The sequence below is a fragment of the Novosphingobium sp. PASSN1 genome, assembly GCF_002278815.1.
Genome location: NZ_NKIS01000002.1, coordinates 1 through 57,148, shown reverse-complemented (window position 1 = coordinate 57,148; position 57,148 = coordinate 1). Strand labels below are relative to the sequence as shown.

The 57,148-nt window shown below is 63.9% G+C and carries 54 protein-coding genes, 1 tRNA gene and 1 pseudogene (1 of these 56 cut by a window edge); 36 read left to right on the top strand and 20 right to left on the bottom strand.

Features of this window, described 5'->3' with window-relative positions; all coding sequences use genetic code 11:
• Window positions 1-995, bottom strand: the start of a protein-coding gene (locus tag CFE35_RS03190) for a M1 family metallopeptidase (protein ID WP_292927896.1). It extends 1,669 nt beyond the left edge of the window; the window shows 995 of its 2,664 coding nt (coding positions 1-995); its start codon is at window positions 993-995; the stop codon falls past the left edge of the window.
• 127 nt (window positions 996-1,122) lie between these two features.
• Window positions 1,123-2,697 carry a helicase HerA-like domain-containing protein gene (locus CFE35_RS03185; protein WP_292927894.1) on the bottom strand — a complete coding sequence of 525 codons (1,575 nt, stop codon included), beginning with the start codon at window positions 2,695-2,697 and terminating at the stop codon, window positions 1,123-1,125.
• Window positions 2,698-2,819: 122 nt separating this feature from the next.
• On the opposite strand from CFE35_RS03185, the gene pabB reads away from it, so the two are divergent.
• Genes pabB through arfB form a run of 4 tightly spaced genes read left to right on the top strand, consistent with a single transcriptional unit; the run spans window position 2,820 to window position 6,866 of the window.
• Window positions 2,820-4,625: an aminodeoxychorismate synthase component I gene (gene pabB, locus CFE35_RS03180; RefSeq protein ID WP_292927892.1), complete on the top strand. Its 1,806-nt coding sequence runs from the start codon at window positions 2,820-2,822 to the stop codon at window positions 4,623-4,625.
• On the top strand, window positions 4,622-5,797 hold the full coding sequence (locus CFE35_RS03175; protein ID WP_292927890.1) for a pyridoxal phosphate-dependent aminotransferase: 1,176 nt from the start codon (window positions 4,622-4,624) through the stop codon (window positions 5,795-5,797). The genes pabB and CFE35_RS03175 overlap by 4 nt, the downstream gene beginning before the upstream one ends.
• Window positions 5,794-6,471, top strand: coding sequence for an RluA family pseudouridine synthase (locus CFE35_RS03170; protein ID WP_292927888.1), 678 nt, complete (start codon window positions 5,794-5,796; stop codon window positions 6,469-6,471). The genes CFE35_RS03175 and CFE35_RS03170 overlap by 4 nt, the downstream gene beginning before the upstream one ends.
• Entirely contained in the window at window positions 6,453-6,866 is a 414-nt protein-coding gene (arfB, locus tag CFE35_RS03165; RefSeq protein WP_292927886.1) for an alternative ribosome rescue aminoacyl-tRNA hydrolase ArfB, read from the top strand. Before CFE35_RS03170 ends, arfB begins: the two co-directional genes overlap by 19 nt.
• Here arfB and CFE35_RS03160 read toward each other — a convergent pair.
• Both CFE35_RS03160 and CFE35_RS03155 read right to left on the bottom strand, forming a co-directional pair.
• The gene (locus tag CFE35_RS03160) at window positions 6,863-7,102 is read right to left on the bottom strand and encodes a hypothetical protein (RefSeq protein ID WP_292927884.1); all 240 of its coding nucleotides are present in this window, start codon (window positions 7,100-7,102) and stop codon (window positions 6,863-6,865) included. The two genes, arfB and CFE35_RS03160, sit on opposite strands and share 4 nt — an antisense overlap.
• A 17-nt stretch (window positions 7,103-7,119) precedes the next feature.
• Window positions 7,120-7,428: a hypothetical protein gene (locus tag CFE35_RS03155; RefSeq protein WP_292927882.1), complete on the bottom strand. Its 309-nt coding sequence runs from the start codon at window positions 7,426-7,428 to the stop codon at window positions 7,120-7,122.
• Between the two features lie 192 nt (window positions 7,429-7,620).
• On the opposite strand from CFE35_RS03155, the gene CFE35_RS03150 reads away from it, so the two are divergent.
• The 7 genes from CFE35_RS03150 (at window position 7,621) to recQ (ending at window position 17,736) form a co-directional block, all read left to right on the top strand.
• A complete protein-coding gene (locus CFE35_RS03150) occupies window positions 7,621-8,625 on the top strand; it encodes a metalloregulator ArsR/SmtB family transcription factor (protein ID WP_292927880.1) in 1,005 nt (334 codons plus the stop codon).
• Entirely contained in the window at window positions 8,622-9,563 is a 942-nt protein-coding gene (metF, locus tag CFE35_RS03145) for a methylenetetrahydrofolate reductase [NAD(P)H] (RefSeq protein ID WP_292927878.1), read from the top strand. Before CFE35_RS03150 ends, metF begins: the two co-directional genes overlap by 4 nt.
• Window positions 9,560-10,618, top strand: a complete 1,059-nt coding sequence (locus tag CFE35_RS03140; RefSeq protein WP_292927876.1) for a homocysteine S-methyltransferase family protein — start codon at window positions 9,560-9,562, stop codon at window positions 10,616-10,618. The genes metF and CFE35_RS03140 overlap by 4 nt, the downstream gene beginning before the upstream one ends.
• Window positions 10,619-10,728: 110 nt before the next feature.
• A complete protein-coding gene (gene metH, locus CFE35_RS03135) occupies window positions 10,729-13,401 on the top strand; it encodes a methionine synthase (protein WP_292927874.1) in 2,673 nt (890 codons plus the stop codon).
• Between the two features lie 115 nt (window positions 13,402-13,516).
• The gene (locus CFE35_RS03130) at window positions 13,517-14,701 is read left to right on the top strand and encodes a cation:proton antiporter (protein WP_292928837.1); all 1,185 of its coding nucleotides are present in this window, start codon (window positions 13,517-13,519) and stop codon (window positions 14,699-14,701) included.
• The gene (locus CFE35_RS03125) at window positions 14,698-15,903 is read left to right on the top strand and encodes a serine hydrolase domain-containing protein (protein ID WP_292927872.1); all 1,206 of its coding nucleotides are present in this window, start codon (window positions 14,698-14,700) and stop codon (window positions 15,901-15,903) included. Before CFE35_RS03130 ends, CFE35_RS03125 begins: the two co-directional genes overlap by 4 nt.
• A 39-nt stretch (window positions 15,904-15,942) precedes the next feature.
• Window positions 15,943-17,736, top strand: a complete 1,794-nt coding sequence (recQ, locus tag CFE35_RS03120; RefSeq protein WP_292927871.1) for a DNA helicase RecQ — start codon at window positions 15,943-15,945, stop codon at window positions 17,734-17,736.
• A 9-nt stretch (window positions 17,737-17,745) separates the two neighbouring features.
• On the opposite strand, the gene CFE35_RS03115 is transcribed toward recQ, so the two are convergent.
• The gene (locus CFE35_RS03115; protein WP_292927869.1) at window positions 17,746-18,477 is read right to left on the bottom strand and encodes an SDR family NAD(P)-dependent oxidoreductase; all 732 of its coding nucleotides are present in this window, start codon (window positions 18,475-18,477) and stop codon (window positions 17,746-17,748) included.
• Here CFE35_RS03115 and CFE35_RS03110 point away from each other — a divergent pair.
• From CFE35_RS03110 to CFE35_RS03095, 4 genes are read left to right on the top strand one after another with little or no spacing between them, the layout of a single operon-like run.
• A complete protein-coding gene (locus CFE35_RS03110) occupies window positions 18,470-18,643 on the top strand; it encodes a hypothetical protein (protein ID WP_292927867.1) in 174 nt (57 codons plus the stop codon). The two genes, CFE35_RS03115 and CFE35_RS03110, sit on opposite strands and share 8 nt — an antisense overlap.
• Window positions 18,624-19,835, top strand: a complete 1,212-nt coding sequence (locus tag CFE35_RS03105; RefSeq protein WP_292927865.1) for a toxic anion resistance protein — start codon at window positions 18,624-18,626, stop codon at window positions 19,833-19,835. The genes CFE35_RS03110 and CFE35_RS03105 overlap by 20 nt, the downstream gene beginning before the upstream one ends.
• A 7-nt stretch (window positions 19,836-19,842) precedes the next feature.
• Entirely contained in the window at window positions 19,843-20,613 is a 771-nt protein-coding gene (locus CFE35_RS03100; protein WP_292927863.1) for a hypothetical protein, read from the top strand.
• Window positions 20,613-20,918 (top strand): hypothetical protein, encoded by a 306-nt coding sequence (locus tag CFE35_RS03095; RefSeq protein WP_292927861.1) that lies wholly within the window; start codon window positions 20,613-20,615, stop codon window positions 20,916-20,918. Before CFE35_RS03100 ends, CFE35_RS03095 begins: the two co-directional genes overlap by 1 nt.
• Here the strand turns inward: CFE35_RS03095 and CFE35_RS03090 are convergent.
• Window positions 20,915-21,286 carry a hypothetical protein gene (locus tag CFE35_RS03090; RefSeq protein ID WP_292927859.1) on the bottom strand — a complete coding sequence of 124 codons (372 nt, stop codon included), beginning with the start codon at window positions 21,284-21,286 and terminating at the stop codon, window positions 20,915-20,917. The genes CFE35_RS03095 and CFE35_RS03090 overlap by 4 nt on opposite strands.
• Window positions 21,283-23,040 carry a fatty acyl-AMP ligase gene (locus CFE35_RS03085; protein ID WP_292927857.1) on the bottom strand — a complete coding sequence of 586 codons (1,758 nt, stop codon included), beginning with the start codon at window positions 23,038-23,040 and terminating at the stop codon, window positions 21,283-21,285. The genes CFE35_RS03090 and CFE35_RS03085 overlap by 4 nt, the downstream gene beginning before the upstream one ends.
• 132 nt (window positions 23,041-23,172) lie before the next feature.
• On the opposite strand from CFE35_RS03085, the gene CFE35_RS03080 reads away from it, so the two are divergent.
• The 4 genes and pseudogenes from CFE35_RS03080 to CFE35_RS03065 all read left to right on the top strand — a co-directional run.
• Window positions 23,173-23,769: a RecX family transcriptional regulator gene (locus CFE35_RS03080; RefSeq protein WP_292927855.1), complete on the top strand. Its 597-nt coding sequence runs from the start codon at window positions 23,173-23,175 to the stop codon at window positions 23,767-23,769.
• Complete coding sequence (locus CFE35_RS03075; RefSeq protein ID WP_292928835.1) at window positions 23,747-24,262, top strand: DUF192 domain-containing protein; 516 nt, start codon at window positions 23,747-23,749, stop codon at window positions 24,260-24,262. The genes CFE35_RS03080 and CFE35_RS03075 overlap by 23 nt, the downstream gene beginning before the upstream one ends.
• Window positions 24,263-24,314: 52 nt before the next feature.
• Window positions 24,315-24,728: an NADH:ubiquinone oxidoreductase subunit NDUFA12 gene (locus CFE35_RS03070; protein ID WP_292927853.1), complete on the top strand. Its 414-nt coding sequence runs from the start codon at window positions 24,315-24,317 to the stop codon at window positions 24,726-24,728.
• A pseudogene (locus CFE35_RS03065) lies at window positions 24,728-25,138 on the top strand (DUF2155 domain-containing protein); the annotation flags it as partial. The gene CFE35_RS03070 and the pseudogene CFE35_RS03065, both read left to right, overlap by 1 nt.
• Before the next feature lie 35 nt (window positions 25,139-25,173).
• On the opposite strand, the gene aat reads toward CFE35_RS03065, so the two are convergent.
• Complete coding sequence (gene aat, locus CFE35_RS03060) at window positions 25,174-25,944, bottom strand: leucyl/phenylalanyl-tRNA--protein transferase (protein WP_292927851.1); 771 nt, start codon at window positions 25,942-25,944, stop codon at window positions 25,174-25,176.
• Between the two features lie 64 nt (window positions 25,945-26,008).
• Here aat and CFE35_RS03055 point away from each other — a divergent pair.
• The 7 genes from CFE35_RS03055 (at window position 26,009) to rplA (ending at window position 34,401) form a co-directional block, all read left to right on the top strand.
• Window positions 26,009-26,084 (top strand) — tRNA-Trp (locus tag CFE35_RS03055).
• Window positions 26,085-26,188: 104 nt separating this feature from the next.
• Window positions 26,189-27,235, top strand: coding sequence for an NAD(P)-dependent alcohol dehydrogenase (locus CFE35_RS03050; protein ID WP_292927849.1), 1,047 nt, complete (start codon window positions 26,189-26,191; stop codon window positions 27,233-27,235).
• Window positions 27,236-27,468: 233 nt separating this feature from the next.
• Window positions 27,469-27,669 (top strand): preprotein translocase subunit SecE, encoded by a 201-nt coding sequence (gene secE, locus CFE35_RS03045; protein ID WP_292928833.1) that lies wholly within the window; start codon window positions 27,469-27,471, stop codon window positions 27,667-27,669.
• A gap of 35 nt (window positions 27,670-27,704) precedes the next feature.
• Window positions 27,705-28,241, top strand: a complete 537-nt coding sequence (gene nusG, locus CFE35_RS03040; RefSeq protein WP_067906232.1) for a transcription termination/antitermination protein NusG — start codon at window positions 27,705-27,707, stop codon at window positions 28,239-28,241.
• Window positions 28,242-28,363: 122 nt separating this feature from the next.
• Window positions 28,364-33,079, top strand: coding sequence for a calcium-binding protein (locus tag CFE35_RS03035; RefSeq protein ID WP_292927844.1), 4,716 nt, complete (start codon window positions 28,364-28,366; stop codon window positions 33,077-33,079).
• 190 nt (window positions 33,080-33,269) lie between these two features.
• Window positions 33,270-33,698: a 50S ribosomal protein L11 gene (gene rplK, locus CFE35_RS03030; RefSeq protein ID WP_292927842.1), complete on the top strand. Its 429-nt coding sequence runs from the start codon at window positions 33,270-33,272 to the stop codon at window positions 33,696-33,698.
• Window positions 33,699-33,702: 4 nt separating this feature from the next.
• Window positions 33,703-34,401, top strand: coding sequence for a 50S ribosomal protein L1 (gene rplA / locus CFE35_RS03025; protein ID WP_292927840.1), 699 nt, complete (start codon window positions 33,703-33,705; stop codon window positions 34,399-34,401).
• 65 nt (window positions 34,402-34,466) lie between these two features.
• Here the strand turns inward: rplA and CFE35_RS03020 are convergent, their stop codons facing one another.
• From CFE35_RS03020 to CFE35_RS03010, 3 genes are all read right to left on the bottom strand, one after another.
• Complete coding sequence (locus CFE35_RS03020) at window positions 34,467-35,420, bottom strand: NAD(P)-dependent oxidoreductase (RefSeq protein ID WP_292927838.1); 954 nt, start codon at window positions 35,418-35,420, stop codon at window positions 34,467-34,469.
• Complete coding sequence (locus CFE35_RS03015) at window positions 35,420-35,860, bottom strand: hypothetical protein (RefSeq protein ID WP_292927836.1); 441 nt, start codon at window positions 35,858-35,860, stop codon at window positions 35,420-35,422. The genes CFE35_RS03020 and CFE35_RS03015 overlap by 1 nt, the downstream gene beginning before the upstream one ends.
• 110 nt (window positions 35,861-35,970) lie before the next feature.
• Window positions 35,971-36,732, bottom strand: coding sequence for a molybdopterin-binding protein (locus tag CFE35_RS03010; RefSeq protein WP_292927835.1), 762 nt, complete (start codon window positions 36,730-36,732; stop codon window positions 35,971-35,973).
• Between the two features lie 175 nt (window positions 36,733-36,907).
• On the opposite strand from CFE35_RS03010, the gene CFE35_RS03005 reads away from it, so the two are divergent.
• Complete coding sequence (locus tag CFE35_RS03005) at window positions 36,908-37,696, top strand: alpha/beta hydrolase (protein ID WP_292927833.1); 789 nt, start codon at window positions 36,908-36,910, stop codon at window positions 37,694-37,696.
• 69 nt (window positions 37,697-37,765) lie between these two features.
• Here the strand turns inward: CFE35_RS03005 and CFE35_RS03000 are convergent, their stop codons facing one another.
• The gene (locus CFE35_RS03000; protein ID WP_292927831.1) at window positions 37,766-39,292 is read right to left on the bottom strand and encodes an NAD(P)/FAD-dependent oxidoreductase; all 1,527 of its coding nucleotides are present in this window, start codon (window positions 39,290-39,292) and stop codon (window positions 37,766-37,768) included.
• A gap of 122 nt (window positions 39,293-39,414) precedes the next feature.
• Between CFE35_RS03000 and CFE35_RS02995 the strand changes: the two genes are divergently transcribed.
• The gene (locus tag CFE35_RS02995) at window positions 39,415-40,398 is read left to right on the top strand and encodes a magnesium and cobalt transport protein CorA (protein WP_292927829.1); all 984 of its coding nucleotides are present in this window, start codon (window positions 39,415-39,417) and stop codon (window positions 40,396-40,398) included.
• On the opposite strand, the gene ung is transcribed toward CFE35_RS02995, so the two are convergent.
• The gene (gene ung, locus CFE35_RS02990; RefSeq protein ID WP_292927827.1) at window positions 40,395-41,084 is read right to left on the bottom strand and encodes a uracil-DNA glycosylase; all 690 of its coding nucleotides are present in this window, start codon (window positions 41,082-41,084) and stop codon (window positions 40,395-40,397) included. The genes CFE35_RS02995 and ung overlap by 4 nt on opposite strands.
• A 101-nt stretch (window positions 41,085-41,185) precedes the next feature.
• On the opposite strand from ung, the gene CFE35_RS02985 reads away from it, so the two are divergent.
• From CFE35_RS02985 to CFE35_RS02950, 8 genes are all read left to right on the top strand, one after another.
• Window positions 41,186-42,502 carry a UDP-glucose/GDP-mannose dehydrogenase family protein gene (locus tag CFE35_RS02985; RefSeq protein ID WP_292927825.1) on the top strand — a complete coding sequence of 439 codons (1,317 nt, stop codon included), beginning with the start codon at window positions 41,186-41,188 and terminating at the stop codon, window positions 42,500-42,502.
• A 62-nt stretch (window positions 42,503-42,564) separates the two neighbouring features.
• A complete protein-coding gene (locus CFE35_RS02980; RefSeq protein WP_292927823.1) occupies window positions 42,565-43,182 on the top strand; it encodes a ribonuclease D in 618 nt (205 codons plus the stop codon).
• Window positions 43,183-43,218: 36 nt separating this feature from the next.
• A complete protein-coding gene (locus CFE35_RS02975; protein WP_292927821.1) occupies window positions 43,219-43,863 on the top strand; it encodes an LPS export ABC transporter periplasmic protein LptC in 645 nt (214 codons plus the stop codon).
• Between the two features lie 49 nt (window positions 43,864-43,912).
• Entirely contained in the window at window positions 43,913-44,446 is a 534-nt protein-coding gene (locus CFE35_RS02970) for an LptA/OstA family protein (RefSeq protein ID WP_292927819.1), read from the top strand.
• Between the two features lie 497 nt (window positions 44,447-44,943).
• Complete coding sequence (locus CFE35_RS02965; RefSeq protein WP_292927817.1) at window positions 44,944-45,762, top strand: hypothetical protein; 819 nt, start codon at window positions 44,944-44,946, stop codon at window positions 45,760-45,762.
• Entirely contained in the window at window positions 45,756-46,001 is a 246-nt protein-coding gene (locus CFE35_RS02960) for a hypothetical protein (protein WP_292927815.1), read from the top strand. Before CFE35_RS02965 ends, CFE35_RS02960 begins: the two co-directional genes overlap by 7 nt.
• Before the next feature lie 497 nt (window positions 46,002-46,498).
• Window positions 46,499-46,864, top strand: a complete 366-nt coding sequence (locus tag CFE35_RS02955) for a hypothetical protein (RefSeq protein WP_292927813.1) — start codon at window positions 46,499-46,501, stop codon at window positions 46,862-46,864.
• A gap of 3 nt (window positions 46,865-46,867) precedes the next feature.
• Window positions 46,868-48,667, top strand: a complete 1,800-nt coding sequence (locus CFE35_RS02950; protein ID WP_292927811.1) for a hypothetical protein — start codon at window positions 46,868-46,870, stop codon at window positions 48,665-48,667.
• A 154-nt stretch (window positions 48,668-48,821) separates the two neighbouring features.
• Here CFE35_RS02950 and CFE35_RS02945 read toward each other — a convergent pair whose 3' ends face one another.
• The 7 genes from CFE35_RS02945 to CFE35_RS02915 form a co-directional block, all read right to left on the bottom strand.
• Entirely contained in the window at window positions 48,822-49,949 is a 1,128-nt protein-coding gene (locus CFE35_RS02945) for a glycosyltransferase family 4 protein (RefSeq protein ID WP_292927809.1), read from the bottom strand.
• A 160-nt stretch (window positions 49,950-50,109) separates the two neighbouring features.
• Entirely contained in the window at window positions 50,110-50,949 is an 840-nt protein-coding gene (locus tag CFE35_RS02940; RefSeq protein ID WP_292927807.1) for a class I SAM-dependent methyltransferase, read from the bottom strand.
• Between the two features lie 133 nt (window positions 50,950-51,082).
• Window positions 51,083-52,243, bottom strand: coding sequence for a hypothetical protein (locus CFE35_RS02935; RefSeq protein ID WP_292927805.1), 1,161 nt, complete (start codon window positions 52,241-52,243; stop codon window positions 51,083-51,085).
• A gap of 10 nt (window positions 52,244-52,253) precedes the next feature.
• On the bottom strand, window positions 52,254-53,468 hold the full coding sequence (locus CFE35_RS02930; protein WP_292927803.1) for a polysaccharide pyruvyl transferase family protein: 1,215 nt from the start codon (window positions 53,466-53,468) through the stop codon (window positions 52,254-52,256).
• Window positions 53,465-54,751 (bottom strand): hypothetical protein, encoded by a 1,287-nt coding sequence (locus CFE35_RS02925; protein ID WP_292927801.1) that lies wholly within the window; start codon window positions 54,749-54,751, stop codon window positions 53,465-53,467. Before CFE35_RS02925 ends, CFE35_RS02930 begins: the two co-directional genes overlap by 4 nt.
• A 121-nt stretch (window positions 54,752-54,872) precedes the next feature.
• A complete protein-coding gene (locus CFE35_RS02920; RefSeq protein WP_292927799.1) occupies window positions 54,873-56,375 on the bottom strand; it encodes a hypothetical protein in 1,503 nt (500 codons plus the stop codon).
• A gap of 252 nt (window positions 56,376-56,627) precedes the next feature.
• On the bottom strand, window positions 56,628-57,148 hold a 521-nt coding region (locus CFE35_RS02915), incomplete at its 5' end, for a hypothetical protein (protein WP_292927797.1).

The window sequence follows — 57,148 nt, the reverse complement described above, 5'->3', positions numbered from 1 at the left end:
ACCATGCCGAACGTGCGCTTCTGCGCGGTGGAGGCCTTGTCATCCATGACGAGGATGCTGTCGGCATAGAGGTCCGCGCCTGCATTCTCCATCGCGCCGGGCATGATCGGAGAGGTGATCTGGTCGAGCTTGGGATAGGGGAAGCTCTGGCCGAAATAGGCTTCAAGGTGCTCGACAATGCCCTTCGTGCCTTCCAGCGCGAAACTGAGCTTGCCCGCGTTTTCCTTCGTGGAAACGATGCGGATCGGCAGCGGCGCGGCGCGCTGCGGGGTGGGGGGCACGGCGCCTTCCATGGTCACGAACGGCCCCACCATCATCGCCACGAGATAGCTCGGCAGCGGCAGCGTTTGCGCGAAAGTATGGACGGTCATGCCGCCTGCCGTCTCGGTCTTCACCTCGGGCGCATTGCTCACCGCCTTGAGGCCTTCGGGCGTGCGCAGCGTCACGGTCCATGGGGTCTTGAAGCCGGGCTCGTCGAACGAGGGGAAGCTGGCGCGCGCATCGATCGATTCGTGCTGGGTCCACGAATACCAGTCCTCGCCGACCTTGACGCGGAACATGCCCGCAGGCCCTTCGCCGAACGGGGCGTCATAATCGAAAGCGAACGTGGTCTTGCCCGCAGGCAGCGGCGCATCGAAGGTGACGAGGGCAACGCCGGTGGGATCGACCTGGCGGAACGTGCCTGAAACCGGCTGGCCGCCAACCAGCGCAGTCACTTTGGCGACCTTGAGATCGCGCCCGTGCATCCACACGAAACGCCCGGCCTTCTTCACCTCGGCCTCGATCTCGACATGGCCGGAGAAGCGCTCTTTCGCAGGATCGACGGTCAGATCGAGCCGGTAGCCTTGCGGCACCACCGCGCCGTCAAGCTTGCCCGCAGGCAGCGTGCCGGCCTCGGCAGGGATCGGGGCTTCGGCAGCGGGCTGCTGGGCGAGGGCGGGAGAAGCGAGGAACGTGCCGGCGAGCAGCGTCGCGGCAAAAACGATGGAACGCATGGGAACCTTTCAGCGCAAACCGGCGCAGGGCCGGTGTGGAATGGCCCGTGGGTGCCCCGATCCGGTTTTATCCGCAATGGCATTCGACGAACCGCTCCTGCCGCTCGTCGAAATGCATGGGCGGGCCTTAGCGCAGCAATCCGCCGAGCAGCCCGCGCGCGAAGCGGCCAAAGGCGGCGCCGCCGATCGATGTGGCAATCGTGCCGACAATCGCGCTGGCGCCGGATTCGATGGGCGAAGCGCGCGATTTGCGGCCGGTCATTTGCGCGGCGATCACCGATCCCGCCGAAGCGGCAATCGCGCCCACCGCGGCCTTGCCTGCCTTGCCCCACATCGAAGGCGTCTGCCGCGCGCTGGCGCGCTGCGCCTCCTCGCCCTCGGCTTCCACCTGCTGCGCTGCGGCGGCGGCATCGGCGGATTTCTGGGCCAGCACTTCGGCGGCGGATTCGCGGTTCACGGCTGCTTCGTATTTGCCATCGAACGGGCTGATCGACTGGATGATCGCGCGCTCCTTGGCGTCGAGCGGCCCCAGCCGCGAGCGCGGCGGCGCGACCAGAGTGCGCTGCACGATCCCCGGCGCGCCATCGGCATCGAGCGTGGAAACCAGCGCTTCGCCCACTTTGAGCTCGGTGATCACCGTTTCCACATCGAGATCGGGATTGATGCGGAACGTCTCCGCTGCGGCCCGGATCGCCTTCTGATCGCGCGGGGTGAAGGCGCGCAGCGCGTGCTGCACCCGGTTGCCCAATTGCCCTGCGATCTTTTCAGGAATGTCGATCGGGTTCTGCGAAACGAAATAGACGCCCACGCCCTTGGACCGGATCAGGCGCACCACCTGCTCCACTTTCTCGAACAGGGCCTGCGGGGCATCCTCAAACAGGAGGTGCGCCTCATCGAAGAAGAACACCAGCTTGGGCTTTTCGGGATCACCCACTTCGGGCAGCGCCTCGAACAGTTCAGACAGCAGCCACAGCAGGAACGTGGCGTAGAGCTTGGGGCTCTGCATCAGCTTCTCAGCCGAAAGCACGTTGATCACGCCGCGCCCCTGCTCGTCGTAGCGGATGAAGTCGTTGATCTCGAACGCGGGTTCGCCAAAGAAGCGGTCTGCGCCCTGGCTTTCGAAGGCCAGCAATTGCCGCTGGATCGTGCCGACGCTGGCCTTGGAAACGTTGCCGTACTTGCCTGCCAGCTCGCTCGCGTTTTCGGCGCAGGCCATCAGGGTGGCCTGCAGGTCGGGCAGATCGAGCAGCAGCAGGCCGTTGTCGTCGGCATAGCGGAACGCAATGTTGAGCACGCCTTCCTGCGTTTCATTCAGCCCCATCAGCCGCGCCAGCAGCAGTGGGCCCATTTCTGAAATCGTCGTGCGGATGGGGTGCCCGGCCTCACCATAAAGATCCCAGAACACCACCGGATTGTCGGCATAGACGAAGGGATCGATGCCCAGTTCCTTCGCGCGCCCCTCGATCTTGTCGGCATGTTTGAAGGTGGGGCTGCCGGGCATGGCGATGCCCGCGAGGTCGCCCTTCACGTCCGCCAGAAACACTGGCACGCCGCGCGCGGAAAACTGTTCGGCCATGCCCTGAAGGGTCACCGTCTTGCCGGTGCCGGTCGCCCCGGCAACAAGTCCGTGCCGGTTCGCGCGGTCCAGCCGCAGGACCTGGCGTTCGTTGTTCGAACCGAGGCCAATGTAGATATCGTCCATGAGCAGTATTTCCGGATGTTCTGGTTGAAGCGTGAACTAGGTATTGTTGTCCTCCGGAATGAAACCGGAAGGAAGCGCTTTTTGCATCCGGGGCGGACCCCCGCTAAAGGCCGCTTCAAGCGATGACCACGGCCCCCTTCATCCTGCTCGACGATTCCCGTGTCGAAGGCGCAGCTCTGGCGCGGCTCTATACCGCGCCGGAGGAGATCGTCGTGGCGCGCCAGCCCGGCGAAGTCGAAGCCGCGCTTGCGCGCATCGGCAGCGCACCGGGGCATTGGGCGGGCATGATTGCCTATGAAGCCGGCCTCGCGCTCGAACCCCGGCTGGCCCCGCGCCTCCCGGCACGCACCGGCGCGGGAGGTCCCCTCGTGTGGTTCGCGCGCTTTGCCGAAATGCGCGAGATGACGGCGGACGCAGCGCAGGCGTGGCTGGACGAGGCCATTGCTGCCCCCAGCCGCCTCGGCCCGCTCGATCCGCAAGTCTCGCCGGGCGGCTATGGCGCCGGGTTCGACCGGCTCAAGGCCGCCATCGCGGCGGGCGATATCTATCAGGCGAACTACACCTTCGAACTCGGCGGTTCGTGGACGGGCGATCCGCTCGCGATCTACCGCGCGCTGCGGGCCGATGCGCGTTCCGGCTATGGCGCGGTGATCTGGGACGGCGCGCACTGGCACCTTTCAGTCTCGCCCGAGCTGTTCTTCACGCTGGAGGGTGGCCGCGCGCAAGTCCGCCCGATGAAGGGCACCGCCCCGCGCGGGCGCACACCGAAAGAAGACGCCGCCCACAAGGCGGCGCTCGCCGCCAGCGTCAAGGATCTCGCCGAGAACCTCATGATCGTCGATCTGATGCGCAACGATCTGGCGCGCGTGGCAGAGCCGGGCAGTGTGCGCGTGGAAGCGCCCTTCGCGGTGGAGACATATCCCACCGTCCACCAGATGGTGACGACGGTTCACGCCCGGCTCAAGCCCGGCGCGAACGCACGCGATCTGGTGCGCGCGATCTTCCCCTGCGGCTCGATCACCGGCGCGCCAAAGATCCGCGCGATGGAGCTGATCGACGAGGTGGAGCGCGATGCGCGCGGGGCTTATTGCGGCGCAATCGGCCGGATCGATGTCGAAACCGGCCAAGCCTCTGGCGATGCTGCCTTCAATGTGGCAATCCGCACGGTGCGCCTGCTGCCCGATTATCCGGGGGCGGGCAGGGGACGCGCCACCATGGGGGTCGGCTCGGCGGTTGTCGCGGATTCCGCGGCGCTGGCCGAATGGCGCGAATGCCTGGTGAAGGGGGATGTCTTGCGTCTGGGTGCCAGCAGCGCCGATCTGATCGAGACGATGGCGTTCGACCCTGCGCAGGGGATTGCACTCCTCGAACTGCACCTCGAACGCATGAAGGCGAGCGCGGCGGAGCTGGGCTTCGAATTTGATCGGCACGCCCTGCGCAATGCGATTCACGTGCTGTGCTTCGATCTCGATGCGCCCTCGCGCGTGCGGCTGCTCGTCTCGAAAAGCGGTGCCCACGCGCTCGATGCCGCGCCGCTTCCGCTCGCGCTGCCCGATCCCGCGATCTGCGCCGTCCTCTCGCTGCCGGTGGCCGAAGGCGATTGGCGGCTGCGCCACAAGACCAGCGACCGCCATTTCTACGAAGCTGCCCTTGCCGCCGCGAAGGCCGCCGGGGCGCACGAGGCGCTGCTGCTGCGCGATGATGGCCGCCTGACCGAGGGCAGCTTCACCAACGTGTTCGTGGCCCGGGGCGACGTGCTGGTCACGCCGCCCGCCACGCTGGGCCTGCTCCCCGGCGTGCTGCGCCGCAGCCTGATCGACACCGGCCGTGCGGTCGAAGGCGACGTAACCATGGACGATCTCGAACCCGGCTTCTTCATCGGCAACGCCTTGCGCGGCCTGATCCCGGCCAAGCTGCTCGGCGCATGAGCGAGCCGCATTTCAGCGCCGCGCTTCAGCGCATTTCCGCCTCGCGCACCACGGTGATGACCGACCGCGCGATCGCCTTGCGCGCCGAAGGGCGTGACATCATCTCGCTTTCAGTGGGCGAACCCGACTTCCCAACGCCGCCGCACGTGATCGAAGCCGCCAAGGCCGCGCTCGATGCGGGCGATACGCGTTATACCGCCGTTCCTGGCACCGCCGCGCTGCGCGAGGCTGCCGCACTGCACTTTGCCCGCGATCTCGGCATCGAAGTCCCGCCTGCGCAAGTGATCGTCAGTGCGGGCGGCAAGCAGGCGATCTTTCTTGCGATCACCGCCACCGCTGGGCCGGGCGATGAAGTGCTGATCCCCGCGCCGTGGTGGGTAAGCTACCCCGAAATCGTCCGCTTTGCCGGAGCCGAGCCGGTCGCGATCCCCACTATCCCCGCCACCGGCTACCGCATCAGCGCCGACCAGCTTGCCGCCGCGATCACGCCTCGCACGCGCTGGCTCCTGCTCAACAGCCCCGGCAATCCCACCGGCGCGGTCTATTCGGCAGAAGACCTCGCCGCGCTGGGCGACGTATTGCGCCGCCATCCGGATGTGCTGGTGCTGAGCGACGATATCTACGCGCCGCTGCGCTACACCGCAGGCGCGCATGCCACGCTTGCTGTCGTCTGCCCCGATCTGGCGGACCGCATTCTCACCGTTTCGGGCGTTTCCAAAAGCCACGCGATGACCGGCTTCCGCATCGGCGTCTCCGCCGGGCCGCAATGGCTGATCGGCGCGATGGCGAAGCTGCAATCGCACGCCTCGGGCAATCCCTGCTCGATCAGCCAGGCCGCTGCTGTCGCTGCTTTTACCGGCCCGCAAGGCTTCCTGCTCGATTGGCGCGAGCGCTTCCGCGTGCGCCGCGATCTGGCGGTCGCCGCGCTGAATGCCGTGCCCGGCCTGAACACGCCCGTCCCCGATGGCGCGTTCTACTGCCTTATCGATGCCGCACCGCTGATGGCACGCTTCGGCGATGACGAGGCGCTGGCGCTGCACCTGCTCGATCAAGGCGTTGCGGTGGTTGCGGCTTCCGCGTTTGGCGGGCAGGAGGGTTTCCGGATCAGTTTTGCGGCGGATGATGCGCGCCTCGCAGAAGCGCTTTCCCGCATCGCAAAGGCTTTTCAATGAGTGTACTTCCGATCCTGTTCGAAGACGGCGAGGCGCTCGTGATCGACAAGCCCGCAGGCCTGCCGATTGATCGCCCGCGCGCCGGGGGCACCAGCCTCGAAAACTATCTCGACGGCCTGCGGCTTGGTTTCCAGCGCTTGCCGCTGGCGGTCCACCGGCTCGATCAGGATACCTCGGGCTGCCTGCTGCTGGCGCGCAATGCCAAAGCACACAAGCGCTTTGCCGCCGCGTTCGAGGCGCGGCAGGTGGAGAAAGTCTATCTCGGCATCGTCGCCGGGCCGGTCGCGGATGATGAGGGCACCATCGCGCTCAACCTTTCCAAGATCAGCAGTGCGGAAAAGGGCTGGCGGATGATTCCGGCTCGCGCGGGCAAGCCCGCCGTCACGCACTGGCGCGTGGTGGACCGCAAGGAGGGGATGACCCTCGTCGAGTTCCGCCCCGAAACCGGCCGCACCCATCAGATTCGCATTCATGCGCTTGCGGGCCTTGGCGCGGCGCTGCTGGGTGATCCGATCTATGGCAGCGGAGAAGGCGCGCGGCGCACCATGCTCCACGCCGCCTCCCTCACCGTGCCGCGTGAAGGCAAGCCGCCGATTGCCGCGACAGCGCCGCTGCCTGCCGATTTCGCCGCGCTGGGCTTCGCCATGGACGCGCCATGTCCGCAGACGCCCTGATCGCCCGCGCGCGCAGCCTCATCGAGGAAAGCTTCATCGCCTCGGCTGGCCCGGGCGGGCAGAATGTCAACAAAGTGGCCACGGCGGTGCAGATCCGCCTCGATGTCTTTGCGTTGCGCCTCACGCCCGAGGTGTTCCACCGGCTGAAGGAACTGGCGGGCAGCAAGATGACCGCGAAGGGCGAGATCGTGATGACGGCGCGCAGCTACCGCACGCAGGAACAAAACCGCGAGGATGCGCGCGCCCGCCTCGCCCAGTTGCTGCGTGAGGCGGCGACACTGCCCGCGCGCCGCGCCAAATCCCGGCTCAACCGCGTGGGCAAGACCGCGCGTCTGGAAACCAAGAAAAATCGCGGCGCGGTGAAGGCCGGGCGCGGAAAAGTGCGGCTGGATTAGGGTTTCGTGCTGGCGCTTGCCGCTGGCTCGGACGCCGGAATGGTCGCCAGATCAGCCGGCACGGTCGCATCCACCAGCGGCGGGGCAGGGCGCTTTTCCAGCATTTCTGCCGCTTCATCGAGCGCGCGGGCTTCGCCGACGGTCACACCGCCGGGTCCGGGATCGGTGTCCTGCTGGCACCCGCCCAGGCAGAAGGCTGCGGGGAGCAGCGCGGCGGCGGCAAATGCCGCCCGCATGCTCCCCGCGCCAGTCATCACTGCGGCTTCTGCGCGTCGGCAGCGGCAGCAGCAGCGGCCTTGGCTTCCTCAGCCGCCGAAACGGCGCTGTCAGCTGCGCTCTTGGCCGCATCCTCGGCGCTCAGCGCTGCTTGCGAGGCATCGGCGGCCGGGGCCGGAGCGGCTGCCGAAGGCTCGGCCGAAGGCAGTTCGTCAGCAGGCATTTCGACGTTATCTGCCGTCGCGCCAGCCGAAGCGTCGTCAGTCTTGCCGCAGGCGCTCAGCGCAAGAGCTGCGGTGCACGCCAGCACAGTGGCGATGCGCTTGATCTGGGTGGTCTTGGTCATGATAGTCCCTTGGTCTGTTCAGGAATACGGCATCGGGCGGCCATGCGCCGCTGCGCGTTCGCGTTCTAGTGCGCGCACCGGGCCAAGGCAAATCTGAAACCACCGGCCCCCGTTGACCCGGCTGCCCACCATAATTGCTATGCCATATAAGGAAATCCTTATATGGCTTGCATCATATAAAGATTGCTTTATATGACTATGCCTATGGTGATACTCGAAGCCTTTCGCGCGCTGGCGGACCCGACCCGGCTCAGGATTATGCGGCTGCTTGCAAGCATGGAGCTTGCGGTGGGCGAACTCGCGCAAGTTCTCGGCCAAAGCCAGCCGCGCGTTTCGCGCCATATCAAGATCCTGTGCGATGCCGGCCTTGCCGAACGTCGCCGCGAAGGTGGCTGGGTGTTTCTGCGCGCAGCGGTGAGCGAGGCGGGCTCGCCCGACGCTCCTGGTACGGCGCTTGCCCGTATGCTTGTCAGTGCCGAAGCGGCCGACGCTGATTTCGGTGCCCAGTGCGCCGAAGACCGCCAGCACCTTGTCGTGATCCGCTCTGCCCGCGAAGCCAGCGCAGAGGACTACTTTGCGCGCCACGCCGCTGAGTGGGACGAACTGCGCAGTCTGCACATCGCCGACGGCCCGGTCGAAGCCGCGCTGGGCGAAATGCTTGTCGGCCAGATCGGCCGCCTGCTTGATGTCGGCACCGGCACGGGCCGTATCGCAGAACTGTTCGCGGCGCGCGCCAGCCACCTGACCGGGCTGGACAAGAGCCCGGAAATGCTGCGCCTCGCCCGCACCCGTTTGCAGCACTTGCCTGCCGGCCACGTCACGCTGGTGCAGGGCGATTTCGCGCAGCTGCCGTTTCCCGATTCCGGGTTCGATACCGTGCTGTTCCACCAGGTGTTGCACTATGCGCTCGCCCCGCAAGCCGTGCTGGCCGAAGCCGCGCGCGTCACCGCGCCGGGCGGGCGGGTCGTGATCGTCGATTTCGCCCCGCACGACCGCGAGGAACTGCGCACCGCCCATGCCCACGCGCGCCTTGGCTTTTCCGATGCGCAGATTGCCGGGCTGCTCACCGCTGCCGGGTTCGATCCGGCTGGCGACCGAGCGCTGCCGGGCCACGAACTCATCATCAAGATCTGGACCGGCGTGCGCCGCAGCGAGCGCGCCAGTGTTACCGAATTTCCGAGATTGGCAGCACAATGACCACCACCTTCGATCAATTGCGCGAGGCGCGCACCGCGCTTGATACGCCGCTGTTTGCGGGGCTTCCGGGCGATATCCGCGTCTCCTTCGAATTCTTCCCGCCGCGCACCGATCCGCTGATGGAGCAGCTGTGGGAGGTCGTCACGACTCTCGCCCCGCTGCGCCCCAGCTTCGTTTCGGTCACCTATGGCGCGGGCGGCTCCACGCGGGATCGCACCCATGGCACCGTGGCGCGCATCATCAAGGAAGCCCGCCTTCCCGCCGCCGCGCACCTCACTTGTGTTGATGCCACGAAGGCCGAAATCCGCGAAGTAGCGGAAAGCTACTGGGAAGCGGGCGTGCGCCACATCGTCGCGCTGCGCGGCGACATGGGCGCACCCGGCGTGCCGTTCACCCCGCATCCCGAAGGCTATGCGAATGCCGCGGAACTCGTCGCCGGCCTGAAGGCCATCGCGCCGTTCGAAATCTCGGTTGCTGCCTATCCTGAAAGCCACCCGGATTCGCCCAGCGCGCAGGCCGATATCGACAACCTGAAGCGCAAGCTCGATGCCGGGGCGACCCGCGCGATCAGCCAGTTCTTCTTCGAGCCGGAAACCTTCTTCCGCTTCCGCGACAAGCTCGCCGCCGCCGGGATCACCGCACCGGTGCTGCCGGGCATCCTGCCGGTCTCCAACGTCGCGCAGACGCGCAAGTTCGCCGCCGCTTGCGGCGCGCATATCCCGGCGTGGATGGACGGCCTGTTCGAAGGGCTCGATCATCACCCCGCCTCGCGCCAGCTTGTCGCCGCCACGGTCTGCGCTGAATTCTGCCGCCGCCTCTATGCGGGCGGTGTGCGCGATTTCCACTTCTACACCCTCAACCGGGCCGAGCTGTCCTACGCGATCTGCCACTTGCTCGGCCTGCGCCCCGAACGTCCATTGATGGAACAAGCTGCATGACCCTGACACCCTCTGCAGCCCGCAGTGCCCTGCTTGAACAGGCGCGGGAACGCATCCTCATTACCGACGGCGCGTTCGGCACCGAGATCCAGAACTGGAAGCTGACCGAGGCCGACTACGCCGGTTCGCTCGGCCTTTCGCGGGATCAGAAGGGCAACAACGATATCCTCGCGCTGACGGCACCCCACGTGCCTGAATCGATCCACCGCGCCTATTTCGCGGCGGGCGCGGATATTGCCGAAACCAACACCTTCTCGGCCAATCGCATCAGCCAGGCCGACTATGCCGCCGAACATCTGGTGCGCGACATAAACCTGAAAAGCGCGCAGTTGGCCCGCCGCGTGGCGGATGAGTTCCAGTCCGATGACGGTCGCCCGCGCTTTGTGGCGGGTGCCATCGGGCCGACCAACAAGACCCTTTCGCTTTCGCCCGACGTGAATGATCCGGGCTTCCGCGAGATCGATTGGGACTTCCTTGTCGAAGTCTACCGCGAACAGGCCGAAGCCTTGGTCGAAGGCGGCGCTGATTTCATTCTCGTCGAGACGGTGTTCGACACGCTCAACGCCAAGGCCGCGATCATGGCTGTGCGCAAGCTGGAGCAGCAGCTGGGCCGCGAAGTGCCGATCATGCTCTCGATGACACTGACCGATCTTTCGGGCCGCAACCTTTCGGGCCACACGGTCGAGGCGTTCTGGTACGCGGTGCGCCATGCCCGCCCCGTCACTATCGGGCTGAACTGCTCGTTCGGCGCGCAGCAATTGCGCCCCCACGTGCGCGCGCTTTCGCAGATCGCCGATACGCTGATCATGGTCTATCCCAACGCGGGCCTGCCCAACGAACTTGGCCAGTATGACGAGCTGCCTGCCACCACTGCCGGTCTCGTCCACGAATGGGCCGAGCATGGGCAGGTCAACATTCTCGGCGGCTGCTGCGGCTCCACGCCGGAACATATCGCCGCCATCGCCCGCTCGGTGCAGGGACTGCCGCCGCGCATTCTGCCACAGCACAAGACCGCCACCGCGCTGGCCGGTCTCGAACCTTTCGTGATGGCCTGAATTTCTAACCCTCTCTCCTTCAGGGGAGAGGGGCCTGAGCCCGACACCAACCTTATGGCCGGCGGGAGGTTCCCCTCTCCCCGGCCCTCTCCCCTGAAGGGGAGAGGGAGATGAAAATGACCACTGAAACTGCCCCCCTTTCCGGCACCGCTACTCGCCCCTCCGGCTCTTCCTTCGTCAACGTCGGCGAACGTACCAACGTCACCGGCTCCGCCGCGTTCAAGAAGCTGATCCTTGGCGGAGACTATGCCAAGGCGGTCGAAGTCGCGCGCCAGCAGGTGGAAAACGGGGCGCAGATCATCGATGTCAACATGGACGAGGGCCTCCTCGATGCGGTCCACGCCATGACCACGTTCCTCAAGCTCATCGCCGCAGAGCCCGATATCGCGCGCGTGCCGGTGATGATCGACAGCTCGAAGTGGGAAGTGATCGAAGCGGGCCTGAAGTGCGTTTCAGGCAAGCCCATCGTCAACTCGATCTCGATGAAGGAAGGCGAGGAAGCCTTCCTGACCCACGCGAGGCTGTGCATGGATTACGGCGCTGCCGTTGTCGTCATGGCGTTCGATGAAAAGGGCCAGGCCGATACCAAGGCGCGCAAGGTCGAAATCTGCGCGCGCGCCTATGATCTCCTGCTGGGCATCGGTTTCCCGGCGGAAGACATCATCTTCGATCCCAATGTCTTCGCCGTTGCCACCGGCATCGAGGAGCACGACCGCTACGCGCTCGATTTCATCGAAGCCGCGCGCGAGATCCGCGCCCGCTGCCCGCATGTGCATATCTCCGGCGGCCTGTCGAACCTCTCGTTCAGCTTCCGCGGCAACGAGACCGTGCGCCGCGCGATGCACTCGGTGTTCCTCTACCACGCGATCCCGGCGGGGATGGACATGGCCATCGTCAACGCGGGCCAGCTCGATATCTATGACCAGATCGACCCGGTGCTGCGCGAGGCCTGCGAGGATGTGCTCCTCATGCGCGGGGTGGGTGGGCCGGATCAAATGACTCCGACCGAGCGGCTGATCACCCTCGCTGAAAGCTACAAGGGCAAGGACGCGGTCGCCGAAAAGGCTGCCGAGGAATGGCGCGGCTGGGATGTCGTGCGCCGTCTTGAGCACGCGCTCGTCAAGGGCATCGACATGTACGTGGTCGAGGACACCGAGGAAGCCCGCGCGGAAATCTTCGCGCGCGGCGGACGCCCGATCGAAGTGATCGAAGGCCCGCTGATGCAGGGCATGAACACGGTCGGCGATCTGTTCGGCGCGGGCAAGATGTTCCTGCCGCAAGTGGTCAAGTCCGCCCGGGTGATGAAGAAGGCGGTCGCCCACCTCATCCCGTTCATCGAGGCGGAAAAGCAGGCGGGCGCGCGCCCCAAAGGCCGGATTATCATGGCCACCGTGAAGGGCGATGTCCACGATATCGGCAAGAACATCGTCGGCGTCGTGCTCCAGTGCAACGGCTACGAAGTGATCGACCTCGGCGTCATGGTGCCGTGGTCGAAGATCCTTGAAGTGGCCAAGGCTGAGGACGTGGACATGATCGGCCTTTCCGGCCTGATCACTCCCTCTCTTGATGAGATGGTCACCGTGGCGGAGGAAATGCAGCGCGCCGGTTTCACCATTCCCCTCCTCATCGGCGGCGCGACCACCAGCAAGGTCCACACCGCGCTGCGCATCGACCCGGCCTATGAAGGCCCCGTCGTCCACGTGCTTGATGCCAGCCGCGCGGTCGGCGTTGCCAGCCAGCTTCTGTCTGACACCCAGCGCGACGGCTTTGTCGAAGCGACCGCAGGCGAATACCAGCACGTGCGCGATTTGCGTGCGGGCAAGGAGCCGTCCGTGCTCCTCTCCCTCTCCGATGCCCGCGCCAATGCCTTTCTCCCCGATCTTTCGGAAAAGGCCCCGCCGCCGGAGCAGCCCGGCCTCCACGTCTTCCCCGAATGGGATCTGGCAGACCTTGCCGAATGCATCGACTGGACCCCGTTCTTCCGCGCGTGGGAGCTCGCCGGAAACTACCCCGCGATCCTCGATGACGAGATCGTCGGCGAAAGCGCCCGCTCGCTTTTCGCCGATGCACAGGCCATGCTGAAGCAGGTCATCGCGGAAAAGTGGTTCACCGCGAAGGGCGTCGCCGGCTTCTGGCCCTGCCACCGCGAGGAAGACGACGTTGTTCTCTATCTTCCCGAAGAAGAGCGGCACGTCAGCATCCCCTTCCTGCGCCAGCAGATCCGCAAGAGCCGCGACCGGAAGAACATGTGCCTCGCCGATTTCATCGATCCGCAGGGTGACTGGCTTGGCGGCTTTGCAGTCGGCATCCACGGGATCGAGCCGCATCTGGCGCGCTTCCAGGCCGCGCACGATGACTACAACGACATCCTCTTGAAGGCCCTCGCGGATCGCTTCGCCGAAGCCTTTGCCGAGCGGCTCCACAGCCACGTGCGCACCACGCTCTGGGCCTATGCACCGGGCGAACAGCTCACCAACGAGGCGCTGATTCGCGAACAATATCGCGGCATCCGCCCAGCACCCGGCTATCCCGCCTGCCCGGATCACACGCTGAAGCCTATCCTGTTCGATCTCCTGAATGCGACCGAAAACACCGGAATCACGCTGACCGAATCGCAGGCCATGCTCCCCACCGCCGCCGTTTCCGGTTTCTATTTCGCGCACCCGGAAAGCCAGTATTTCGGCGTGGCGCGGATCGGCCGCGATCAGGTGGAAGACTACGCGGTGCGGCGCGGGTTCGATCTGGCGACCACGGAGCGCTGGCTGCGGCCCAATCTCGACTGACCGGACCAACCCGGAATGATCCCTTGGTGCAATCGTATTCCGCTTGGCTTGGCGCTAGGGGCTGGCGCCTAAGGGACAAAAGAACACCGGGGAGGAACCACAGCCCATGCCTGCCATGAGCACGTCCGAGATATTCCTGATCGCGCTGACGATCATCCTCGCGGTCCCCTATGCCGTCTGGCGCCTGCTGCGGACGGACCATTATGCCCCGCTCGTGGTGGTGCAGATCGTCGGCGGCATCATTCTCGGCCCCGGCGTGCTAGGCGCGATGTTCCCCGGCTACTATTCCTTCGTGTTCAACCCGCAGGTCATCGGCGCGCTCAATGGCGTGGCGTGGTGGGCGGTGATGATGTTCGTCTTTGCCGCCGGGCTGGAGCTCGATCTGAGCGACGCGCTTGGCAACTGGCGCGAGACGACGGTGACCGCAGGCTGCGCGCTTATCTTCCCGTTGGTCCTTGGCGCGGGCGCGGCGGCGCTGCTGCTGCAACAGCCCGGCTGGATCGGGCCGAAGGGCAATCATGCGCAGGCCGTGCTCGGCATCGGCATGGCCTGCGCGGTCACCGCGCTGCCGATCCTCGTGCTGCTGATGGAAAAGCTGGAGATTTTCCGCACCCCCTTTGGCCAGCGCCTGCTGCGCTATGCCAGCCTTGATGACGTGCTGATCTGGGGCGTCCTCGCGCTGATCCTGCTCGATTGGGAACGCGTCGGGCGGCAGGGCCTGTTCCTCGCCGGGTTCGCGTTTGCCGCATGGGCCGTGCGCAAGCTCATCGCGCGCATCGAAGAGAATGATCGCTGGTACGTCAGTCTCGTCTGGCTTGCGGCCTGTGGCTTTGCGGCGGATTGGTCGGGCTTGCACTTCATGGTCGGCGCGTTCCTTGCGGGCGCGGTCCTCGATGCGAAGTGGTTCGAGCGCGAACGGCTCGACGGCTTCCGCAGCTTCCTGCTCCTCACGGTCATGCCGGTGTTCTTCCTCTCCACCGGCCTGCGCACGAACTGGGGCGTCGGCGGGATCGCCGTGTTTGGCGCGGCGGCCCTGTTCCTTGCCGCCGCCGTGATCGGCAAGATGGCAGGCGTCCACCTCGCGGGCCGCCTGCTCGGCTGGTCCAAGGGAGAGGCAGCAGTGATCGGCTGGATGCTCCAGACCAAGGCGCTGATCATGATTATCTTCGTCAACGTCCTGCTCGACAAGCAGATCATCACCGCGGAAACCTTCACCGCGATGCTGCTTATGGCGGTGGCCAGCACGATGCTCACCGTCCCTAACGTCCGCCCCCGTCTTGCAAAACTGGGGCTGGGGTGAAAGCGGCGCTGCGCCTCCTCGCAGCGCTGCTGTTCATACCAGCAGCCGCCCGCGCCGAGCCGCCCGCAACCGTCGCCGTCACTTTCGATCGGCACACCATCCGCCCCGCCATTGCAGAGGGACTGGCGGACCGCGCCACGGGCCGCAAGGTCACGGCGGATGATCCGGTGCGCGTGGCCTCGATCTCCAAGCTCGTCACCGCGCTTGGCGTCATGCGGCTGGTCGATCAGGGGCGGCTCGATCTGGACCGCGATGTTGCGGATTACCTCGGTTGGCCCTTGCGCCACCCGCAATTCCCAAGCCGTGCGATCACCTTGCGGCTGCTCCTTTCGCACCGCTCTGGGCTGACGGACGGCGCGGACTATATCGTGCCGCTGGGCGAAACCTTGCGCCAGCGCCTCGCCGATCCGCGTGCATGGGATCCTGCGCATGGCCCCGGCGATGATTGGTTCCACTACACCAACCTCAATTTCCCGGTCATCGCCTCGGTCATGGAAGCCGCGACGGCCACGCGCTTCGACCGCCTGATGCAGCGCCTCGTCGTTCAGCCGCTGAGGCTCTCGGCCTGCTACAACTGGTCCGGTTGTGATGCGGCCAGCGCCGGGCGCGCCGTGGTGCTCTATCGCGCCGATGGCAGCGCGGCGCGCGATGATCTTGGCGGCAAACTGCCCGCCTGTCCGGTCGTGGTGAAGGAAGGCCAGCCCTGCGATCTCACCGCCTACACCCCCGGCTGGAACGGCGCGCTGTTTTCGCCCCAGGGCGGCATGCGCAGTTCGATGCGCGATCTCGCCCGCATCGGCCAGATGCTCGCGCGCGGCGGGCGCGGCTTCCTCTCGCCAGCCAGCTTCGCCGCGCTCACCGCGCCGCAATGGCGTTTCAACGGCCGCAACGGGGTGGGCGAAAACGGTGAGCCTGACGGATTCTTCTGCGCCTACGCGCTGGCCGTGCAGCGGATCGGCAACCAGATGGCAGGCTGCCACGATGATCCCTTCGCCGATGGCATCGCGCGCCTTGGCCACCCCGGCGAAGCCTATGGCCTGCGCTCGGGCCTGTGGGTCGATCCCAAGACCGGGCGCGGCGTCGCCTATTTCACCACCGCCGTGCCGGATGACGCCGCCAAGGGCACGAGCGCCTTCACCGCCGCCGAGGAAGCTGTGCTCGCGCAGGCCCGGCTGCGGTCTCCACCACCACGGAGCCGATAGGGCTTTTCCTTAGGCCGCCTGATCTGCCATGGCGGGCGCGTGAGCACGATCCACCCCGAAGCCCGCGAAGACGCCATTTCCGCCCTCGCGCGCATTTTCGGCTTCAGCGCGTTTCGCGGCGTGCAGGAACAGGTCGTTTCCCGCGTGCTGGCGGGCCAGTCCACCCTTGCCGTCATGCCCACCGGCGCGGGCAAATCGCTGACGTATCAGCTCCCCGCGGCGATGCTGCCGGGCACCTGCGTGGTGGTTTCGCCGCTCATCGCCCTGATGCACGATCAGCTGCGCGCCGCCAACGCCAATGGCCTCGCCGCCGCCGCGCTCACCAGCGTGGATATGGACCGCGAGGCTACGATCGAGCGCTTCCGCTCCGGCCAGCTCGATCTGCTCTATGTCGCGCCCGAACGTGCCAGCCAGCCGCATTTCCGCGAACTGCTGACCCGCGCGCCGATATCGCTGTTCGCCATCGATGAAGCGCACTGCGTTTCCGAATGGGGCCACGATTTCCGGCCAGACTACCGCTTGCTGCGCCCGCTGCTCGATACCTTCGCCGATGTCCCGCGCCTCGCGCTCACCGCCACGGCGGACCGGCATACCCGCGCCGATATCCTCGCCCAGCTCGGCATTGCCGATGAGGGGCTGATCATCGCCGGGTTTGATCGGCCCAACATCCGCTACCGCATCACCCCGCGCGACAATGCGCTGCGCCAGCTGAAGGCGCTGCTGGCCGAACAAACTGGTCCCGGCATCGTCTATGCCCCCACGCGCAACGGTGTGGAAAAGCTGGCGGACCAGCTTTCCGCAGGGGGGCGCCGCGTCCTGCCCTATCACGCCGGGCTGCCCGCCGATGTGCGCGCCGCCAATCAGGCCGCCTTCGTCGCCAGCGAAGACATGGTGATGGTCGCCACCGTCGCTTTCGGCATGGGGATCGACAAGCCCGACGTGCGCTTCGTGGCCCACGCGGGCCTGCCCAAATCCATCGAGGGTTATTATCAGGAAACTGGCCGCGCGGGCCGCGACGGCGATGATGCGGTCGCGCTGATGCTCTGGGGCGCGGATGATTTCGCCCGCGCACGGATGCGCATCAGCGAAGTGGAGGACCACCGCCAGCCGAGCGAACGCGCGCGGCTCGATGCGCTGGCGAACCTTGTCGAAACGCCCACCTGCCGCCGCGCCGTGCTGCTGCGCCATTTCGGCGAACACCCGCCCGAAGCCTGCGGCAATTGCGACAATTGCCTCCACGCGCCGGGGGTGACCGATGCGACCGAGCTCGCGCGCAAGCTGCTCTCCGCCGTCTACCGGACCGGGCAGATGTTCGGCCTCGGCTACCTTGAAAAGATCCTCACCGGCTCGGCAGACGAACGCGTGACCAGCCGTGGCCACGATCAGCTTTCCGTGTTCGGCATCGTGCCGGGCGAGGAAGCACCGCTCCTGCGTTCCGTCGCCCGCGCCTTGCAGGCACGCGGCACGCTCGTCACCAACGAACACGGCGGCTTCATGCTCGGCGGCGATGCCCGCGCGCTGCTCAAGGGCGAGGGCCGGCTCGATCTGGTCGTCGCGCCCAAGGCCGAACGCACCAGCCGCCGCCGCGGCGGGGCGGAAGCCGTGCCCAATCCGGTGGGCGATCCGCTGTTCGAGGCGCTGCGCGCGCTGCGCCGCGAACTCGCGCAGGAGGCCGGAGTGCCGCCCTACGTGATCTTCCACGATTCCGTGCTGCGCGACATGGCCACTCGCCGCCCCGCCAGTTTGCAGGAACTCGGCGCCATCGGCGGCGTCGGCGCGCGCAAGCTGGAGGCCTATGGCGACCGGTTTCTGCAGGAAATTCGGGGGTATTGAGCCTGGGGGCTAGAACGCCACCCGCGCCCCATCCCATGCAAACAGCCCGCCGCTGTCCGCCGGGGTCAGCCCATCCAACACCCCCAGCAGCGCCTCCGCCGAAAACGTCGGTGTGAACAGCTTTTCGGCCGCAACCCCGCGCTGGAATGGCGCGGATAGATCGGTGTCCACCGTCCCCGGATGCAGCGTCACGGCCATCGCCTGCGGGTGCGTGCGCGCCAGTTCGAGCGCGAGATTCTTCACCAGCATGTTCAGCGCCGCCTTGCTCGCGCGGTAGGCATGCCAGCCGCCCAGCCGGTTGTCGGTGATCGATCCCACGCGGGCGGACAGCGCCGCAAACACTGCGCGCCCATCGCGCCGCAGCAGCGGCAGGGTGTGCTTGGCGATCAGCGCGGGGCCGATGGTGTTGACCGCGAACAGTTCGGCCATGCCCTCGGCGCTGAGTGCGCGATGCGATTTCTCCGGCCCCGTCCCGTCCGCGCGCGTCAGCCGCCCGGTGGCCACGATCACCAGATCCAGCGGCCCGCCGATGGCTGCACAGGCCGCAGCGATGCTCGCCTCATCCGTCAGATCGAACGCAAACGGGAGGAGCTTGCCGCCGCCCGGCGTATCGCCCCGCCGCGATCCGGCATGCACTTCGGCCACGTCATCGCGCGCCGCGAGCGCGGCTGCCAGCGCGCCGCCAAGGCCGCCGGACGCACCGAAAACCGCACAGCGCAGGGCAGGGGAGGGCGTGATCATCACCGCCGCTTGCGCGTTTGTCCGCGCGCTGTCGAGCAGGCCCAAAAGGCAGGTGCTGTATTATCTCGCCAATACAGCTTGCGAAGCGGCCCTTGGCACGCCACATTGCAGGAAACAGCGCCTGCAGGGAAACGAGACGTCACGCCATGGCCAGCCAATCGACTGATACCGCATCGCCCATCACGCTCACGCCGCCCGATCCGGTGCCAGTGGTCGCACCCACGCAGGCTGCGGGCCTCGTACCCGTGGCGGACGACACCAAATCGAAGCTGGAGGCCCGCGCCGAGGCTTTCGTCGCCGATCTCGTCGCGCAGGATGCCGCCAGCCCCGAATTCGGCAAGCGCGTTGATCAGCTTTCCAACATGGGGCGCAAGGAGATCGTTGCTGCATCGGGCATGTCGAACCGCTTCCTTGATCGGCCGGTGCGCGCGATGGACAAGGACAGCGGCGTGGGGGCTGATCTGGCCGCGCTGCGCCGCACGGTGGAAGAGCTCGATCCCGGCCGGCAGGGCAATCTTTCTGCGCCGCGCAAGTTCCTCGGCATCATCCCCTTCGGCAACAAGCTGAAGAACTACTTCGACAGCTACACATCCTCGCAAGGCCACATCAAGGCGATCCTCGACCGGCTCGCCTCGGGCAAGGACGAGCTGCTGATGGACAACGCCGCGATCGACGTGGAGCGCGGCAAGCTGTGGGAAGCGATGGGCAATCTGGAGCAGATGATCCACATCTCCAAGGTGCTCGATCAGAAGCTGGAAGACGCGGCGAACGACCTCGATCACAGCGATCCTGCCAAGGCCAAGGCGATCCGCGAAACGGCGCTGTTCTACACGCGCCAGCGCACGCAGGATCTGCTGACGCAGATGGCCGTCACGGTGCAGGGCTATCTCGCACTCGATCTGGTCAAGAAGAACAATGTCGAGCTGGTGAAGGGCGTGGACCGCGCAGGGACCACCACGGTTGCCGCGCTGCGCACCGCCGTCACCGTGGCGCAGGCGATGACCAACCAGCGGCTCGTGCTCTCGCAGATCACTGCGCTCAACACGACGACCGCCAACATCATCGATTCCACCGGCAAGCTGCTGCGCGAACAGACGGGCAAGATCCACGAGATGGCCGCCTCTTCCACGATCCCGCTGGAGACGCTGCAACGCGCCTTCCAGAACATCTACGAGACGATGGACACCATCGACACGTTCAAGCTGAAGTCGCTCGAAGCCATGAAGCAGACGGTCGACACGCTTTCGGGCGAGGTCGAGAAGTCCAAGGGCTATATCGCGCGCGCCGAAGGACAGGCGCAGGCCAGCAAGCAACTGGCAGGCGATGCCACTTCCCCACTGCTGAGCCTGGAGGGCTGATCCCGAAATGGCGGAAACCGCGAGCGACAGCAGCCGCATCCTTGCCGAGGCGCGCAATTCGTTGCAGCGCCAGCAGGCGGGGGGGCGGCGTTTGGGCGGCAAGTCCATCGGGCGCCGCTCGGCGGAACTGAAGCGGCTGCACGTGGCGCGCAAGGCTGCGCGCATGGCCTTCGCGGTCATGGGTATCCTCTTCGCGGCGCTCGTCACGGGGCTGGTGATCGATGGCATCGGCTTTACCGGCATCGTCGTCACGTTCCTTGCGATTGTGGGGGCGCTAGGCCTGTTGGGGACTTTCCCGCGGATGAAAGTGCCCGAACTCGGCGCACTCAATCGCGGCGACGTGCGCACGATGGTCGCGCGCACTGAACTCTGGCTCGAAGCCCAGCGCCCGGCGCTCCCCGCCCCGGCGGTGAACCTGATCGACCAGATCGGCGTGCAGCTCGACGGGCTTGGCCTCCAGCTAGAAGGCGTCGATCCGGCAGAACCCGCCGTCTCGGAAGTGCGCAAGCTGGTGGGCGAACACCTCCCCGGCATGGTTGAAAGCTATCGCCGCATTCCAGCGAACCTGAGGCGGGAGGAGCGTGACGGCCGGAATGCCGATCAGCAGCTCACCGACGGCCTCGGCAAGATCAGCGCAGAAATCGATGCGGTGACGCGGCAGCTGGCGGCGGGTGATCTCGATGCGCTGGCCGTGCGGGGCCGGTTCCTCGATTACAAGTACGGCGATGGGATGGATCAGAATGCCCCCCAACTGGCCGCACCGAAGGCCGAAGCCTGATGCGCGTCTCGATCCCCCACACGCTCGGCAAGGATGAACTGCGCCGCCGCATGGCCGCGCGGCTGGGCGATGCCGAAGACAAGGCCAAGGGCATGCTCGGCGGCCTCGCCACGGTCGAAACCACGTGGACCGATGCCGATACACTGGCGCTGGTCGTCAGCGCGATGGGCTACACCATCCCCTGCACCGCTGCGATTGCAGAGGCTTCGCTCGATTTCGAAGTCGAAATCCCCACAGGCGCTGGCTTTGCCCGGCGGATGATCGAAAGCGCGGTGCGCGAAAAGGGCGAGAAGCTGGTGGGTTAGCCGGAAACGCGCCGCGAAAGGCGCGCTTCCATCAGGGCAATCAGCGCATCGAGCGTGGCGATGCCATCCAGCGTCGGCGCATCGATCAGCACCTCGATCTGCCCGCCGCTTTCGCACAGCACTGCTGGCAGCGGCACATGCTTGTGGGGCGTATCGTCCTTGTGCTGGAACACCGCCGGGATCCCCAGCGCGGCCAGCCACTTGCGCCACTTCGGGTCCATCCGCAGCGAACCATACGTCAGCGCGCACAAGCTGCACGGATAGGTCGCAGGGGACAGCGTCTTGTGCAGCGAATCGAGCACCATCTGCACCAGACCGCCATCTGCATTGTAGATGAAGATCAGACGGTCCGGGGCAGGCGCGGTCACGCTGCGAGGCTGTAGGGCTCGATCTCGCCGCTCAGATACTGCTTCTTCGCTTTCGCCCGGCTCAGCTTGCCCGAGCTGGTGCGCGGCAGCGTGCGCGGCGGCACGAGTTCGATCACGCAGTTCATGCCGGTGATCGCGCGCACCTTGTCGCGGATCGCGTCGCGCAGCTTCACGCGCTCTTCGGGATCGGACACGCGGCAGTGGACGAGCACGGCGGGGGTCTCCTCGCCGTTTTCGGTTTCGACCGAGAACGCGGCGATATCGCCCTGGTGGAAGCCTGGCAGCTGCTCAACCGCCCATTCGATATCCTGCGGCCAGTGGTTCTTGCCGTTGATGATGATCATGTCCTTCGCCCGGCCGACGATGAACAAGTAGCCCTCTTCATTGAGGTAGCCCATGTCGCCGGTATCGAGCCAGCCGGCCACCATGCAGGCCTCGGTCGCTTCGGGATCGCGGAAGTAGGAGTGCATGATCGACGAACCGCGGCACCACACTTTGCCGATGTGGTGATGCGCAAGGGTCTCGCCCTGCTCGCCGCGCACTTCCACTTCCATGCCGCGCACCGGCACGCCGCAATTGACGATGGCGCGGTAGCGGGCAGGCCGGGACAAATCGCGGGGCGTGCCCGAAAGGCGCTCTTCCTCCACGAGTTCAACGCGGATGCCTTCGCCCGGCGGCATGACCGTGACAGCCAGCGTCGCTTCGGCAAGGCCGTAGCTCGGCAGGAAGGCGTTCGCCTTGAAGCCTGCATCGGCAAAGGCGTTGACGAAGCTCTGCATCACGTCGGGCCGGATCATGTCCGCGCCGTTGCCTGCAATCCGCCAGCGCGAAAGGTCGAAGCGTTCGGCCACGCTGCTCTGGCTGGAAATGCGGCGCGCGCAGATGTCGTAGCCGAAGGTGGGCGAATAGGACATCGAGGTGCCCTTGTTGCGGCTGATCAGATCGAGCCACGCCAGCGGGCGGCGCGCGAAGTCCTCGGTCTTGAGGTAGTCGGCGGAAACCTGATTGGCGATGAGCGAGAGGAAGCAGCCGACGAGGCCCATGTCGTGATACCACGGCAGCCAGCTGATCGCGCGGTCGCCTGGCTGGAACTTCATGCCATGCGAATGGCCCGCAAGGTTCGCCATCAGCGCCCGGTGCGTTACCGCAACGCCGTGGGGGAAGCGGGTGGAGCCGCTGGAATACTGGAGATAGGAAATCGCGTCCGGATCGGGTGTCGGCAGCGTGCAGTCGGCGGGTTCGGCTGCTGCGGTAAACTCCAGCCAGGTCAGCCCCTTGCACCCGCAGCGCTCTGCCGCAGACGCGCAGATTGCGGCGATTTCGTCCGGGTAGAGCAGCATCGCGGGATCGGAGCTGGTGATCTGCACCGCCAGCTGATCGATGTAGTTTTCCTTGCCGCCGAAGCTGGTGGGCAGCGGCAGCGGCACCGGCCATGCCCCGGCATACATCGCGCCGCAGAACAGCGCGGCGAAATCGGGGCCGGTTTCGGCGATCAGGGCGATCCGGTCACCGGGCTTGATGCCCAGCGCGATCAGCCGCCGCGCGGCAACCAGCGCATCGACGCGCAGCTGCGAATAGGGATAGACGTTGACGAGCGTCCCGCGCGCATCATGGAAATTGAGGCCGCACGGACCTTCGGCAACGAAATCCAGCGCATCGCAGAACGTGGGAAAATCGGCAAAACGCCGAGGGCGCCCATCATCGTTGGGCGTGGGAACCAGAGCGGCCTTTGCGGCGGCGTCCAGGACAGTCATGCGTTACCCCGTTTTATTGGTCTGGTTGATCGTGAAACAGTGATCGTGAACTGGGGCCTTGGCGGCCTGTTCTGTTCCCGCAGCGAAGTGCGAGAGGTTTCCATTTAAGCGGGACTGTGGCACGAATGTGGCATGACGCCACACAGTTCCGGACGCGGGCCGGGCCGAGCCGGTGGAACGCGGCAGAAAACCCCGCCCCCGCCGCTGGATCAGGCCGCGCTCGATGCGCTGGCGCTGACCTATGTCGCCCGTTTCGCCACGAGTTCGGGGCGTTTGTCGGACTATCTGCGGCGCAAGCTGCGCGAACGCGGCTGGGCGGAAGAGACCCCGCCGGATGTGGCGGCTATCGTCGCCAGCATGGCGGAGCGCCGCTATCTCGATGATGCCGCCTTTGCCGCCGCCAAAGGCGATGGCCTGCGCCGGCGCGGCTATGGCGCGCGGCGGATCGAGAGCGCGCTGGATCATGACGGGATCGCCGCGCCCTTGCGCGCGGCGGCGCGCGGGAGCGAGACGGAACGCCGCCACGCGGTGCTGGCGTTTGCGCGGCGCAAGCGGTTCTGGCCTTATTCATCAGCACCGTGTCTTGATCCTGCCATGCGCCGCAAGCAGATGGCGGCATACCTTCGCGCCGGGCACGGGCTTGACCATGTGCGCCGGGTGATGGATGCCCCCTCGCTCGAAGAACTGGAAGAATGGGCCGATGAACATGCCGAAGATGCCGTGGAATAGAGTTGCCGGTCTGGCCCTGCTGATCGCGGCGGTTGGCTGCTCGCCGCTCGCCGCCGGATCGACCAGCGCGCAAGGAGCCGCGACAACCGCGCCTGCCGCACAGCCCGCCATCCACCCCGTCTCGGGCCTGACTGTCGTGCCGCTTACCGTCACCACTGCCAGCGGCGTGCATGCTTTCAAGGTGGAGGTTGCCGCCACGCCCGGCGAACAGGAACGCGGCCTGATGTTCCGATCGGTGATGGGCGCGGACGAGGGGATGATCTTCCCGATGAACCCGGCCCGGCCCACCGCATTCTGGATGAAGAACACGGTGATTCCGCTCGATATCATCTTCATCGGGCCGGACCGCAAGGTGCTCAACGTGGCAGCCAATGCGGTGCCTTATGACCTTTCGCCGCTGCCTTCGGATGGCGATGCGGCGGGCGTGCTCGAACTTATCGGCGGGCGCGCGGCGCAGATCGGGCTCAAGCCGGGCGATACTGTAAGCTGGTAAGTCATATCCCGCTTGCCGAAACAGGGCGCGAGCGGCTAAGCGCGCTCTCATCATGAGCATTCTCGGCAAGATCTTCACCTGGTGGGACGGCGCCACCTTCGGCACCATGGTCGACAGCGCGCGCAATGGCGTGAAAGTCGGCACGGACGCGCAAGGGAACACCTACTTCCACGCGCGCAAACCCTATCCCAAGGGTCATCCGTTCGCCGGGCGCGAACGCCGCTGGGTGATCTACAACGGCGCGAACGACGCAAGCCGCGTGCCCGCCGAATGGCACGGCTGGCTTCACGGCAGCATCGATGGCGTGCCCGAAAGCAACCTGCCGCCCGCGCGCATCTGGGAGGTTGATTTCACCCCCAACGCCACCGGCACTTCGGCTGCCTATCGCCCGCAAGGCGCGCTCGAACGCGGCGGCAAGCGCGCGGCGGCCACCGGCGATTACGAAGCCTGGTCGCCCGAGGGCTGATGCGCCGCTTCGCACCGCTGCTGCTGACGCCGGCCCTGCTGGCAGTTTCCGCATGTGGGGGCAACAAGAACGCTGAAGCCCCGCCGCCGAGCGAGGCGACGCAGGCGGCTGGCCCCTCCGCCAATGCTTCAGGCTTCGTTGAAAGCGCGTTCGGCACGCCGGTCAAAGACCGCGTCGCCACGCTCGGCTTTCTCAACAAGCGCAACAACATCACGCAAGTGATCCAGCTGAAGACCGGCGAATCGCGCCGCATCGGCAATGCGATCATCAAGCTCGCCACGTGCGAGCGCACCGCGCCCTGGGAAGATCCGCCAGAGACGGGCGCGTTCGTGCAGCTCTTTGTGGAGGAACGCGCGACCACGGCGGAAAAGCTGGCCTGGCACAAGGTTTTTTCCGGCTGGCTGTTCAAGAACGCCCCCGCGCTCAACGTGGTCGAGCATCCGGTCTATGATGTGTGGGTCAAGGACTGCGCGATGAAGTTCCCCGGCGAGGAAGACAGCCCGGCTGCCGCCGCGTCCACCAGCAGCGCGGCAAAGCCGGCGGGCAAACCTGCGCCTGCTGCTTCGCCTACGCCGGCTCCCGCTCCACCTGCAGCAACGCCCCCGGCCTGAGGGGCCACGGCGGCGCGCAGCAGATCAAGGTAGCGCGCCTGCGGAATTTCCACCGCGCCCAACGAGGCAAGGTGCGGCGTGGTGAACTGGCAATCGAGCAGTTCCACCCCGGCCCGCCGCAGCGCCGCGACCAGCCACGCGAGCGCGACTTTCGAGGCGTCGCTGGCGCGGCTGAACATGCTCTCGCCGCAGAACACCCGGTCGAAGCCGACCCCGTAAAGCCCGCCGACCAGCACTTCGGTGCCGCCCGGCCCTTCTTGCCACACCTCGATCGAATGGGCATGGCCGTGGCGGTGCAGTTCGCCATAGCTTTCCGCGATGCGGTGGCTGATCCAGCTGTCCTCGGCATCGATCCGCGGGGCGGCGCAAGCCGCGATCACGGCATCGAAGGCCTCGTTGCAAGTTACGCGGAACCGCCCGCGCCGCAGCGTGCGCGCCAGACTGTGTGACAAGTGAAAGCCATCGAGCGGCAGAATCGCGCGCATCCGCGGCTCGACCCAGTAGACGTCCGGGTCGTCGCGGCTGTCCGACATCGGAAAGATGCCGGCGCGATAGGCCTGCAGCAGCAATTCCGGCGGGATGATCGAGGTGTCGTGACGGGACATCTGTGCCAGCTTGTTCTTTGGTTGCACTGGCCGCGTCAACCCACTAAGGGCGCTTCTCCGGCACAGGAGTGTAGCTCAGCTGGTAGAGCATCGGTCTCCAAAACCGAGGGCCGGGGGTTCGAATCCCTCCACTCCTGCCATTTCCCGCCTCGGGAATATCCCCGTTTCCCACTTTCGTCAGTATCTCCGCGCCGCTGCCACCTGTCATGGTGTGCACCGCATACTCCTGCCGAAAGTCCCCAACATGACCGTCAAGGCCTACGCTGCCCACGCCGCCGATCAGCCGCTGGCGCCTTTCGCCATCTCCCGCCGTGAGCCCGGCCCGCAGGATGTGGTGATCGAGATCGCGTTTTGCGGCGTGTGCCATTCAGATCTTCACACCGTGCGCAGCGAATGGGGCGGCACGCTCTATCCGTGCGTTCCGGGGCACGAGATCGTCGGCACGGTCAGCGCCGTCGGCAGCGCCGTCACCCGATTCGCCGCCGGTGACACGGTCGGCGTCGGCTGCATCGTCGATAGCTGCCGCACCTGCTCGGCCTGCGGCGAAGGGCTGGAGCAATATTGCGACGGCGGCCTGACCGGCACCTACAATTCGCCCACGCCCGATGCGCCCGGCCACACGCTGGGCGGCTATGCGCAGCGCATCGTGGTGGACGAGAGCTATGTCCTCGCCATCCGCCACAAGCCCGAACAGCTCGCTGCCGTTGCGCCGCTGCTGTGCGCCGGGATCACCACATGGTCTCCGCTGCGCCACTGGAATGCAGGCCCCGGCAAGCGCGTCGGCGTGGTCGGCATCGGCGGGCTTGGCCACATGGGCATCAAGCTGGCGCGGGCGCTGGGCGCGCATGTCACCGGCTTTACCACCAGCCCGCCCAAGCGGCAGGCGATTCTCGATCTGGGCGCACACGAAGTCGTTGTCTCAACCGACAAGGCCGCGATGAAGGCCGCGCAGAGCAGCCTCGATCTCATCATCAACACGGTCTCGCACAGCCACGATCTTGACCCGTTCCTTGGCCTGCTGCGGCGCGATGGAACGATGGTCATGGTTGGCGCGCCGGAGAAACCGCACCCCGCCATCGGCGTGTTCAATCTTCTCATCCGCCGCCGCAGCCTGGCCGGTTCGCTGATTGGCGGCATCGCGGAAACGCAGGAAATGCTCGATTTCTGCGCTGAACACGGTGTCGTTTCAGATATCGAGGTGATTTGCATGGACGAGATCGAGCACGCCTACAGCCGCATGGTGAAGGGCGACGTGCGCTACCGCTTCGTGATCGACAACAGCACGATCTAGTTTTCCGCGGTGACGCGCTGGCGCCGCGCCGCACGCCTGCCTTTCCGCAGGGACTGCAAACGACTCTACCTTGCCAAGCGCCAGCCTTGCGCCTAAATGCGTGGCACTTCCGACATCGGAGACTTCACCTGCCCCTCCCGGACCTGTCCGGGGCGGCGATGAAGCCTAGCCGGAAGCCGTGGAAGCCCTCGATGGACGGGGCTGCGAGTGTCGACGATTGGCAGGAACGTTTGATGGCAAAGCTGAGCCCCGGTGAATTCATCAACCAGGTCCGCGCCGAAGCGCGCAAGGTGATCTGGCCGACCCGCGCCGAGACGACTTCCACCGCGATTTTCGTCGGCATCATGATGCTGATTCTCGCGGTGTTCTTCCTCGGCATCGATTCGATCTTCAATTTGATCGTGCGCTCGCTGCTCTCGCTCGCTGGCGCCTGATCACTCGCACTCACGTTTCACGTAAGGACTGCCCCATGGCCCGCTGGTACATCATTCACGCCTATTCCGGCTTCGAGAACAAGGTGAAGGAAGCGATCCTTTCCGAAGCCGAACGCATCGGCCTCTCGCAGCTCGTCGAAGCAGTGGAAGTGCCCACCGAAACCGTGACCGAAGTGAAGCGCGGCAAGAAGGTTCAGGTCGAGCGCAAGTTCATGCCGGGCTACGTGCTCGCCAAGCTGGCGATGAACGACGACATCTACCACCTCGTCAAGAACACCCCCAAGGTGACCGGCTTCCTCGGCAACAACAACAAGCCGCAGCCGATTTCCGACAAGGAAGCCGCTCGCTATTTCGGCGCGCGCGAAGCCGCCGCTGCCGAACCGCGCAAGCAGGTGCTGGTCGATTACGAGATCGGCGATTCGGTCAAGGTCAATGCTGGCCCGTTCGCTTCGTTCAACGGCACGGTCGAAGAACTCGATTTCGAAAAGCAGCGCGTCAAGGTCGCCGTCTCGATCTTCGGCCGTGCCACGCCGGTCGAACTCAGCTTCGAAGAAGTCGAACTCGTCAAGTAAGCTCGGCGCGCCCAATTGCGCCGAGAATGAAGTTGACCCGCGGTGTGCGCACCGTCACGCTGACATAGGTAGAATCGGTTATATCGCCGTTTCACTACCTTTGCAGTGAGGCGGCGGCATATATGGCAACTTTCACGGGCGCGGCGCGCACCGCCAATACCTTTGTTGGAACTGCGGCCGACGATCTGTTTCGATTTGCTGCGGCGGATATCAACGCAAGCGATAGAATAACCGGTGGCGTCGGCAGGGACCGTCTGCAATTGACCAGCGCAGGCCTCCTCGCGGGCACGGCGCTCGCCGGGGTCAAGGGCGTGGAGCAGATCGCGCTTGCCAATGGTGCCAACGCGATCAAGCTGTTGGATGTCAATTTCACCGGCGGCACTGGCCGCAAGATCGCCGTGTCTGGCGGTTCCGGCAATGATCGGATCGATGCTTCCAGCCTCACAGGTGCCAACCGGATTGATGTGTCGTCGGGCGGCGGGCTGGATGTGCTGCGCGGCGGTGCAGGAGCCGATGTGTTCCGCTTTGCTGCTGCGAATCTCGGCGGCGACACCGTGGTCGGTGGGGGCGGCAGCGATCTGCTGCTGCTGACCACCGGAGGAAAGCTGGGTACCGGCGGTATCGGCCTTGCGTCCGGGATCGAAACGGTCCGGCTGGCCGCGGCAGGCAATATCATCAGCCTGACGAACGCGAACTTTGTGGGCGTTGCGGGCGCAAAGATTGTGGTGACCGGCGGCGCGGGCGCGGACAGCGTAGACGCTTCTGCACTCACCGGTGCGAACCGCGTTGATATCACCGCAGGTGCAGACGCCGATATGCTGCGCGGCGGCGCGGGGGCAGACGTGTTCCGCTTCACCGCTGCCAATATGGCTGGCGATATCGTGGTCGGCGGCCTTGGCAGCGATCTGCTGGTACTCACCACCGGCGGAAAGCTGGGCACTGGCGGGATCACCCGCGTGAGCGGTGTTGAAACCATTGCGCTTGCGGCAGGCGGCAATCCGATCACCCTGACGAATGCCAACTTTGCGGGCGTGCTGGGCGCAAAGATTGCGGTGAGGGGCAGCGCGGGCGCAGACATTGTGGATGCATCCGGCCTGACCGGCGCGAATGCAATCGACGTGACGGCAGGCTTGGGCGCAGACGTGCTCCGCGGCGGCGCGGGGGCGGATGTGTTCCGCTTTGCCGCTGCCAACATGGCTGGCGATACCGTGTCCGGCGGTCTTGGCAGCGATCTGCTGGTGCTGACGACCGGCGGCGCGCTGGGCACTGGCGGGATCACCCGCGTGAGCGGTGTCGAAACCATTGCGCTTGCGGCAGGCGGCAATCCGATCACCCTGACGAATGCGAACTTTGCGGGTGTGGTGGGCGCAAAGATCGTGGTCAGCGGCGGAGCGAGCGACAACACGGTCAATGCAGCAGGCCTCACCGGGGTGAACCGCATTGACGTAACCGCGGGCGCAGGGTTCGACACCTTGCGCGGCGGCGCGGGGGCGGATGTGTTCCGCTTTGCCTTCCTGAACCTGAGGGGCGATGTCATCGCGGGCGGCGCGGGCAGCGATACGGTGCTGCTGACCACGGCGGGCGGACTGCCGTCAAACGCGCTGCGCTCGATGACCGGGGTCGAGCGTGTGCTGCTGGCAGCAGACGGCAATGCCATCACCTTGGAGAATGCGAACTTCACGGGCGTGGCGGGCGCGAAAATCACCGTGATCGGCGGCGCGGGCGCGAACCCGAACACGGTCAATGCCTCGGGGCTGACTGGCGCAAACGCCATTGATGTGACGGCTGGCGGGGGGCTGGATGTGCTGCGCGGCGGCGCGGGCAACGATGTGTTCCGCTTCACCAAGGCGCAATTGGACGGCGACACCGTGCAGGGCGGGGGCGGGATCGATACGCTGCTGCTCACCACAACCGGCGGGCTCGGGGGCACCGCGCTCGCCCATGTCACGGGGGTCGAAACCATCCGGTTTGCGGTGGGCGGCAACACGCTGGCCCTGATCGATGCGAACTTTGCCGGCGTGGCAGGCGGGGTCATCAAGGTGATCGGCGGGGGCGGCCCCAATCTGGTCGATGCCGGGCAGCTGACTGGCGTCAACAAAATCGACGTGACAGCTGGGAAGGATTTCGACAGCCTGTTCGGCGGCGCGGGGGATGATGTGTTTCGCTTTGCCCGGCTTGATTTGACAGCGGATGATACGGTTACCGGCGGCACGGGCTTTGATATGCTCGTGCTATCAGACACCGGGGCGCTTGCTGTCGATGCGCTGGCGGGTGTGACCGGGATCGACCGGATCAGCCTGGCTGCAGGCGGCAATTCGCTGAAGCTGACCGACGCCAACTATGCCGTCGGCACCTATTTCGGCGAGATCGACTTCGTCGGTGCCGCTGGGAGCAGCGTGATCGACGGTACCGATTTAACCGGCACGCATGGCATCTATTTTGTTGATGGTGGCGCAGCCGATACGATCATGGGCGGGGCGGGCCGCGATCGCCTGGTTTTTCAAAACGGCAACGTTTTCGTGACTGGAGATACCTTCAATGGCGGTGGCGGCAATGTAGACGTCATCTTCATCGATCGGTCGATGGATTTTCTGGGCAGCACGATCAGCAACGTCGAACAGTTGCTGACGTTTGGCTCCGGCAGCACAAGTGTCACGATCAGCGGAGAGAATGCCGCCGGGTTCGACACATTTGGCAGCTCTTCGTCCAACGCGGTGGACGACATCTTTACTGTCCAGCTTTCCGCCGGCTCCACCACCGATCTTTCGAATTTGACGCTGGTGCAGGCCAGTGCTGGCGATGCGATCAAGGTCGTTGCCACTGGCGGCAGCACCAGCGTCACGCTGTCCTCGTCCATCGCCAGCTTCACCGGCAGCGCGGATGACGATACGGTGCGCTTTGCGTCGGATCAGACCTTCGCCGGGGGCGCGGTGATCGCGGGCGGCGGCGGGACTGACCAGATAACGCTTACCACGTCAGGCAATCTTGCGGCGGATGCGCTGGTGAACGTGACCGGGATAGAGCAGATCGTGCTGGCTGCGGGCGGCAATGCGCTGACACTGACCGACGCCAATTTTGCCGTACCTATCGCAGGCCAACTCATTATCTTTGCCTCTGCCGGAAGCAGTTCGATCACCGGTTCCGACCTGAGCGGCACGAACGGCCTGTACATTTACGATGGTGGCGGGGCCGATACGATCATCGGCGGTGCCGGGAGCGATGTTCTGGACCTGCGCGGAAGGGTGTTCGTCGCCGGAGATACGTTCGATGGCGGCGATGGCAACGACGGAATCGCCATCGACCGTTCGTTGGACTTGCTGGGCAGCACGATAAGCCATGTCGAACAGTTGCTCAACTTTGGTACCAATGCCGTAAATGTCAGCATCAGCGGCGAAAATGCGGCTGCTATGTTATCCATGGGCAATGCCGGGGCCAACGGGGTGGACGACGTGTTCACCGTCCGCCTTTCCGCCGGTTCCACCACCGATCTTTCGAACCTGACGCTGTATGCCCCCGATGCCGCCGATGCGATCAATGTCGTCGCCACTGGTGGTTCCACCAGCGTCACGTTGTCCTCGTCCATCGCCAGCTTCACCGGCAGCGCAGGTGCGGACAGGGTGAGCTTTGCGCCGGGGGGCGGGTACAACGCAAACGCGCTGATCAAAGGCGGAAGCGGCAATGACCGTTTCTTCATTCACTCCACTGCCGAAGTGGCGGGCGACATCATCGACGGCGGTAGCGACTTCGACACGATCGAAGTGCTGGGCGATACCGACTTCACCGCCGCGACGATCAGCGGCATCGAATCGCTTATCCTTCGCGCAACGGACGCAGCAGGCACTGCGATCCGCGCAGACGTGACCGCCACCGTGTCAGGATCACAGGCAGCGGCGCTGGTCCAGGTGATCCCCAACGGAACCTTTTTCGGTACGGTGGAGACGCTGGTGGTAAACGCCGACACAACCTCGCTCGATCTCTCGCACCTCAATTTCATTGGTTGGTCCGCCAGCGAGGATCGTGTGGTAATCAACGGCACTGGCGGCACTGACACAATCATCGGCACCAGCCAGAATGATGTGATCCACGGCAGCGTCGGCCTCGATATCTTGAGCGGAGGGGGCGGTGATGATCAGATCGATTACAACGTCTACCAGACTTCTGGCATGGATGGCGGCAGCGGCACCGATACGATCGTATTTAAGTATGCACCTTTATCCACTCTGGTATCGATCACGGTTGATCTGGCGGCAGGCAGTATAACGGAATTCACGCCCGACCCATTCGCCTTCAATGGCGCCGATTTCGAGAACGCCGATTTCACCGAAAATGTGGTCAAAACCACGATGATCGGCACCGACGGCGACAACATCCTGATCGGCGGATCAGCTGACGACACGATCACCGGCGGATTTGGCGCGGATACGCTGACCGGCGGCGGCGGCGCGGACAGCTTCGTGTGGAACGACAAGCTGGAAGGCGGCGATACGGTCACCGATTTTGTGCGCGGCACCGACCATCTGGTTTTCAGCGCGTCGCAATTTGGGTTCACCGGGGCCAGCTTCGACACGGTGGTTGTCGAAAATGGCAGCTCGACGGATTTCAGTAATGCCGACCTTATCCTGACAACTGCCAGCCTCACCGCTGCTCAAGCATCAGCTTTTCTTGCGACCGACGCATTCGTGAACGGGCCGATTTTTCTGATTGCGCGCGGTGAAAACTTCCAGAACATTTTGTACTACAGTGCCAATCCAGTTAACTCCCCTGTCGAGATGATCGCCGATCTGGGCTTCGGCGGAAGTCCCAATACATTCGGCCTTGGCGACTTCCTTTTTATCTGATGCGGCGTTGCCCAGCTGTCCCTTGCCCATTGCCAAGCCGCCGCATCCCCGCTAATGGCGCGCACTTCCGGCAGGGGCTCGCCCCCGCCTGATTCCGTGCGGGAGGATGCCCGGTTCAATTGAACGGCATCCGTCTGACCGCTCACTCTGCGGGGCCATCAGGCTCCAACAGGACGAAAGGAGGCCCCTCGTGGCCAAGAAAATTGATGGTTACATCAAGCTGCAGGTTGCAGCTGGTGAAGCGAAGCCCTCACCGCCGATCGGGCCTGCGCTCGGTCAGCGCGGTGTCAACATTATGGGTTTCTGCAAGGAATTCAACGCCGCGACTCAAGAGGTCGAGAAGGGCACCCCGCTGCCCACGATCATCACGGTCTATTCGGACAAGTCGTTCACTTTCGTGACCAAGACGCCGCCGGCCACCTTCCTCATCAAGAAGGTGCTGGGCATCAAGTCGGGTTCGAAGGAGCCGGGCAAGATCTCGGCCGGCAAGATCACCCGTGATCAGCTCGCCGAAGTGGCGCAGACCAAGATGGTCGATCTCAACGCCAACGACCTCGACGCCGCTATCAAGATCATCGAAGGCTCGGCTCGCGCCATGGGCCTGCAGGTGGAGGGTTGATCCGATGAAGACGACCAAGAACCAGAAGGCCCTCGCCGAAAAGCTGGGTGACAACCAGAAGCTCTACAAGATCGATGAAGCCATCCAGCTTCTCAAGGACCTCAAGCGCACCAAGTTCGACGAGTCGCTCGAAGTCGCGCTGAACCTCGGTGTCGATCCGCGCCACGCTGATCAGATGGTCCGCGGCATGGTGACCCTGCCCGCAGGCACCGGCAAGGACGTCAAGGTTGCCGTGTTCGCGCGCGGTGACAAGGCCGAAGCCGCTCTGGCGGCCGGCGCTGACAAGGTTGGCGCCGAAGACCTGCTGGAAGACATGCAGAACGGCAACCTCGACTATGGCCGCGTGATCGCCACGCCGGACATGATGGGCATTGTCGGCCGCCTCGGCAAGGTGCTGGGTCCCAAGGGCCTGATGCCGAACCCGAAGCTCGGCACGGTCACGCCGAACGTGGCGGATGCGGTCAAGGCGGCGAAGGCCGGCCAGATCGAGTTCCGCGTCGAAAAGGCGGGCATCATCCACGGCGGCATCGGCAAGATGAGCTTCTCGAACGAGCAGCTGCGCGCCAACTTTGATGCCTTCGTCGATGCCATCGTCAAGGCGAAGCCTGCTGGCGCCAAGGGCAAGTACTTGCGCAAGGTCGGCCTGTCTTCGTCGATGGGCCCCGGCCTGAAGGTTGACGTGGCGGAAGTCCACGGCGGCTGATCGCACGGCGCATTGCCAAACGGATAGAGGGCCGGGAGGGGAAACCTTCCCGGCCCTTTTTCGTTTCAGCGCCCCTTGATCAGCGGCGACGTATAGGCCGGATCATGCGCGAACGGTAACTGCGCGCCGTCCCGAAGCGCCGCGAGCACCGCTGCGAAGTCTGTCCTTGCCCGCCAGCCCAGCTCCCGCTCGGCCAGACCCGCGTCATAGACCCGGCCCAGGCTCTTCGGCAGTTCCCACCCGCGCGCCGCAAACTGCGCTTCGGCGTCCGGAAACCGCTCGCGGATCAGTGCTGCCGCATCGCGTTTCAGCCGCGCTGCATCCTCGCGCGCAAACGGCGTCGGTGCACTCGCGATATAGAGCCCGAAGCCGAGCTCAGGTGCCTTCTCAAGCGCCCGCACATGCGCCGCCGCAGCATCCTCCACGGTCAGCCGCCGGTGCAGCAGTTCGATCGCCTTGAGGTTCTCCCCTGAAGGCCTGCGATGCGTATCATCGTCCTCCGGAAAGAAGCGCGAAGTGCGCAGCACCACGCAAGGCAGCCCATGCTCAGCCGCGTGGAGTCTGCACAGCCCCTCTGCCGCCAGCTTGGTGACGCCATAGATATTGCGCGGTGCCAGTGGTCCTGTCCGCTCGTCCAGCCATATCACTTCGGGCGTGTCCTCGCGCCTGATCGCTTCGCTGATCATCAGCGATGTGGTGGAGGTCATCACGAAGCGGTCATGCCCCGCCTTCCGCGCTGCTTCGAGCAGGTTGAGCGTGCCGGTCACGTTCACATCGACAAACGCCTGCACTGGATAGCGCGCGATGTCGGGCTTGTGCAGCGCGGCCGTGTGGATCACCGCGTCGATCCCCAGCCCCATGGCCCGGTCGACAACCCGCCGATCCGACACGTTACCCACCACATGTGTTTCCGGCCCCGGCGCAAGATCGAGCCCTGTCACCGTATGGCCAGCCGTCCGCAGTGCTGGTGCCAGAAACCGGCCCAGCCAGCCGGAAGAACCGGTCAGAAGAACGCGCATCAGCCTGCCTTCCTCGCCAGATTGGCGCGTGTGTAGCACTCTGCAACAAAGCTGATCCCCCGCCCGTCGGCCAGGCGCAGCACTGCCTTGTGGGAGAGCACCGTGCCTGCCGGACATTCCGCCGCGCGGCCCCGGCGGCTCTCCAGCCGTTCGCGGGTAAAGCCCAGCGGCCGCACCACCGTGCCGAAGGGCGTGCGGGTCGTCTCCAGCGCGGTGTTCATCGCCGGGGTCAGACGCGCAGGCACATACCAGTTCTTTGCGTCTGACAGGATCGTGCCGCCGCAGCGCAGCCGGACATGGCGATAGGCCAGCGGCTCCTCCGCACCTATGCCAAGCGCCGCACGGATCGCGGGGGAGGCTTCCTCCCGCTCGCTGCGGTCGCTTTCCGCCACGATCTCGGCTGGCGCGGCAATCCCGCGCGCGGTGCACCATTGCTGCAAGGCTGCCGTGGCGCTGTCATGCGCGGCCAGCGTGCGCTCGAAACGGGGTAGCGTCGGCGCGCAAGCCGCCAGCGCCAGCAGCGCGGCAGCGGCGGCAGCCGTCCGCGGGATCAGATGCCCCCCGGCACTGCCTCGCGGCCCAGCGCGGTCAGCCCGTCCACCAGCACCTGCGCGACAGCATCGAGCACCGCCTGATCGGTCGAGCGAATGACAAAGTTTGCGCCCACGCGCCCTTCGCGGAAGAAGGGATAACTGCCGATCTGGCACCCATCGTGCGTCTTCTCGGTCTCGCGCAGCAGGTCCGCTACCTCGCTTTCGGCCACCCAGCAGCCCACGGTCGCGGAAAGCAGCGGCAAGCCGCCTTCCAGCGTGCCGGTCAGCCCGTCGAGCATCTGCGCGGTGATCCCCGGCACGCCCGCCATCAGGAACACATTGCCCGCCTGGATCCCCGGCGCGCCCGAAAGTCGGTTGGGGATGAGGCTGGCACCCTCCGGCACTCGCGCCATGCGCAGCCGCGCCGGATTGATCCCGCCGCGCGGTTCGTAATAGCGCGTCAGCATCGCTTCGGCTTCGGGGTGGATTGCCACCGGCACGCCCAGCGCCTCGGCCACCGCGTCCACCGTGATGTCATCATGCGTCGGCCCGATGCCGCCCGTGGTGAACAGGTAATCGTTTCGCGCGCGGAGCGCGTTCACCGCCTCGATGATCGCCGCCATGTCATCCGGCACCACGCGCACTTCGCGCAGCCGGATGCCCTGCACCCCAAGCCATGCCGCGACTTGCGCGATGTTCTTGTCGTGCGTTCGGCCAGAGAGGATTTCATCGCCCACGACAATCAGCGCGGCGGTCCAGATGCGGGATGCGTCAGTCATGGGCGCAGCGATAGCGCAAACCTGATGGGGTGCAATGGGGCTTTGAGGGGAAGCGGGGAAGAGACCTTTCGTCCGGGCTCGGGGCGAACCCCCGAAAATGCGGTGCAACGTCCGCTTGGCCCGCCGCCGCACTGCAGATAGGCTTGCGTCCATAGTCTGTCCGGAGCCTGCCACGATGCCGATACGCCGCCGCTATGCCGATTGCCGTGATGGGCAGATCCATGTCCGCGAAGCAGGTGATCCAGCGAAGCCCACGATTTGCCTGTTCCATCAGACTGCCTCGTCCGGTGTGATGTTCGAACAGGTGATGGCGCGGCTGGAAGATCGCTATCACCTGCTGGCGTTTGATTCTCCGGGCTTCGGCCAATCGTATCAGCCCGCCGCCATTCCGGACATGCGCTACGTCGCGGACCGGTTGATGGAAGCCATCGACAGCCTTGGCATTGCCCGGTTCCACGCCTGCGGCCATCACACCGGCGGCTGTGCTGCGGTCGAGATGCCGCGCGCCTTTCCGGGGCGGCTGGGTTCGCTGACCCTGATCGGACCGGTGTTGGTGAACGAGGTGGAGAAGGCGGAATACCGCAAGGTCTTCGTGCGCCCCTTCGCCGCAGAGGCGAGCGGCGCGTTTCTGGCCACGGCGTGGAGCTATCTTGAAATGATCGGCGCGGCGGCCACGGTCGATCTGCATTGCCGCGAAATGGTCGATCACCTCATCGCGCGCGAGACGATGCCGATGGCTTTCAGCGCGGTCTGGAATCAGGATGTCGAAGGCGCGTATCGCTCGGTCGATGTGCCGCTGCACATCATGTGCTCGAAGGATGATGTGCTGTGGCCGCTGTTCGAACGCGCCGGGACCATGCGCCCCGATGCTGTCCAGTCCATCGTCGGCGGGGCCGACTTCCAGCCGGACCGTGATCCGGATGGTGTTGCTAACGCACTCGATGCTTTCCTGCGCGGGCTTTGAGGGGAGCCTGGCGCGGGACCAGTAACAGCGGTTGGCCTCCGGGCCTAAAAACGGCCTTTCGGCCCACCCTCACTCCGCCGGTTCGACCACCTCACCAGCGACCACCGCCTGCGCCGCCATCGCCTTGCCGAAGCGCATGATCCCGTCGTCGAGCGGGTTTTCCTTCAGGTACTTGCGGTCGAACAGATAGTCCTGATTGAGCCGCCAGGGCATTTCCTTCGCGTTTTTCGGCTGGATCGCCAGACCGCGCTGGATGTAGCCTGAAGAGAGGTCGAGCGGGGTATCCGGCGTCAGGCTGCTCTCGTCGGTCAGCACCGGCGTCGCGCTGTCTGCGCCCACTTTCTTCATGTGGTTGAGCAGGCGGCAGACGTAGTCGGCGTCGATGTCCGCGCGCAGCGTCCATGAGGCGTTGAGATAGCCGAACACCTGCGCGAGGTTGGGCAGGTTCGAATACATGCAGCCCTTGTAGTACCAGCGCTCGTTCATTCGCACCGGCTGGCCGTCCATGCCGAGCGCAATCTTGCCCGCCATGGCGAGTGCAAGGCCGGTGGCCGTCACGATCACGTCGCAGTCGAGCCGCTTGCCGGACTTGAGCTGGATACCGGCCGCGTCGATCCGCTCGATGTGGTCGGTCACGATCTCGGCCTTGCCCGCGTTCATTGCGTGGAACAGATCGCCATCGGGCACGAGGCACAGGCGCTGTTCCCACGGGTTGTAGGGCGGGGTGAAGGTGGCGGGGTCGTACTTCGGACCAAGCGCTTCCTGCAGCTTCTTCGTCAGGAAGTCCTTGACCTTCTGCGGCTCATTCCGCGCGCGCTTGAACACCATGTTCTGCATGAACACGTTCTTGAAGCGCGTGATCCTGTAGGCGAGTTTCTCCGGCAGGAACTTGCGCAGCGTGTTGGCAATGGCATCGCGCGCCGGGCGGATAGCGTACCAGGTCGGCGTGCGCTGTAACATGGTGACGTGCGCGGCCGTCTTCGCCATCGCGGGCACGATGGTGACAGCGGTCGCGCCCGAGCCGATCACGACAACGCGCTTGCCGGTGCAATCAAAGTCTTCGGGCCAGAACTGCGGGTGAAGGATGGTGCCGGCAAAGTCCTCGCGCCCGGGGATCGCGGGGTCATAGGGGGTGTCGTAATCGTAGTAGCCCGAGCCCAGGTAGAGGAACCGCGCGGTGGTGCGGCTGCGCTGGCCGTCTGCGGCTTCGGTGGTGATCACCCACTGCGCGTTGGCGCTTTCCCAGTTGGCGGAGACGACCTTGGTTTCGAAGCGGATGTGCTGGCGGATGCCGCGTTCATCGACGATGCGGTGGAGATATTCGAGGATCGCGGGGCCATCAGCGATGGACTTTTCATGCCGCCACGGTTCGAAAATGAAGCCCAGCGTGTGCATGTCGCTATCCGAACGGACGCCCGGATAGCGGAACAAGTCCCATGTGCCGCCCAGGTTCTCGCGCCGTTCGAACAGGGCATAGCTGCGATCAGGGCAGAGCTTCTGCATGTGGGCGGCCATGCCGATTCCCGAAAGCCCCGCTCCGATGATCGCGACGTCGATATCCGGCTGCCCGCTGCGGCGCGTGCCTTCGAAACCCATGGTGATCTCCCCAGTTATTGACATGCATGATAACAGCGCGCGGTCTGATTGCCAGCCTGTTTCAGCGGCCGATCAAGCGCGGACGATTGCGCTTTGCCCGGCGGGGATACACAAGCAGCCGCATGCCGATCATTGCCGCACGCCGCTATACCGAAGGGAGAGCCCATCCGGGCGAGTTGGCCGTCACCGGCGTGCCAGCAGCGCAGGACGCCCTGGCGCGCGGCGGCTTTGACTGGGTGGGCCTGTGCGATCCCACGCCGGAGGAAATGGACCGGGTGGCGCGCCAGTTCGCGCTGCATCCGCTGGCGGTGGAAGATGCGCTCAATCCGCGCCAGCTGCCCAAGGTCGATCTCTATGGGCAGCAGCTGTTCGTGGTGGCGCGTACTGCGATGATGGGAGCTGCCGAAGACGCGATTACCTATGGCCAGACGGCGGTTTTCCTGGGCGACCGGTTCATCGTGACGGTGCGCGTGGGTTCGGCGCGGGCCCATGCCGATCTGCGCCGCGCGCTGGAGGCGGATAGCGAGCACTTGTCCGAAGGGCCGGACTATGTGCTCCACGCCGTGCTCGATTTCATCGTGGATGGTTACCTCCCCATCGCCGACCAGTTCGAGGAAGTGGCGCTGGCCATCGAGGAAGCGGCGATCGACCGGTTCCCTGATCCCGGCACCATCCGCCGGATCTTCCGTCTGCGCCGGGAGCTGCGTCGGTTCGAGCGGATCATCGGTCCGATGGAGGAGATGGTCGAGCGGCTGGTCGTGGCCGATCTGCCGGTGATCGATCCCTCGGCGCGGATCTGGTTTCGCGATGTGCTCGATCACGTTCGCCGGGCGATGGCGCGGATGCAGAGCCTGAAGGAAACGCTGGCGGCAACGGTGGAGACGGCGGGCCTGCTCGAACAGCACCGGCAGGGCGTGATCACTCGCCAGCTCGCCGCCTGGGCCGCGATCCTTGCCGTGCCGACGGCGGTTGCGGGCATTTACGGGATGAACTTCGATTACCTGCCCGAACTGCATTGGCGCTGGGGCTACCCTGCGGTCTGGGCAGTCATCCTGACGATCTGCGGCGGCTTGCTCTGGCGCTTCCGGCGGATCGGCTGGCTTTAGGCTGGCAGCCGCCAGTCGATTGCCGCGCTGCCCTGCTCTTCCAGAAATGCATTCGCGCGGCTGAAGTGGCGGCAGCCGAGGAAACCGCGGTGGGCGGATAGCGGGCTGGGGTGCGGGGCTTCGAGGATCAGGTGCGGGCCGCCACTCGCCGCACGGATCAGCCGAGCCTTGGCCCGCGCGGGACTGCCCCATAGCAGATAGACACATGGCTGCCGCCGCTCTGCCACGGCGCGGATTGCGGTATCAGTGAGCAGTTCCCACCCCTTGCCCTGATGCGATCCCGCTTGCCCGGCCTCGACCGTGAGCACGGTGTTGAGCAGCAGCACGCCTTGCCGCGCCCAGCTTTCGAGATGGCCGTGCGCGGGGCGGGTGAGGCCGAGATCGGCTTCCTGTTCCTTGAAGATGTTGCGCAAGCTGGGCGGCACCGGCACGCCGCGCTGCACCGAGAACGCCAACCCATGCGCCTGCCCGGGGCCGTGATAGGGATCCTGGCCGAGGATGACGACCCGGACATCGGGCAGCGGCGTGAGGGCAAGAGCAGCGAGGCGCATACCGGCAGGTGGGAAGATCTGCCTGCCTGCAGCCTCCTCGGCCTTGAGGAAACCGCCGAGCGTGCGCAGGGGGCTGCTGGCAAGCACCGGTTCCAGTGCGAGGCGCCACGTTTCGGGAAGGGAATGACCTGTCATTGCGGCGCAGCGTTAGCGGTGCAGTGGCTTGGCGGGAATACCGTTTGCATGGGCATGGCCCGGATTGCTAACGCGCAGGGCCCAGTTTCGAGGATACGCGCATGAAGATCGCAATGGTGGGTTCGGGCTATGTCGGGCTCGTCTCCGGTGCCTGCTTTGCCGATTTCGGCCATGATGTGGTGTGCATCGACAAGGACGCGAGCAAGATCGAGCGGCTCGATGCCGGGATCATGCCGATCTATGAGCCGGGCCTCGCGGAGCTGGTGGCCGCCAACGTGCGCGGCGGCAGGCTTTCTTTCTCGACCGATCTGGCAGCCTCGATCGACGGCGCGCAGGCGATCTTCATCGCGGTCGGCACGCCTTCGCGGCGCGGCGATGGCCATGCCGACTTGTCCTACGTCTATGCGGTGGCGCAGGAAATCGCGGACCATCTTACCAAACCGGCGGTGATCGTGACGAAGTCGACCGTTCCGGTCGGCACCGGCGATGAAGTCGAGCGGATCATCCGGGACAGCGGCACCGGTGTGCAGTTTGCGGTTGTCTCCAACCCGGAGTTCCTGCGCGAAGGCGCTGCGATTTCCGATTTCAAGCGGCCTGACCGCATTGTCATCGGCGCAGAGGGCGAGTGGGAGCGCGGCGTGATGACCGAAGTCTATCGCCCCCTGTTCCTCAACAAGGCGCCGCTGCTGTTCACCGGGCGGCGCAGTTCGGAGCTCATCAAGTACGCCGCCAACGCCTTTCTGGCGACCAAGATCACGTTCATCAACGAGATGGCGGACTTGTGCGAGAAAGTGGGTGCCGACGTGCAGGATGTGGCGCGCGGTATCGGGCTCGATAACCGGATCGGCTCGAAGTTCCTCCATGCCGGGCCGGGCTATGGGGGCAGCTGTTTCCCCAAGGACACGCTGGCGCTGCTCAAGACCGCCGAGGACTATGCCAGCCCGGTACGCATTGTAGAGGCGGTGGTGCGCGTGAATGACATCCGCAAGCGCGCGATGGGCCGCAAGGTGATCGAGGCGCTGGCCGATGCCGGGGTTGGCGAGGTGCGCGGACGCAAGATCGCGCTTCTCGGCCTGACCTTCAAGCCGAACACCGACGATATGCGCGATGCGCCCTCGCTCGCGATCGTGCAGGCGCTGCGCGATGCCGGGGCCGACGTGGCCGCCTACGATCCTGAAGGCATGGAAATCGCGGCGCCCCTGATGCCCGATCTGGCCATGGCGAAGAATGCGTATGACGCCGTGACGGGGGCGGATGCCGTGGTTCTGGTGACCGAGTGGGACGCCTTCCGGGGTATCGACCTCGAACGCGTTGGCCAACTGGTGAAGAACCGCGTGCTGGTTGATCTGCGCAACGTCTACAACCCGGCCGAGGTGCGCGGCGCCGGATGGCACTACACCAGCATTGGACGCCAGTGAGCCCGCCGGGCGTGACCATTCCCCCGCTTGCTCCCACCGCCCCGAGCGCCTAAGCCGACCGCATGGCTGTTTACCTGCATGAAGAAGACCTGCCCGAAGGCGTGCTCGCGCCGGGGCCTGTGGCTGTCGACACTGAAACGATGGGGCTGATCACCGCGCGTGATCGGCTCTGCCTGCTGCAGATTTCCGATGGACAGGGCGACGAGCATCTCGTGCGCTTTGCCGCGGGAAGCGATTATGCTGCGCCCAATTTGCGCGCGGTGCTGGCTGATCCGGCCCGGCTCAAGCTCTATCACTTCGCGCGCTTCGATCTTGCCGCGATCCACTATTACCTCAAGGTGATGGCGGCGCCGGTGTTCTGCACCAAGATCGCCTCGAAGTTGGTCCGCACGTATACGGACCGCCACGGACTCAAGGAACTGGTGCGCGAACTGTTGGGCAAGGAGATTTCCAAGCAGCAGCAGTCGAGCGATTGGGGCGCGCCCGTGCTGAGCGACGCCCAGCAGGACTATGCTGCATCGGACGTGCGCTATCTTCATGCGATGCACGGCATTCTGGCGGCGCGGCTGGCGCGCGAAGGGCGCACCGAGATCGCGCAGGCCTGCTATGATTTCCTGCCGACACGCGCGCTGCTCGATATTGCCGGTTGGGCCGAGCGCGACATTTTCAGCCACGAATGAGCACGCGGACGTGCGCTTTCCCCGCCCCGCCACGCAATGACCCAGCAAGCCGATAGCCTGCGCGGCCGCCGCCAGCGTTTTGCCGCGCCGGGGGGCTTTCATGATCGCATGGTGCGCCTTGTCGCGGTCGGGATGCCTACCATCATCGGCGCATTGCTCGCGGTGCTGGTGATCGCGCCGTTCTCCCCGCGCGGGGAAATCAGCTTCCTGCTTGATCGCAACAAGGTGGCGATGGTGACCGACCGCCTGCGCGTGGTGAGCGCGATGTACCGCGGGCAGGACGATAACGGACGCAATTTCTCGGTCACGGCGGGCAGCGCGGTCCAGCATTCCGAGGCGAAAGACGAAGTCGAGATGCGCGACATCACCGCGCGCGTGATGCTGACCGATGGCCCCGCCAGCCTGACGACGGGTGCGGGGGTCTATGATTTTGGCAAGCAGGAGATCGTCGTCCCGACACCTGTCAATTTCGAGACGTCGGACGGTTACCGCATGGTGACCGGCGGGGCCGACATCGATATCGGCAAGCGCCGTCTGGTCAGCCAGGGGCGGGCCGAGGGACGCATTCCCGCTGGCACTTTCTCGGCCGACAGGATAAGCGCCGACCTTGAGGCAAGGACCATCAAGCTTGATGGGCACGCGCGCCTCACCATGGAACCTGGCAAGCTGAAGATGCCCTGATGGCGATGCAATGACCACGTTGATCGAAGCCTTGAAGGCCGGCCGGCCCATGCGATCGCTTGCGATCGGCTTTGCGCTGTCCGTCACGTTCGTAGCGGGGGTGCAGTACCTTTCCGCACAGGCCATTGCGGGCCACAACAGCAAGGCTCCGGTCAATTACGCGGCCGATCGCATCGAATTGCAGGACAAGCAGAACCGCGTCGTGCTCTCGGGCAATGTCGATATCACGCAAGCTGAACTCACCTTGCGTGCCGCGCGCACCACGGTGGCCTATACGGATGCAGGCAGCCTGCAGATCCAGCGGATCGACGCGACCGGCGGAGTTGTCGTCACGCGCGGCAACGAGCGGGCGACGGGCGATGTCGCGGTCTATGATTTTGATCGCAAGATCATCACCATGGCCGGCAATGTTGCGCTGCGGCGCGGCACAGATACGCTGAACGGTGGGCGGCTAGTGATCGATCTGAGCACCGGGATTTCGAACATCGACGGCCGGAGCGGCGACGGCAGCAGCGCTGACCCCGGCAATTCGCCAAGCTCTCGCGGTCGGGTGAGCGGAAGCTTCAGTGCGCCAAAAACCTGATCCCTCGGCCAGTTGCGGCAGGTATGGCCGACACGGCCGCTCAAGCGCCCCCCGTGCTAACTAACGGAAGGCGGCAGGATAGACGCAAGTGCTGCCCGGATATCCCGCCTGCGTGACGGACCACTTCGGCGTACCGCGGGTTTCTTTACCGGAATACCGAGGAAGGCGCGGCCGCGAGCAGGAGGCAGTGCGCCCCGGTCCTGCGAGGCAGACGGCGGGACGGAAGCCCGGGGAGACAGTACCGATGATCACGGTCGAGGATCTGATGCGCGAGAGCGGCATTGCGTTTGGTACCAGCGGTGCGCGCGGCATGGTCACCGCCATGAGCGACCGGGTTTGCTACGGCTATACTAGAGGGTTTCTGCGCTACATGGCCGAACAGGGCGAGTGTTTCAGTCTGGCGGTGCCGTGGCCCTTGCCGGCGACTTGCGCGCCCGAGCACACCGCGCATCCTCGCCGCTTGCGCAGCCGCCATTCGCGATTGCAGCGGTCAGCCTGTGTTCTGTGGCGATGTGCCGAGGCCGGCTCTGGCGCTCTATGCCTTCGCCCAAGGCATTCCTTCGCTGATGGTGACCGGCGACCACATTCCGGCGGACCGCAACGGGATCAAGTTCTATCGCTCTGCCGACGAACTGCTGAAGCCGGATGAAGCCGGAATGAGCCGGCAGACGCTTCATCTTGGTGGCGGCCGGTTCTCTGAAGTCGGCATGCTGGCTGTGGCCGAGGCGCTGCCGCCGGTCACCGATGTCGAGGACGCTTACGCGGGGCGCTATCTTGATCATTTCGGCGCGGGTGCCCTTTCCAGCACACGGATCGGCATTTATCAGCATTCGGCAGTGGGGCGCGACCTTCTGGCGCACATCGTGATGGACCTGGGAGCCGAGATCTCCTTTCATGGGCGATCAGAGACATTTGCGCCAGTCGACACGGAAGCGATCAGGCCGGAAGATGTCGCACTGGCACGGGATTTGGCCGCGGGCGGAGACTTCAACGCGATCATTTCCAACGATGGTGATTTGGATCGGCTGCTGATTGCGGACGAGACCGGCTTGTGGATGCGCGGTGATGTGCTTGGCATTCTCTGTGCCGAACGCGTGGGGGCTACCGGCGTCGTTACACCGGTGAGCAGCAACACCGCGCTCGAGTGCAGTGGCCGCTTCGCTACATGCCGCCGCACGCGGGTGGGCTCCCCCTATGTGATTGCCGCCATGTCCGAGGAACTGGCTGCGGTTTCGGCCCAGGTGTGCGGATACGAGGCGAACAGGGACTTCCTGCTCGGCAGTGCGATGCCGTGCTTCCGGTCCTGGCAGTGCTGACCGCAGCCGCGCCCAGCGTATCGGCGCAGCTTGGCTCCCTGCTCGAGCGGTTCACTTTCAGTGACCGTATTACGCCGTTTCCGCTGGCGGTCAGCGAGGAATTGCTTGCGCGGCTTCTGGCTGGCGAGGATGCGGCGCGGCTGGCCGTCCAGACACGCCTGTTTGGCAGCTTTGCCGGACAGGCGCAGACGCTCAAACTAACAGATGGCATTCGCGCGCGACGTTCGATGGCGGCGTGATCATCCACTTGCGTCACTCGGGGAATGCCCCCGGACTGCGCGGTGATACGGAGGCCGGCTCCGAAGCGGCGGCGATCGAGGCGGATCAGCATGCGATTGCCGCGATCAGGGGCATGACCCAGCCCGGTTGAAAGCACTGACGCCGCCATCTGGCTGCATCCGTCCCTGGATTGAGTGGATCGGGCACGATGTGCGCACGCAGTGCACCTTCCCAAGCCACAAAGGCGGCGAAAATTCGAACGAATTGGCGGTTGGGAGCGGGTCTGCTTGTGCGTTCAAGAACGGGTGTGGAGCATTATCCGCAGATTTTACGCCATATTGGCTTATATATAACCTATATGGCACTTTTATATTGACAATTACAGGCCTTTATGGCAAATTTGCATCGACTGGAGGCTGTTATCAGCGCGGGTGGACACGCGCGGTTACCGGCTTGACCAAGTCCATCCCTTCGTAGCGCCCGGGCCTTGCCCGGAAATTCCCCCCAGGAGAAAGCAATGCCCGACACCACGTACACGGCGATTGGCAACAATCAGAAGCAACTGATCGACATCGGCACGGATACTTATGCCGAGGTTATGAGCCTGCCGCGCGTCGCACCGATCTCGTGGGTGCCGACCACGGCCTTCGATGCAAAGCTCTATCCGGATGTGGAGATCCAGATCATAAACACGCCGACATCGGCCTATGAATTTCAGGACAGCTTCGACGGCATCACGTTCAATGACTGCCTAATCTGGGACAAGGTCCATTCGACCATGACCTCCGCTGCAACTGCAGGACGCTTCCGGCTGCCTGGCAATTGCTTCCTGAGGGCTCGGCAAGGAGCCGGTTCGACGCTCCTCATCCGCGCGGGGAGCTGATTCATGACGACAGACAGCTTTGCACGCACCCTGGCAAGCAGGGCAAACCTAGCATCGACCATGCTTGCCGAATCGGTCGCCGTTGCTGCGGCCAGCACCATCGCTTCGGGCAACACGTTTGTACGCACGGCCGGCTTCGCGGGGCCCGGCGATGAAGGCGGTGCGCTCTACAAGCGAGTCGGAACGCAGCCCGCGCACGCGGGCCGCTTCCAGAGCGCCGATGGCGCGTGGTGGGAAATAGCAGAAGCCGTCGTCCGCCCACAGATGTTCGGCGCCAAGGGCGACGCTAGCCCAGACAACAACGCCGTGGGCACGAACGACAGCACGGCGGTCCAGAACGCGTTCAACTATCTCGCCCTGTTCCCGGGTAAGGCGCTCTATCTCGGCGGCGACTTCTTCAAGATTCAGAATATCCGGATCCCCACGCGTCTCGAAGCGCGCCGCTGGTTCATCTACGGAGAGGGTGGCGGCTTCGTGAATCCTGCCACGGCAACGAGCCAGGTGCCGTGCCTGTTCCACTCATCGCTGGCGGCCTCCGGCGATGCTGCGCGCAGCTATGATTATTCGGACGGTGTGACTCTGAAGGATGTCAATTTCCATGGGGCCGGTTTCGGAGTCGGCTATGCCCACCTCATTGCAGGCCATCTCTATCACGAGAATTGCAGCTTCCAGAACCTCGAAGACGGACTGCTGACGATCGGTGTGGCGGGAATTGTCGGCGTGCGTCCTCGGGCCTTGTACTGCAAGCGGGCGTTCCATGCGCCGCTCAAGACCGAGTATGCTTTCACGGCAGGCTACACGCAGGAAGTCTCAACTGGCTGGAACGATGGTTACTTCATCCGGGGGGGGGCGATCACCAGGTGCGAAAGAGGCCTGGTTCACAAGGGCTCGTCAAACGAAGGTGTCGTCGGCGTACATGACATGATCTGGACCGTTGGCGAACAGAGCTATGTCGAGACCTATGGCAACTTCAAGACGGTGGACATCTCGCATAACTGGTGTGAATACACCAAGGCCGATGCGGGCGGCGCGGCAGTGGCGGACTGTATACGGCTCTGGCGGTCGACCGGCGCAGATACGGGCGGAGAGAGTCCTGGCCAGTTTTCCGTCCATCACAACAACTTTTTCTTCTCAGCCCCGAGTCCGGTAAACTCGATCAACACGTATGCCGTGCGCCGGTGCATCGACGCGCGCGTCAACTGCCACGTCTATGAAAACACATTCACGTGCGCCAGCGGCGGGCTTGTCGACCTTATCATTTACAACAACATCGGATCAAGCGGCACACCGATCACGAAGGCGCCGATCACACCAAACAGCCTGACCACCTTCAACAGCAGCGGCATAATCGGGTTTGCCGATGCCGATCTTGCACAGTTCGGCGATGCGCAATCCATCCTCTACATGCAGCACGACAATGGCAGGACGTACATCCTGAAGTGGCGCAATCAGCCGGTCGTGGGAACCCAGAACTACGATGTGCATGCCTTCAGCCCTATCTACTCACCGCAGTTCGCCGCCGTGAATGCGCAGTGGGGGGTCAAGACGAACCAGACCCTGCGCACTGCGCCGATCGGCATCAGTTGCGATTTCTCGACCAACGTTACTGGCCTTGCGGCGCCCGTCGGCGCTGTGGGCGTCTGGTCCGGTATGAATGGCGGGGTGGTTGATGCGTCCGGCAACGGCACCGGCGGGCTGATAACGATAGAGCGAAACACCTGCCAGAACATCGATATGCGTCTGTTCTATGGCCAGAGCAACAACGGCAGGTACATCCTGCGCGACAACATCAAGCGGGCCTGACCCGAGGAAACCAGCCTATGAGGGCCAAGACGTAGGGCTTGCTCGCTAGGCTCGAACGCGCTGCCGACCCTGCGGGATTTCAGTTGCAGTCCATCACAGATGTCGCCGAAATCCCGTTTGCGCCGGGAGAAAGCCAGCCAACCGGCGAACCCGCTCAAGCGCAACAGGCAATAGGTTCTACCAACTCCGCATAGCAGGCGAGAAGACGCGTGTTGAGTTCCTCCGAGGTAAAATGGGCTATGAACCGATCATAGCCCCGCTCGCCCATTGCCTTGAGTTCGTCGCTGTCAAGTCCTTCGATGATATCTCTTAGACCGGCGATGTCCTGAGCGGCGAACAGATATCCCGTCTCACCAGGGACCACGATCTCGGGCAATGCGCCTACCCTGCTGGCGATGACCGGCTTGGCGAAACGCATTGCTTCAATGGCGACAAGCCCGAAGCCTTCCCAACGCGACGGTATGATAACGGCATCGCATTTTCTCATATAGGCAAGCACAGCCGGGCGCGGCAGCCAACCATGGAATAGGATTGCCGAGCTTGTAGCACCCGCCGCGCGGGTTGCCTTGCTGGCCATGATCTTGGAGCCGATGGCATGAAGGCAGATGTCCTGGCGGCGAACCGACTGCATGGCTGTCTCGAGCAGATCGAAGCCCTTCTGGGGGTCCAATCTGCCCACGAAAAGCAGATTGAGGCTTGAGTCCGCAAGATCTGTGGCAGTCTCGTCCGCCGACGCCCCCGCATCCGGTACAGCCGCGGAAATGCCATTATAGATCATCAGCATCTTGTCTCCTTTGATGCCGATCTGGCGCGCTTCCGTGTCTTCGTACTTCGATATGGTGATGATCCGATCACAGGCATGGTAGAGAACGCGTTCAATCCTTCGGCTGAGCCAGCGCGCCAGCTTGCCGTTCTCCATCAAGAACGGCCAACCGTGCGCGCAGTACACAATCCGCGGCCGCCGCCGAAACGACACCATGTGGTAGGCGCGCACAACCCACCCAGCGAATGTGCTGTGCAGATGCACGACATCGGGGCGGTGTTCGCGTAGAACGGCACGATAACTCTGTAGCATCCTCCACAACGAACCAAGGTCCCGCTCTTCCGATCGATAGGTGAAGAGCGTGGCAAGCCCGAACTCCGGCATTCTCCTGGCGAAGCTCGACCGGACAAGGAAAAGGACATTACCCTGTCCCAGAGCCGCTACCTGGGCCGGAATGATCTCCTCGAAGTAGGTTGCAATACCGCCAACCGTTACCTCACTGACATGCAGAATCTTCATTTTCAACGCCATCCCGATTAAGCGATCAGAGCCATCTACTGGGAAGGGTCTGACTGCAGCGCCAAGTTGGTGACCTTGCCGCTTTGGCCGGCCAACACGCAGGCCGCCGACACCGCCTGTTTGCCGCCGATCGAGCAACGAGCTGCCAGGCCAGCTGCCGCTATTTCGAATAGAACTGCACGATTTCGGACGGGGTGAGCGTATGCTCGGATTTCCGCCCATAAATGTAGGTCACGCTCGCCCCGTCCTCCTGCAACTTCGTCGCGCGGTCGAAGACCTTAAGCCAGAAGAACGCACCAGCGAGTGCGTCTCCAATGCGCTTGCTACCAACGACCCCGCGGAAAAAGTAGCGCAATGACCAGAACAAGGCGGTGCCAACGCCGATCGCCGATCCTGCTTCAATCACATCGAACCGGCGGTAAAGCCAACGATGGCCGCTGCGCGTGAACCGGGCAAAGTCGTAAGCCTGCTCATGGACCTGCTGCATGAACGGCGTGCTCGAGAACACGACGCCGTCGGGACGCAGAACCCTCCAGATCTCGTCCACGACCATCTGGGGATCAAGCACATGCTCCAGAACCGCTTGGATCCACACGGCATCGAATGTGCCATCGGCAAAGGGGATCTGGTGTGCATCGGCGACAACATCCGTGCTGTCCGACACATAGATATCGAGCCCGATCAAGGCCACATCGGAGGTTCGATACATCTCCTCCATGCCGTTCCCAACTTCGCCGGACCCGATAACCAGAATCACGCCAGGCTTGTCCACCGGCCTCCCGCCGAGACGAGCCAGAATATCCTTGCCGACCCGCTCGGCGACAGCATTGCGTGTCCGGACGAGACTCCGCAGGCGCTGGCGGACGGTCTTGCTTTCGACATGCCTGACAACCGCGGATGCGCCCGCGCGCTGCACGAAGCTTTCCCTGGTGAGGATACTGTTCGCAAAATCAACGAGCACAGGCCTGTCCTGCGCGACAAGAAAGGCTTCTTCGTTCAACTCGCAACGGGAATCGCTGCACTGTAACCGACCTTCGTTAACCGAAATGGCGCCCCGGCACCGCGGGCAACGCAGTCGCTCCCTGAGGGACGGGCACTTCGACAGCATGCGGTCAAACTTAAGCGGCATCGGTTCAGCTCCTTACCGAAAGGGGCCACGGAAATCTGGCCGCATCGCCCGGCCTTCGGATTGGCGTCGTCCGGCCTCGCATTGGGCGGGCCACCTTTCGCTTCGTGGACATGCCGAGATCCGGCTGCTCCGCCAGAATGAATGCGGGCACCGCGATGGCGAGCGCGATGCTGATATGCCTGAAATAGCTCCCAAGATCCGGTTCAAAAATCTGCAGAACGAGGAAGTGTGACGCGAAAACGAAACCGGAAACCCGAACGCTGTCGAGCTTTGATCGATATCCCCTGCTGAACAAGTAGATCAATATCATGATGTTAACCATCAAAAATAGATCCTTGACATTAAGATCAAACAGAAAAGGCAGATTCAATCTTAAAAGTGCATAAGCATAATTTAATAGAAAATGGTAAAAACTGTCCGGAGATACAATATTCATAAAAGCCGTTCGCGCGCCGGCTTCGGCCTGGTAGAGAATTCTCACCACATTTACGCTGTCTCGATAGCTCTGGAGCCCATAAAATACCTGCTCAGGCAGCAAAAATGATCCAACGATCGCGCTGAAAATCAAAAATGTTCGAAGGCCAACGCTCAGCCGCGGAAATGTGGCGAACACCACAACACTTCCGCCAATCATGAAATAATATGGACGGAACGCCAAAGCGTAGGTGGCGTAAGTCAAGAATATCAATCCAACCTTAGAGCTTTGCTTCATATCCAATCGAGTAATAATTCCTGCAACCAAAACAAATGGTAGCAAAATTGTGTCTTTATTAAACTGAGTCAAATAAAAAATCATTGGGCCGATAAGCATAAAAGACATAACACCGAGCCAGAGTGGCTTCCGCAGGCTGTAAAGGCAATAAATGATGAAGGCTATGCCTAGGCCATACGTTACGGTCAACCGCGCGGTGGGGCTGAGCAGGGAGTATAATAGTGCAGTCGCCTTATAACTGTTAGTGTCGCCCGACACTCCGCGTTCGGCCAAGTTCGCGATGGTCTCCGCATCCTTTGTCTGCAGCGGAAGGAGCCCCGACAGGTCAACGAAGGTCAGCAACGTCATGAGACCAAGCATCGCCACAATGGCGGTGTAGGTGTACAGGTTCGGTCCGCGATCGGCGCTGTTTGAAACGGGCGCTACACGGCGCAATTTCTTCATCTGCCGCATAGAAGCCGCCTCATGCTCTTGCTACGCCGGGTCGAGACGAGGGCTCTTCCAGCGCGGCAACCATCTTTCCAATGTGGACTAGAATTTCGTCGATACGCGCTTCTTTAGCCGTGTCATCATCAGGCTTGCTTAAGGCAATTTCCAGCGCATCGGCAATGGTTTCGGGTGTCTGCACCGCCGGCGCCAGGGAAAACTGGGATCTGCCGACCGCTGCAAAGAACGACGGGACCTTCTTGTCCCATTCGAGGCCGATTGCCGGCACACCGTAGGAATACGCGACAATGGTGGCGTGAAGACGGTGCGAGACGACGCCGTCGAGTCCACTTATCTGCTGGATCAGTTCGAGGGGGCCGCGCGCCCGTGGCAGGATTGTGACTCGCCCGCTTTCGATCTGTCCTGCGACGACGTCCGTAACCTGCAGCATCTGCTCGTGATCTTCCTCCGCACCGTTGGACATGAGCGCGACATCATGGCCTTGAGCAAGGATCCTGTCGACGAGTTCCCCGTAGGCAGCGAGATCAAATGCGCGCGCGCTGGCACTGTTCGCGTCGAGCATCATCCACTTTGTGCCAATGACATTCAGCCCGATCCGCTTGCGCAGTGTGCCGCGTGGTCGTTCAGCCGGAATAAAGCGGCTGCAGGCAATTGCCGGATCGTAGGTTACCTGTACCGCAACGGTTTCCGATGAGGACAGGCCTTCGCGGACGAGAGCCTGCGAATCGACATCGCGGACCGAGAGCCACCGGACATCCAGCTGCCGAAAGACGCTGCGCAGCAACCGCCGGGCTGCCAAACTCCACTGCGAGGCACCGACGGCATAGAACGCAAACGGCAATTTCAACCCGCAAACCGCAGATGCCAGCACGGAAAGCTTGGTAGGAAAATTGAGGTTCGCATCGGCTAGCAGATGCCCGCCGCCCACGATGGCATAGTCGCAACCGGCGACTCCCTCGCGGAAATGGCGCAGCAACCGCGCGCGATCAACGACACCGAACTTGATCAGCGGCAGTAACGGGCGCACGGGCTTTGGTAGCATCGTGATGACCCCGGTCGAGCGCCTGCGACGCTGCGTATGCTCACCGCCCAGGCTAGTGCGCCCGCTCAGGTCGATCGCCACAATCTCGAGATCTGGGCGGTGATGGAGCAGGCAGCGCGAAAGGGCCTCGAAGATGATCCCATCTCCAAGATTGTCACTGAACTTCACTGCGGCGATGGCACATTTCATGGAAGTGTCCCCTCTTCGCGACCGGGCCCCGTACGCGCCAAACGCACGATGCTAGTAGCCATTGCCATAAAGATTACAACGTGGATCGCCGACATTACCAACACCGCTGTCGCTGCATTGCCGACAGATGCAATCGGCACGCCGATGATGCCGACAGCGCCAATCCCGATGCCATACGCCATCAGCACCGCCTGGGGATGCTGATGGGCGCGCAGGATTGTGCGCAAGGCCGCAATCAGCGCCATGGCGACCGGAAGGGCCGCACCATAGAGCAACAGCGTGTCGTTGACTTGGAAGGCTTGCCCATAGAGCACTGCGTAGATCTCCCGCCCGAACAGAAGCAGGATGCCGACCACCGCGAGGCTACCCACCAGCGACGCGATCAAGAACAGGGTCTGGAGCCGCTTCGCACGGTGCGTGTTGCCCAGTGTTGATTCGCGGGCCAGCACTGGCAGCGCTATCTGCGAGGCGCCTTGCAGCACCTGCTGAAACGGAAGCAGCACATTGAGGAAGGCCTTGAGATGTCCTGCTTCGGCAGCCGACCCGAAAATGGGCATCGTCACCAGCAGGATGTTCGCTGTTGCCCAGTTGGCGATCCCCGACGGTGCCGACCACTTGCCGTAGTGGGCCAAGGTAATGATCGTGGGGATATCGCTGCGCCCCGCTCCGCTCAGTTTCACCCGATGCAGGATTGTGCCGTAGATCGCGCCAGCGGTGCCAGCGGCACCCAGCCCCCACAGCGCCGTCAAGCCAGTGAGGTTGCCCGTCATCCGCAAGGCAATCACCACTCCGATCAGCGTTGCGGCATAGATCGCACTCTGTATCATCCCGGTGCCCGGGCGAGATTGGGCGTAAGAAAAGTAGCGGAACAACCACATCAACGAAAACGAAATCAAAATCCAGATAAAGGCGCTCAGATAAGCATAATCGAACCGAATGAATATATCAGCGAATAGCAACAGGAGAACTGCCGCCGCAATCACCAGAAGATTATAAACAAAGGCACTGCGCTTAAATTTTTCGATGTTGTTGCTATTATAAGGCCAAAAAACTGTCAGCGGCTCACCCACAAAAGGAGAGTGCAGAATGCTGATCAAGACAACGAGAGAGTAAACCAATGCAAATATGCCGTAGTCGACAGTGCTGATGCTCGATGCCAGAGTGACATTCAGGACAAAGTTCGCCCCTGAGAGGATCAACTGATCTGCCAGCGATGAGGCCACCTTTGCTGCAAACCGGACTCGAACCTTCACAATATCAACTCCAAGACAGATCAGCGACACTGACCGCCAAGCAACTGCCAAATTCTGGGACGGCATTTGACCCGTACTTCCTGCGCGATCTTGGAAAGTGCCGCCATCGGGATGTCCCGCGCTGCAGCGCAGATCATGGATGGCAAACAAATCAGAACGGTGACAGCGGTTGGCTCCCCGAAACGCCCATGGATGATGGTCGGGTAAGGCGCAGGAACGCCGATTCCCATGGACCAACCGACACCTTGAGCGACGCGTGCCCGCCCTTTACCGTGATTTCGGTGTTGGTGCGCAATTCGGGATCGGCCGGGCCAAACCGCCCCGGCGGGCTGATGCTCGCTGCAGGATCCGCGACAACAACTACCTCGGCATGAACGAAACCGTTGCCTACAAGCGTGTCAGGGATGCCGGTCAGGGAAACCGCAAAGTCTGTCATGGCATCTGGCGATTCACGCCGTCCGATCAGCACCCAAGCCATTTTTCTGCTGTCGTCTCTTGATGCCAAGGCCGTCATAAGGTGCGCATCTTTGGGTGCAGACGTCGTCGCAGCCACCTTGCTGCCGGACATCTCGCTGTAATTCCGGTATACTTGCCCCACGGCTGTCAGCCGCGTTCCATCGCTCGAGACGGCGCCAGGCAAATTGCCACTCATGTTCTGACCCGGAGGAATCCAGTTTGCCCGGATCGCCAGATCGGCACCCGAGCTTTCCAGATAGGAGATGAAACTGGCCGCATCACCGGGATGGCCGAACGACGGCCGGGTGCCGTACTCGGTGATATAGACGGGAATGTGTGGCATGCCTTGCCGCGCCATCCACGCCTTGATCTCAGCTACATGCGCCTTTATTTCCGATGGCGTGTTGGTCAACTCGTGCCAGTCAAGAACATCCGGAAAGACGCGGTTACGACGCGCAAAGAGCAGATAATCCTTGAGAAGATCGAACTTGTAGGTCGAAATCTCGGGGCCGACGACCTGGCAGTCCTTGCAGATTGCTCTGATACGCTTGAACGCCGTTGCGTAAGCGCGCTTGTAATTGGCCCATCCGCCGTGCGCTGGAAAATGATAATCGGGCTCGTTCCAGGCCGAATAGGCTCCGTGGTAGCCCCAAGCTTGCGAGGTCCTCACCACTTGGTCCACAATGTTGCCCCACGTGACATTGCCATCATCGCCCGGCCAGTAGGTTTTGCGGCCCGGAACCTTGTTGGGAAAGAATGCTATGTTGGAGATCATGACAGGTGCCGGCTTGAGCGCGGTGAACCGGTCCCAGGATCCGGATTGTCTGGCGGTGGAGCAGGTGACCGCCTTATTCCTCGGCTGAAAGTATGAGGGATTGCCGGTGAAGCAAACCTGTCCATTCGAAATGTAGAACGGGGCCGCGCGGATGGCCTTGATCTTCATCTGTGCCAAGATTTGATCGGTCGGCTTCGTCGGCGAAATGGGGTGGAGAAAACCGCCGGCCATATGATCGAGAGGCCCACTGATCCGGCCGAAATCGACATCGACCGCGGCAGTTGTGTGGGGCGCTTCCTCGCAGCAGGCGGGCGGAGCCACCACGAACCCTGCCGTGCAGGTGATGAGGTATCCGAAATACCTGAGATATCCCCGGGAGGCGGATGGCGCGCCTTCCATGCTATCGCACTCGAGATTTGCCACGCATTTCTCCTTGAGCCACTTCCGCGCGTGGTTCGAACTCTCAAATTGCTCTGTTATCACCGTTCCCGAGATATTGTGAGACACTTTATGTTGCACCGCACGCTAAACCGCCATTGGTTGCCGCAAAATTCTGTCCAAAACGGGACTGCCGCGGCCGTGCGGTTGCAGCACACATCGGCCGGGTCGAGCACCGCCGATCAACACCTCGCGTCGTGCGTCGGCCTGGGCACCGGACTGAGCCGGGGGATCGCCCTATCGCAGCGTTATGTCGTCCAGATGGATCTGTGATTTCGGCGACAGCCAGAAAACCAATTCCCCGACGGCACAACTGGAATCGACGATAAACTCCTGAACATGCATGTCCTTGGCCGCGCCGTCGGCCGCGCCGGGCAGTGCATCTCGCAGACTGGGGGCACAAGCGAGCGAAGCGGTCAGACCGGTCGCCGCTTTCTGGGTCGTTTCAGGTGTCCGCCAAGTCAACCGATACCGACCGGGCTTGAGCACGATGCGCTGCCGGATCACGGGAACGGATAGGGGCGCATTCACTTCAAGCTCAAGGCGGCGATTACCTGCCGCATCCTGCGTCGCCTGTATGTCCACGTCGCCCTGTGTGGTCAGACGCCAATCAAACCCGGTACCCGTTTTGGTTGTATCGAGCTGGTCAAATCCGCCGTCGAAGGCGAGCGAGTTCGAGGTTGAGCAGTTCCCGCGCCACACGGCTTGCGCTTCTGGCAGCATGTTGCTGTCGATCAGCTTCTGCGTAATGTTCGCGG

Bases quoted from the DNA above. Each gene is read 5' to 3' on its own strand.
- CFE35_RS02980 (WP_292927823.1), top strand. From the start codon at position 42,565: ATGGCTGTTTACCTGCATGAAGAAGACCTGCCCGAAGGCGTGCTCGCG.
- CFE35_RS03070 (WP_292927853.1), top strand. From the start codon at position 24,315: ATGAGCATTCTCGGCAAGATCTTCACCTGGTGGGACGGCGCCACCTTC.
- CFE35_RS02945 (WP_292927809.1), bottom strand. From the start codon at position 49,949: ATGAAGATTCTGCATGTCAGTGAGGTAACGGTTGGCGGTATTGCAACC.
- CFE35_RS03155 (WP_292927882.1), bottom strand. From the start codon at position 7,428: ATGACCAAGACCACCCAGATCAAGCGCATCGCCACTGTGCTGGCGTGC.
- CFE35_RS02970 (WP_292927819.1), top strand. From the start codon at position 43,913: ATGCGATCGCTTGCGATCGGCTTTGCGCTGTCCGTCACGTTCGTAGCG.
- CFE35_RS02935 (WP_292927805.1), bottom strand. From the start codon at position 52,243: ATGCGGCAGATGAAGAAATTGCGCCGTGTAGCGCCCGTTTCAAACAGC.
- CFE35_RS03160 (WP_292927884.1), bottom strand. From the start codon at position 7,102: ATGCGGGCGGCATTTGCCGCCGCCGCGCTGCTCCCCGCAGCCTTCTGC.
- CFE35_RS03075 (WP_292928835.1), top strand. From the start codon at position 23,747: ATGCCGAAGATGCCGTGGAATAGAGTTGCCGGTCTGGCCCTGCTGATC.
- nusG (WP_067906232.1), top strand. From the start codon at position 27,705: ATGGCCCGCTGGTACATCATTCACGCCTATTCCGGCTTCGAGAACAAG.
- rplA (WP_292927840.1), top strand. From the start codon at position 33,703: ATGAAGACGACCAAGAACCAGAAGGCCCTCGCCGAAAAGCTGGGTGAC.
- CFE35_RS03115 (WP_292927869.1), bottom strand. From the start codon at position 18,477: ATGATCACGCCCTCCCCTGCCCTGCGCTGTGCGGTTTTCGGTGCGTCC.
- aat (WP_292927851.1), bottom strand. From the start codon at position 25,944: ATGTCCCGTCACGACACCTCGATCATCCCGCCGGAATTGCTGCTGCAG.
- CFE35_RS03010 (WP_292927835.1), bottom strand. From the start codon at position 36,732: ATGACTGACGCATCCCGCATCTGGACCGCCGCGCTGATTGTCGTGGGC.
- CFE35_RS02930 (WP_292927803.1), bottom strand. From the start codon at position 53,468: ATGAAATGTGCCATCGCCGCAGTGAAGTTCAGTGACAATCTTGGAGAT.
- CFE35_RS03000 (WP_292927831.1), bottom strand. From the start codon at position 39,292: ATGGGTTTCGAAGGCACGCGCCGCAGCGGGCAGCCGGATATCGACGTC.
- CFE35_RS03140 (WP_292927876.1), top strand. From the start codon at position 9,560: ATGACCCTGACACCCTCTGCAGCCCGCAGTGCCCTGCTTGAACAGGCG.
- CFE35_RS03020 (WP_292927838.1), bottom strand. From the start codon at position 35,420: ATGCGCGTTCTTCTGACCGGTTCTTCCGGCTGGCTGGGCCGGTTTCTG.
- CFE35_RS03050 (WP_292927849.1), top strand. From the start codon at position 26,189: ATGACCGTCAAGGCCTACGCTGCCCACGCCGCCGATCAGCCGCTGGCG.
- metH (WP_292927874.1), top strand. From the start codon at position 10,729: ATGAAAATGACCACTGAAACTGCCCCCCTTTCCGGCACCGCTACTCGC.
- CFE35_RS03130 (WP_292928837.1), top strand. From the start codon at position 13,517: ATGAGCACGTCCGAGATATTCCTGATCGCGCTGACGATCATCCTCGCG.
- CFE35_RS03005 (WP_292927833.1), top strand. From the start codon at position 36,908: ATGCCGATACGCCGCCGCTATGCCGATTGCCGTGATGGGCAGATCCAT.
- CFE35_RS02950 (WP_292927811.1), top strand. From the start codon at position 46,868: ATGACGACAGACAGCTTTGCACGCACCCTGGCAAGCAGGGCAAACCTA.
- CFE35_RS02955 (WP_292927813.1), top strand. From the start codon at position 46,499: ATGCCCGACACCACGTACACGGCGATTGGCAACAATCAGAAGCAACTG.
- arfB (WP_292927886.1), top strand. From the start codon at position 6,453: ATGTCCGCAGACGCCCTGATCGCCCGCGCGCGCAGCCTCATCGAGGAA.
- CFE35_RS02975 (WP_292927821.1), top strand. From the start codon at position 43,219: ATGACCCAGCAAGCCGATAGCCTGCGCGGCCGCCGCCAGCGTTTTGCC.
- CFE35_RS03095 (WP_292927861.1), top strand. From the start codon at position 20,613: ATGCGCGTCTCGATCCCCCACACGCTCGGCAAGGATGAACTGCGCCGC.
- CFE35_RS03085 (WP_292927857.1), bottom strand. From the start codon at position 23,040: ATGACTGTCCTGGACGCCGCCGCAAAGGCCGCTCTGGTTCCCACGCCC.
- CFE35_RS03035 (WP_292927844.1), top strand. From the start codon at position 28,364: ATGGCAACTTTCACGGGCGCGGCGCGCACCGCCAATACCTTTGTTGGA.
- CFE35_RS02995 (WP_292927829.1), top strand. From the start codon at position 39,415: ATGCCGATCATTGCCGCACGCCGCTATACCGAAGGGAGAGCCCATCCG.
- CFE35_RS03105 (WP_292927865.1), top strand. From the start codon at position 18,624: ATGGCCAGCCAATCGACTGATACCGCATCGCCCATCACGCTCACGCCG.
- CFE35_RS03150 (WP_292927880.1), top strand. From the start codon at position 7,621: ATGACTATGCCTATGGTGATACTCGAAGCCTTTCGCGCGCTGGCGGAC.
- metF (WP_292927878.1), top strand. From the start codon at position 8,622: ATGACCACCACCTTCGATCAATTGCGCGAGGCGCGCACCGCGCTTGAT.
- CFE35_RS03080 (WP_292927855.1), top strand. From the start codon at position 23,173: ATGACGCCACACAGTTCCGGACGCGGGCCGGGCCGAGCCGGTGGAACG.
- CFE35_RS03175 (WP_292927890.1), top strand. From the start codon at position 4,622: ATGAGCGAGCCGCATTTCAGCGCCGCGCTTCAGCGCATTTCCGCCTCG.
- CFE35_RS03170 (WP_292927888.1), top strand. From the start codon at position 5,794: ATGAGTGTACTTCCGATCCTGTTCGAAGACGGCGAGGCGCTCGTGATC.
- CFE35_RS03100 (WP_292927863.1), top strand. From the start codon at position 19,843: ATGGCGGAAACCGCGAGCGACAGCAGCCGCATCCTTGCCGAGGCGCGC.
- secE (WP_292928833.1), top strand. From the start codon at position 27,469: ATGGCAAAGCTGAGCCCCGGTGAATTCATCAACCAGGTCCGCGCCGAA.
- CFE35_RS02985 (WP_292927825.1), top strand. From the start codon at position 41,186: ATGAAGATCGCAATGGTGGGTTCGGGCTATGTCGGGCTCGTCTCCGGT.
- ung (WP_292927827.1), bottom strand. From the start codon at position 41,084: ATGACAGGTCATTCCCTTCCCGAAACGTGGCGCCTCGCACTGGAACCG.
- pabB (WP_292927892.1), top strand. From the start codon at position 2,820: ATGACCACGGCCCCCTTCATCCTGCTCGACGATTCCCGTGTCGAAGGC.
- CFE35_RS03185 (WP_292927894.1), bottom strand. From the start codon at position 2,697: ATGGACGATATCTACATTGGCCTCGGTTCGAACAACGAACGCCAGGTC.